The organism is Dyadobacter sp. CY345 (genome assembly GCF_021502725.1).
Classification (GTDB): Bacteria; Bacteroidota; Bacteroidia; order Cytophagales; family Spirosomataceae; genus Dyadobacter.
The window spans coordinates 1,672,474-1,730,144 of record NZ_JAKFFS010000001.1; the positions used below are offsets into that span (position 1 = coordinate 1,672,474).

47 protein-coding genes (2 of these 47 only partly in view) are annotated in these 57,671 nt (G+C 41.4%); 21 read left to right on the top strand and 26 right to left on the bottom strand.

Going from position 1 to position 57,671, the window contains the following annotated elements:
• Positions 1-36: the final stretch of a DUF5009 domain-containing protein gene (locus L0657_RS07020; RefSeq protein ID WP_235149705.1), read on the top strand. 1,161 nt of this gene lie to the left of the window's left edge; 36 of the gene's 1,197 nt are visible here — the last part of the coding sequence; the start codon falls outside the window, past its left edge; its stop codon occupies positions 34-36.
• Between the two features lie 81 nt (positions 37-117).
• Here L0657_RS07020 and L0657_RS07025 read toward each other — a convergent pair whose 3' ends face one another.
• Positions 118-1,101, bottom strand: a complete 984-nt coding sequence (locus tag L0657_RS07025; protein ID WP_235149706.1) for an alpha/beta hydrolase — start codon at positions 1,099-1,101, stop codon at positions 118-120.
• 514 nt (positions 1,102-1,615) lie between these two features.
• Between L0657_RS07025 and pgi the strand changes: the two genes are divergently transcribed.
• Positions 1,616-3,265 (top strand): glucose-6-phosphate isomerase, encoded by a 1,650-nt coding sequence (pgi, locus tag L0657_RS07030; RefSeq protein ID WP_235149707.1) that lies wholly within the window; start codon positions 1,616-1,618, stop codon positions 3,263-3,265.
• Here the strand turns inward: pgi and L0657_RS07035 are convergent.
• From L0657_RS07035 to menB, 17 genes are all read right to left on the bottom strand, one after another.
• Positions 3,244-3,633: a VanZ family protein gene (locus L0657_RS07035; protein ID WP_235149708.1), complete on the bottom strand. Its 390-nt coding sequence runs from the start codon at positions 3,631-3,633 to the stop codon at positions 3,244-3,246. The two genes, pgi and L0657_RS07035, sit on opposite strands and share 22 nt — an antisense overlap.
• Before the next feature lie 183 nt (positions 3,634-3,816).
• Positions 3,817-4,245, bottom strand: a complete 429-nt coding sequence (locus L0657_RS07040; RefSeq protein WP_235149709.1) for a hypothetical protein — start codon at positions 4,243-4,245, stop codon at positions 3,817-3,819.
• 513 nt (positions 4,246-4,758) lie between these two features.
• Positions 4,759-5,592: an SDR family oxidoreductase gene (locus L0657_RS07045; protein WP_235149710.1), complete on the bottom strand. Its 834-nt coding sequence runs from the start codon at positions 5,590-5,592 to the stop codon at positions 4,759-4,761.
• Positions 5,589-5,891 (bottom strand): hypothetical protein, encoded by a 303-nt coding sequence (locus tag L0657_RS07050; RefSeq protein WP_235149711.1) that lies wholly within the window; start codon positions 5,889-5,891, stop codon positions 5,589-5,591. The genes L0657_RS07045 and L0657_RS07050 overlap by 4 nt, the downstream gene beginning before the upstream one ends.
• Positions 5,892-5,981: 90 nt before the next feature.
• Positions 5,982-7,886, bottom strand: coding sequence for a molecular chaperone DnaK (gene dnaK, locus L0657_RS07055; RefSeq protein WP_235149712.1), 1,905 nt, complete (start codon positions 7,884-7,886; stop codon positions 5,982-5,984).
• A gap of 539 nt (positions 7,887-8,425) precedes the next feature.
• Positions 8,426-11,437 carry a CotH kinase family protein gene (locus tag L0657_RS07060; RefSeq protein ID WP_235149713.1) on the bottom strand — a complete coding sequence of 1,004 codons (3,012 nt, stop codon included), beginning with the start codon at positions 11,435-11,437 and terminating at the stop codon, positions 8,426-8,428.
• Between the two features lie 154 nt (positions 11,438-11,591).
• A complete protein-coding gene (locus L0657_RS07065) occupies positions 11,592-14,132 on the bottom strand; it encodes a phosphocholine-specific phospholipase C (RefSeq protein WP_235149714.1) in 2,541 nt (846 codons plus the stop codon).
• Between the two features lie 195 nt (positions 14,133-14,327).
• Positions 14,328-14,954: a DUF937 domain-containing protein gene (locus L0657_RS07070; RefSeq protein ID WP_235149715.1), complete on the bottom strand. Its 627-nt coding sequence runs from the start codon at positions 14,952-14,954 to the stop codon at positions 14,328-14,330.
• Positions 14,955-15,051: 97 nt separating this feature from the next.
• Positions 15,052-15,396, bottom strand: coding sequence for a 50S ribosomal protein L20 (gene rplT, locus L0657_RS07075; RefSeq protein ID WP_235149716.1), 345 nt, complete (start codon positions 15,394-15,396; stop codon positions 15,052-15,054).
• A 108-nt stretch (positions 15,397-15,504) separates the two neighbouring features.
• Positions 15,505-15,699, bottom strand: coding sequence for a 50S ribosomal protein L35 (rpmI, locus tag L0657_RS07080; RefSeq protein ID WP_234649118.1), 195 nt, complete (start codon positions 15,697-15,699; stop codon positions 15,505-15,507).
• A gap of 207 nt (positions 15,700-15,906) precedes the next feature.
• The gene (gene infC / locus L0657_RS07085; protein ID WP_235149717.1) at positions 15,907-16,458 is read right to left on the bottom strand and encodes a translation initiation factor IF-3; all 552 of its coding nucleotides are present in this window, start codon (positions 16,456-16,458) and stop codon (positions 15,907-15,909) included.
• A 106-nt stretch (positions 16,459-16,564) separates the two neighbouring features.
• Positions 16,565-18,511, bottom strand: a complete 1,947-nt coding sequence (gene thrS, locus L0657_RS07090) for a threonine--tRNA ligase (RefSeq protein ID WP_235149718.1) — start codon at positions 18,509-18,511, stop codon at positions 16,565-16,567.
• A 38-nt stretch (positions 18,512-18,549) separates the two neighbouring features.
• Positions 18,550-19,692, bottom strand: a complete 1,143-nt coding sequence (locus tag L0657_RS07095) for a lipopolysaccharide assembly protein LapB (RefSeq protein ID WP_235149719.1) — start codon at positions 19,690-19,692, stop codon at positions 18,550-18,552.
• A 138-nt stretch (positions 19,693-19,830) separates the two neighbouring features.
• Entirely contained in the window at positions 19,831-20,718 is an 888-nt protein-coding gene (locus L0657_RS07100; protein WP_235149720.1) for a class I SAM-dependent methyltransferase, read from the bottom strand.
• A gap of 85 nt (positions 20,719-20,803) precedes the next feature.
• The gene (locus L0657_RS07105; RefSeq protein WP_235149721.1) at positions 20,804-22,390 is read right to left on the bottom strand and encodes a hypothetical protein; all 1,587 of its coding nucleotides are present in this window, start codon (positions 22,388-22,390) and stop codon (positions 20,804-20,806) included.
• Positions 22,383-22,790: an EVE domain-containing protein gene (locus L0657_RS07110; RefSeq protein ID WP_235149722.1), complete on the bottom strand. Its 408-nt coding sequence runs from the start codon at positions 22,788-22,790 to the stop codon at positions 22,383-22,385. The genes L0657_RS07105 and L0657_RS07110 overlap by 8 nt, the downstream gene beginning before the upstream one ends.
• 163 nt (positions 22,791-22,953) lie before the next feature.
• The gene (gene menB / locus L0657_RS07115) at positions 22,954-23,778 is read right to left on the bottom strand and encodes a 1,4-dihydroxy-2-naphthoyl-CoA synthase (RefSeq protein WP_235149723.1); all 825 of its coding nucleotides are present in this window, start codon (positions 23,776-23,778) and stop codon (positions 22,954-22,956) included.
• A 231-nt stretch (positions 23,779-24,009) separates the two neighbouring features.
• On the opposite strand from menB, the gene L0657_RS07120 reads away from it, so the two are divergent.
• Both L0657_RS07120 and L0657_RS07125 read left to right on the top strand, forming a co-directional pair.
• Positions 24,010-25,080, top strand: a complete 1,071-nt coding sequence (locus L0657_RS07120; RefSeq protein ID WP_235149724.1) for an AMP-binding protein — start codon at positions 24,010-24,012, stop codon at positions 25,078-25,080.
• Positions 25,081-25,106: 26 nt separating this feature from the next.
• Entirely contained in the window at positions 25,107-25,880 is a 774-nt protein-coding gene (locus L0657_RS07125; protein WP_235149725.1) for a hypothetical protein, read from the top strand.
• Here the strand turns inward: L0657_RS07125 and L0657_RS07130 are convergent.
• From L0657_RS07130 to topA, 4 genes are all read right to left on the bottom strand, one after another.
• Positions 25,869-26,927, bottom strand: a complete 1,059-nt coding sequence (locus L0657_RS07130) for a helix-turn-helix transcriptional regulator (RefSeq protein WP_235149726.1) — start codon at positions 26,925-26,927, stop codon at positions 25,869-25,871. The two genes, L0657_RS07125 and L0657_RS07130, sit on opposite strands and share 12 nt — an antisense overlap.
• A gap of 499 nt (positions 26,928-27,426) precedes the next feature.
• A complete protein-coding gene (locus tag L0657_RS07135; RefSeq protein WP_235149727.1) occupies positions 27,427-28,308 on the bottom strand; it encodes a bifunctional 5,10-methylenetetrahydrofolate dehydrogenase/5,10-methenyltetrahydrofolate cyclohydrolase in 882 nt (293 codons plus the stop codon).
• A 54-nt stretch (positions 28,309-28,362) separates the two neighbouring features.
• Positions 28,363-29,058: an NAD-dependent deacylase gene (locus L0657_RS07140; RefSeq protein WP_235149728.1), complete on the bottom strand. Its 696-nt coding sequence runs from the start codon at positions 29,056-29,058 to the stop codon at positions 28,363-28,365.
• Positions 29,059-29,122: 64 nt separating this feature from the next.
• Positions 29,123-31,558 (bottom strand): type I DNA topoisomerase, encoded by a 2,436-nt coding sequence (gene topA, locus L0657_RS07145; protein WP_235149729.1) that lies wholly within the window; start codon positions 31,556-31,558, stop codon positions 29,123-29,125.
• Between the two features lie 436 nt (positions 31,559-31,994).
• Between topA and L0657_RS07150 the strand changes: the two genes are divergently transcribed.
• The 3 genes from L0657_RS07150 to L0657_RS07160 all read left to right on the top strand — a co-directional run bounded on the left by L0657_RS07150 (position 31,995) and on the right by L0657_RS07160 (position 38,460).
• Positions 31,995-34,766 (top strand): bifunctional aconitate hydratase 2/2-methylisocitrate dehydratase, encoded by a 2,772-nt coding sequence (locus L0657_RS07150; RefSeq protein ID WP_235149730.1) that lies wholly within the window; start codon positions 31,995-31,997, stop codon positions 34,764-34,766.
• Positions 34,767-34,838: 72 nt separating this feature from the next.
• On the top strand, positions 34,839-37,106 hold the full coding sequence (locus L0657_RS07155; RefSeq protein ID WP_235149731.1) for an aconitate hydratase: 2,268 nt from the start codon (positions 34,839-34,841) through the stop codon (positions 37,104-37,106).
• Positions 37,107-37,341: 235 nt separating this feature from the next.
• On the top strand, positions 37,342-38,460 hold the full coding sequence (locus L0657_RS07160; RefSeq protein WP_235149732.1) for an MBL fold metallo-hydrolase: 1,119 nt from the start codon (positions 37,342-37,344) through the stop codon (positions 38,458-38,460).
• A gap of 121 nt (positions 38,461-38,581) precedes the next feature.
• Here L0657_RS07160 and L0657_RS07165 read toward each other — a convergent pair whose 3' ends face one another.
• Positions 38,582-39,304, bottom strand: coding sequence for an Ig-like domain-containing protein (locus L0657_RS07165; RefSeq protein WP_235149733.1), 723 nt, complete (start codon positions 39,302-39,304; stop codon positions 38,582-38,584).
• 243 nt (positions 39,305-39,547) lie between these two features.
• Between L0657_RS07165 and L0657_RS07170 the strand changes: the two genes are divergently transcribed.
• The 7 genes from L0657_RS07170 to L0657_RS07200 all read left to right on the top strand — a co-directional run bounded on the left by L0657_RS07170 (position 39,548) and on the right by L0657_RS07200 (position 47,711).
• Positions 39,548-40,162, top strand: a complete 615-nt coding sequence (locus tag L0657_RS07170; RefSeq protein ID WP_235149734.1) for a TetR/AcrR family transcriptional regulator — start codon at positions 39,548-39,550, stop codon at positions 40,160-40,162.
• A 61-nt stretch (positions 40,163-40,223) separates the two neighbouring features.
• Positions 40,224-41,540 carry a TolC family protein gene (locus tag L0657_RS07175; protein ID WP_235149735.1) on the top strand — a complete coding sequence of 439 codons (1,317 nt, stop codon included), beginning with the start codon at positions 40,224-40,226 and terminating at the stop codon, positions 41,538-41,540.
• A gap of 38 nt (positions 41,541-41,578) precedes the next feature.
• The gene (locus tag L0657_RS07180; protein ID WP_235149736.1) at positions 41,579-42,628 is read left to right on the top strand and encodes an efflux RND transporter periplasmic adaptor subunit; all 1,050 of its coding nucleotides are present in this window, start codon (positions 41,579-41,581) and stop codon (positions 42,626-42,628) included.
• 24 nt (positions 42,629-42,652) lie between these two features.
• Positions 42,653-45,796: an efflux RND transporter permease subunit gene (locus L0657_RS07185; RefSeq protein WP_235149737.1), complete on the top strand. Its 3,144-nt coding sequence runs from the start codon at positions 42,653-42,655 to the stop codon at positions 45,794-45,796.
• A gap of 18 nt (positions 45,797-45,814) precedes the next feature.
• A complete protein-coding gene (locus L0657_RS07190) occupies positions 45,815-46,051 on the top strand; it encodes an acyl carrier protein (protein ID WP_235149738.1) in 237 nt (78 codons plus the stop codon).
• Positions 46,052-46,119: 68 nt separating this feature from the next.
• Positions 46,120-47,349: an NAD(P)/FAD-dependent oxidoreductase gene (locus tag L0657_RS07195; protein ID WP_235149741.1), complete on the top strand. Its 1,230-nt coding sequence runs from the start codon at positions 46,120-46,122 to the stop codon at positions 47,347-47,349.
• A gap of 32 nt (positions 47,350-47,381) precedes the next feature.
• A complete protein-coding gene (locus L0657_RS07200) occupies positions 47,382-47,711 on the top strand; it encodes a hypothetical protein (protein ID WP_235149743.1) in 330 nt (109 codons plus the stop codon).
• A gap of 3 nt (positions 47,712-47,714) precedes the next feature.
• On the opposite strand, the gene L0657_RS07205 is transcribed toward L0657_RS07200, so the two are convergent.
• Positions 47,715-47,960 carry an ElyC/SanA/YdcF family protein gene (locus L0657_RS07205; protein ID WP_235149750.1) on the bottom strand — a complete coding sequence of 82 codons (246 nt, stop codon included), beginning with the start codon at positions 47,958-47,960 and terminating at the stop codon, positions 47,715-47,717.
• 231 nt (positions 47,961-48,191) lie between these two features.
• Here L0657_RS07205 and L0657_RS07210 point away from each other — a divergent pair, with 231 nt between their 5' ends.
• From L0657_RS07210 to L0657_RS07220, 3 genes are all read left to right on the top strand, one after another.
• Entirely contained in the window at positions 48,192-48,575 is a 384-nt protein-coding gene (locus L0657_RS07210; RefSeq protein WP_235149752.1) for a YchJ family protein, read from the top strand.
• A gap of 24 nt (positions 48,576-48,599) precedes the next feature.
• Positions 48,600-48,899 (top strand): hypothetical protein, encoded by a 300-nt coding sequence (locus L0657_RS07215; protein WP_235149754.1) that lies wholly within the window; start codon positions 48,600-48,602, stop codon positions 48,897-48,899.
• 161 nt (positions 48,900-49,060) lie between these two features.
• Entirely contained in the window at positions 49,061-50,473 is a 1,413-nt protein-coding gene (locus tag L0657_RS07220) for a nucleoside hydrolase-like domain-containing protein (protein WP_235149756.1), read from the top strand.
• An 11-nt stretch (positions 50,474-50,484) separates the two neighbouring features.
• Here the strand turns inward: L0657_RS07220 and L0657_RS07225 are convergent, their stop codons facing one another.
• Together L0657_RS07225 and L0657_RS07230 are read right to left on the bottom strand one after the other, a co-directional pair.
• Positions 50,485-51,135, bottom strand: coding sequence for a phosphatase PAP2-related protein (locus L0657_RS07225; RefSeq protein WP_235149757.1), 651 nt, complete (start codon positions 51,133-51,135; stop codon positions 50,485-50,487).
• Between the two features lie 173 nt (positions 51,136-51,308).
• Positions 51,309-52,154: a hypothetical protein gene (locus tag L0657_RS07230; protein ID WP_235149758.1), complete on the bottom strand. Its 846-nt coding sequence runs from the start codon at positions 52,152-52,154 to the stop codon at positions 51,309-51,311.
• Positions 52,155-52,513: 359 nt separating this feature from the next.
• On the opposite strand from L0657_RS07230, the gene L0657_RS07235 reads away from it, so the two are divergent.
• The 4 genes from L0657_RS07235 to L0657_RS07250 all read left to right on the top strand — a co-directional run.
• Positions 52,514-54,157: a TldD/PmbA family protein gene (locus tag L0657_RS07235; RefSeq protein WP_235149759.1), complete on the top strand. Its 1,644-nt coding sequence runs from the start codon at positions 52,514-52,516 to the stop codon at positions 54,155-54,157.
• Positions 54,158-54,247: 90 nt separating this feature from the next.
• Positions 54,248-55,594 (top strand): TldD/PmbA family protein, encoded by a 1,347-nt coding sequence (locus tag L0657_RS07240; protein WP_235149760.1) that lies wholly within the window; start codon positions 54,248-54,250, stop codon positions 55,592-55,594.
• A gap of 65 nt (positions 55,595-55,659) precedes the next feature.
• Positions 55,660-57,297, top strand: a complete 1,638-nt coding sequence (locus L0657_RS07245) for a TldD/PmbA family protein (RefSeq protein WP_235149761.1) — start codon at positions 55,660-55,662, stop codon at positions 57,295-57,297.
• Between the two features lie 11 nt (positions 57,298-57,308).
• Positions 57,309-57,671: the 5' portion of a TldD/PmbA family protein gene (locus tag L0657_RS07250; protein ID WP_235149762.1), read on the top strand. It continues 975 nt past the right edge of the window; 363 of the gene's 1,338 nt are visible here — the first part of the coding sequence; the start codon lies at positions 57,309-57,311; its stop codon lies off the right edge, out of view.

Consider the following 57,671-nt stretch of genomic DNA (forward strand, 5'->3'; position numbering starts at 1 on the left):
TTGATCAACAGGTTAGGTATTAAACTTAAAATTTAACAAAGACATTTTAAAAGCGGATGACATGGACCAACGTCCATGTCATCACAGCGAATTACCCGTCGTCAAACTCAACCTTTATCAACCTAAATATTTTTTCAATTCTGCGGCGGCCTGTACGAAAAGTGCACGCGTTGCTGGAATTTCTGCCAACGCATTGAGCAATCCAAAATCGTGGATCACTCCGTTATACCGAACGGTGGTCACTTTGACGCCGGCTTCGTCAAGCTTACGGCCGTAAGCCTCACCTTCATCTCTAAGAATATCGTTTTCTGCAACCTGAATAAGCGTTGGCGGTAAACCTTTCAGCTGTTCAACAGTTGCCTGTAATGGTGATGCGTAAATTTCTTTTCTCTGTTCCAAGTCAGTCGTGTACTGATCATACATCCATTTCATGACATTTTTGGTTAGGAAACGCTGCTCGCCATATAGTTCGTAGGACTGGGTATCAAAACCAGCATCAACGATTGGCCACATCATAATCTGTAATTTTATTTCAGGCCCACCGCGCTCTTTGGCCAACAGACTGGTTACAGTGGTCATATTGCCGCCGACACTATTCCCAACAACCGCAAGATTTTTTCCATCAACGCCGATCTCATTTCCATTTTCTGAAACCCATTTTGTAGCTGCATAAATTTCATTAATTGCCTGAGGATATTGTGCTTCTGGCGAGGGCGTGTAGTTGACAAAAACACCTGAAGATCCTGTTAGAACGACCAAATCACGGACCATTCTCTTATGTGTTGGATAATCGCCCAAAATCCAGCCGCCACCGTGAATGAAAATAAATACGGGAAGAATTCCTTCTACATTTTCTGGCCTGACGATATTTAACTTCACAGTATAGCCATCAGCGGTAATCGTTTTTTCGGATTCTACGATGCCTGAAAGATCTACGTTAACAGATGCCTGCGCCCCGATCAGGACGTTACGCGCATCCTCTTTTCCCAAGCTTTCGAGCGCCGGCCCGCCGGCATTGAGCAATTTCAAAAATGCTTTTACTTCGACAGAAATATTTGGATCTACGGCATAATCTAACGCCTGAAAAGTAGTTAAGCTCATTCGCTGGTTTTGTTTAGTTTTGAATTAATACTGTTGTAAAATTATCGCTGGTCTGGTAAGGGGACAATAGCTAAATACTCGTTTGAGATATACATTTCATGGTAGTCGCAAAGATGCAGCTGGCAATGACCAAATTTGGATGTGCCAATTTCTTTCATTTCAGAATAATTACTTGCAGAAATTACGAACTGGGGAGGCCGTTCGTATGTTGAAAAAGTAATGGAAGATTATGATGTCTAAATAAGTTGGCTACGATAAATATAATTATCCGGCAACTTAATTGTTAGGCGAACTAATGTCGCTTTTGGCATTCCGGAATGTGAAAGTATGTGTTATTTATTAATATGCTAAAACATTGACTGGTAAATTATTAAACATAAAGGGCCAAATATTTAGGTAATTTAAATTAACAAAAGCGGCTTAAAAGGCTACTTTTGTGCCAGGCTAAGAGTAAATTATTTTACACAATGCTTTCATAATAAATTGATTCTCTAAACATAAAAACGTTCAACTCATGCTTCAGTCGACACCCTTTGATCAAACAGCAGCATATAAAAAGCTGAAAACCCACCATAAAACAATTTCACAAAAACACCTTAAAGATTTGTTTCTGGAAGATCCGGACCGCCATCGTAAGTTTTCGATCCGTTTTGGTGATATCGTGCTGGATTATTCGAAAAACAGAATCACTACGAGAACGAGATCATATCTGGTTCAACTTGCCGAAGAATGTGGTTTGTCTGATGCAATCGAGCAAATGTTCAATGGTGAAAAAATCAACGCTACGGAAGGACGTTCGGTATTACATACTGCATTAAGAAACCGGTCGAATACTCCGGTTATGGTGGATGGTAAAGACGTAATGCCTGACGTGAACGAAGTCCTGGCAAAAATGAAGGATTTCTCAAACAAAGTTCGTTCAGGATCCTGGAAAGGGTATTCTGGTAAAGAAATCACCGACATCGTCAATATCGGTATCGGTGGAAGTGATTTAGGTCCGGTGATGGTAACGGAAGCACTGAAATCATATGGAAAAAAGGGTTTGAATGTACATTTTGTTTCTAACGTTGACGGAACGCACATTGCTGAGACGATCAAGTCGCTAAATCCTGAGACAACTTTATTCATGATCGCCTCCAAGACTTTTACCACGCAGGAAACGATGACGAATGCTTTAACAGCGCGCGGTTGGTTTTTGGAAAAGGCTGGTGACGAAGAGCACGTTAAAAAGCATTTTGTAGCGATTTCGACCAATCAGTCTGAGGTTGAAAAATTTGGTATAGATCCTGAAAACATGTTTGGCTTCTGGGATTGGGTCGGTGGCCGATATTCTTTATGGTCAGCTATTGGTCTTTCGATCGCTTGTTTTATAGGTTACCAGAATTTTGAGCAGCTTTTGGCTGGTGCGCACGATATGGACAACCATTTCCGTACGACCAAACTGGAAAGAAATATTCCTGTGATCCTTGGACTTTTAGGTGTTTGGTATAACAATTTCTTCGATGCGCAAACACATGCCATTCTGCCTTACGATCAATATATGCACCGTTTTGCAGCCTATTTCCAGCAGGGAGATATGGAAAGTAACGGTAAATATGTTGGAAGAAATGGGGAGGCTGTCAATTATCAGACTGGTCCGGTAATCTGGGGCGAGCCTGGTACGAACGGGCAGCATGCTTTTTACCAATTGATCCACCAGGGAACCAAGGTTATTCCTGCTGACTTTATTGCTCCGGCTGTTAGTCATAACCCGATTGGTGAGCATCACAAAATGCTTCTGTCTAATTTTTTCGCTCAGACAGAGGCTCTTATGAATGGAAAGACTTATGAAGAAGCTAGTGAAGAATTGAAAAAAGCCGGGAAAAGCCAGGAAGAAATTGACTTTTTGACGCCATTTAAAGTTTTCCAGGGTAACAAGCCAACAAATTCATTCCTTGTTAAAAAGATAACCCCGAAAGTTCTGGGAAGTCTTTTGGCTATTTATGAGCACAAGATTTTTGTTCAGGGCATTATCTGGAATATTTTCAGCTTTGACCAATGGGGTGTTGAGTTAGGAAAGCAATTGGCAAATAAAATTTATCCGGAACTTCAAAACGACTGGCCGGTATCAAACCATGATAGTTCAACAAACGGCCTGATCAATCAATACAAACGCTGGAGATAACGGTCAAGGATAAGTGTCTTAAAACCGAATCCCAGCAATACACCAACAGAATCTGCCACGGCATCCCACCAGTCAAATGTGCGGTCGAATGGCAGGATCTGTTGGTAAAATTCAATTCCCAAACCATAGGACATTCCTAAAATAATTATCAATTTACTTTTTGCAGGATAGGATAGAAGCCACAAAACAGACCAGACGACAAACATGCCACCATGGACAAGTTTGTCAAAATTAGGGAACGGTGGGTCAGGAATATCTTTCCCCGGCCAGGTGCACACTGCAAGAATGACCAAAGTCCAAACGATAGCTATCCATGAATTTTTGGCGAAGAAGTTTATGAAACGTTCCAGTATGATAGAAATTTGCATGAGTCGGCTCGATCTAATTTGAGGTAAATTTATGCCGAGTTTCGTAAAAATTTGAAGACTGATTAAATGTTCAGGATTTACTTCAAGAACTTATTTGAATATTATTGTAAAAGTTAAAAAAGCTGTTTAAAGTGTACCTTAAACAGCTTTTTCTATTATACACTTCGTAGAAAGAGGATTTAACTATATCTTTTCAATAGAAAGATTCACTTTGTATTCTTCAAGGTCAGGTGTTTGTGTTGTTACCGGATAGGGAAGGACATCGTGCACAACCAGAGAATAATTTTGGTTTCCAAGCATAAATGTCTGATGACCAGATGCTTTGCTTTCACTTTTAAATGAAACTGGAATATTGGCTTTATTTGTCCCGTCTGATATACTTAATTGAAGATCGACTCCGCCAGCCTGAATACAATTCACGTTAATCGGACATCGGCTTTCATTTAATTCCAACACATTGACAATTAACGCTTGTCCGGGAATGTTTACAGAAGTCGTCTTGCGATAAGATGCACTAATAGTTTGATCTTGAATTTCTACTACTTCGTCTTTTTTTGAATCACACGCGAAGCTGGAAACACAGAGTAATGTTACTATGATCAGGTTTTTCATGGCAGAAGGTTTTGCTTATAACCCTAAGACGCACATGTAGAGAGAATGGTTGTAATGAAGTTAAATAATAACTAATAAAGACAATCTGAACGCTAACATGAGTCGGCTAAATCAATATTGTTTTTAATGTCAGTCCTCGCCGTTGCGATATTGGGATGTCGGCAAGAAAATGCAGATCCAATTACTGACGGAGAAATTTGTTATCCGTGAATAGTTGTAAAGACTGTCACGAACCGAAAGGTTTGGTATTTTACGATTTAACGGCAAAATGATACGTTGTTTTCCTGTCTATTCCAGGAACTTACGATTATGTTGACACCGGATACATCCGTGACAACCTGCCAGGTTTTGAAGGACTGAACGGTTTGGCAATGATTAATTTCGACGGGGAATATTATGTTTACAGAGGCAACAAATCGTCACAAATGGCTGCAACAGAATATTTCGTTTAAAAATCACAAGACCGGAAATTATTCAATAGGTAGTTTAAAATAAAAAACGGTTGATTAATAATCAACCGTTGTCTGCAAATTCCGGATAAAGTGTCATTCCACCATCAATGTAAAGCGTTTCGCCATTAACGTAATCAGACTCGTCTGAGGCAAGCCAGGCAACAGCTTTGGCAACATCAAGTGGCGTACCGATCCTTTTGTATGGTATCAGTTTAAGCAAATCCTTATATTTCTCAGGATCTGACCAAACTTCCTTATTAATTGTCGTTTTTATCGCTCCTGGACTTACAGAATTAACCCTTATTTTATGGGGTGCAAGTTCCTGAGAAATAGATTTCATCAACATCATCACGCCACCTTTTGATGCAGCATAATTCACATGACCAGCCCATGGGATAATATCATGAACAGAACTCATCAGGATAATTTTACCAGTCGAAAGTTCGCTATGATCAATTTCCCCATCCTTCGTTGCAGCTTTTTCCTGAGCAACAAACTGGCGCGCTGCCTCTCTTGTACAAAGAAACTGACCAGTCAAATTGACATCAATCACTTTTTGCCATTCTTTTAATGTCATTTCCAGGAACGATGCGTCCTGCTGCAAGCCGGCATTACTTACAAGAATGTCGAGTTTTCCATAAGTACTGATCGTCTGGTTGAACATTGCTTTCACTTCCTCTTCCTTACTCACATCAGCCTTTACAACGATTCCCGTACCGCCATTATCAATGATCTCTTCCAGAACCTTATCAGCAGCTTCCTGATTGCCACTATAATTGACAACTACGTTTGCTCCGAGCTGGCCAAAATATACGGCGCAAGCTTTCCCAATTCCTGAACTGGAACCAGTTACAATTACAGTTTGTCCTTTAAATCTCTGATTTGAATCACTCATATTGTTTCCTGATCAATTGACTTTAATTTTTTCCAAACACTACGATTAATGCTTTTAACTGCCCAGTTTTTAGCAATCAGCACAGCTTTCGCCACGGCATCTTTTGGAGAAATATTGGTAGTTTTAATTAAATCCTGCGCGATGACCATAGCTTTCTCACGTGTGGTAGGAGATAGATATTTCAACTCAGGTAAAGTCATCATGTTATCCATAAATGTAGAATTGGTTTTGTTTGCCAGTGTATGGGTTGCTTTCAGTATTAAAAACTTATGCCAGGATTTCAGCCAACTTAACGTCATACCGATGGAGATTATTTACGCACTTTTTAAAAAATGAGCTGAAAAAAAATCCCCAACTATAAGAAGGGGATTTTTTTTACTCGTTGTTCCTTACTTAACTTCTTCGAAGTTTACATCAGTAACATCTTCTGCATTGGTACCTTCACTGGCTCCGTTTCCTTGCGGGTTTCCAGGAGCACCTTGCTGACCTTCACCTCCCTGAGCGTACATCTCCTGAGAAGCGGCCTGCCATGCAGCGTTTAATTTTTCCATCGCAGCATCAATGCCCGTCAAATCCTGAGTTGAGTGTGCAGTACGCAATTCAGCAAGTGCACCTTCAATAGCAGTTTTATTTGGCTCAGATAACTTGTCTCCAAATTCTTTCAACTGTTTGTCAGTTGAGAAAATAAGACTGTCTGCTCCGTTTATTTTTTCAATTTTTTCGCGTTCTGCTTTATCAGAAGCTTCGTTCGCTTTTGCTTCCTCACGCATACGGTTGATTTCCGCATCCGTCAATCCGCTTGAAGCTTCAATACGAATTTTCTGTTCTTTTCCAGTTCCTTTATCTTTCGCAGAAACGTGAAGGATACCATTTGCATCCACATCGAAAGTAACCTCAATCTGAGGAGTACCACGTTGTGCCGGCGGAATATCGGAAAGGTGGAAACGACCCAATGTACGGTTTTGATTCGCCAAAGGACGCTCTCCCTGCAAGATATGGATCTCAACAGAAGGCTGGTTATCAGCAGCAGTTGAGAACACTTCCGTTTTCTTCGACGGTATAGTCGTGTTTGCTTCGATCAGTTTCGTAGAAACACCACCCAAAGTTTCGATACCTAGTGACAATGGAATAACGTCCAAAAGAAGTACATCTTTCACTTCACCTGTCAAAACACCACCTTGAATTGCAGCACCAACAGCAACCGCTTCATCCGGGTTAACACCTTTTGAAGGTTTTCTTCCAAAGAATTTTTCAACTTCTTCCTGAACACGAGGAATACGGGTTGATCCACCTACAAGAATTACTTCGCTAATGTCGCTGTTTGAATAACCTGCATTTTTCATCGCTCTCTTGCAAGGTTCCATCATGCGTTGGAACAAGCTGTCTGCCAATTGTTCAAATTTGGCACGAGTCAATGAACGAACAAGGTGTTTCGGAATACCATCTACCGGGAAAATATATGGTAGGTTGATTTCCGTTTGTGTAGAGCTTGAAAGCTCAACTTTTGCTTTTTCAGCAGCTTCCTTCAGACGTTGCAAAGCCATAGGATCTTTTGTAAGATCCACACCTTCGTCCGTTTTGAATTCAGCAGCAAGCCAGTTAATGATCACCTGGTCAAAGTCATCTCCGCCAAGGTGGGTATCACCATCTGTTGATTTTACTTCGAAAACTCCGTCGCCCAATTCAAGTACCGATACGTCAAACGTACCACCACCTAAATCGAAAACAGCAATTTTCATATCGATATGTTGCTTGTCAAGACCGTAGGCCAGGGCAGCAGCAGTTGGTTCGTTAATGATACGTTTAACATCCAAACCAGCAATTTGACCTGCTTCTTTGGTTGCCTGACGTTCAGCGTCATTGAAATAAGCAGGAACAGTGATTACTGCCTCTGTTACTTCTACCCCTAAATAATCCTCAGCAGTTTGTTTCATTTTTTGTAAAATGAATGCTGAAACTTCTTGTGGGGTATATAGACGGTCTCCGATAGGAATACGCGGCGTGTTGTTTGGGCCTTTTTCAACACTGTACGCGATGGTTTTCATTTCACTGGAAACCTCGTCATACTTTTTACCCATGAAACGCTTGATAGAACTAATCGTATGCTTGGGATTGGTGATTGCCTGACGTTTGGCAGGCGCACCTATTTTACGTTCGCCATTATCCATAAACGCAACCACAGAAGGAGTCGTACGAGCACCTTCGCTATTTGCGATTACGACAGGCTCGTTACCTTCCATGACAGCTACACAGGAGTTCGTAGTTCCTAAGTCTATGCCAATTATTTTTCCCATTGTTATATGTTATAAGTTAAAATTATTTGATTCTCAATTTGTGACGAAGATAATTTTCAGATTTTCTGTCGTACCCCTTAATCCTTAAAAAGCCCGTACCAGAGAACAGAATGCCTCGTATGCAGTGACAAAGTGTCAGTTTTGACAGCTTGGTTTTTAATGTTTGAGAACCTTTTCCGGAAGGCGCTTTTTTAATCGCACCTTAATTTATCCAGTATCGTAAAAAATTATTTATTAAATATTATGCTCTGGATAAATAACAAAAAATTTAAATTAATAGGTTGATTCACAGTGCGTATGAATATTTAAGCAGTTCTTATTCATAGTATTTAATAACGAAATTCCAATCTATTTCGCGGTTGCCATATTACGCTTGACGCTTGGCACTTCACTTGTCGTTAATTTTGGATATACTATTCTGTTGCTGATTTTTAAATCAAAAAAGTGACTGCATAAATTGCAGTTACTTCCCTTCAATTTGTTCCCGACATGCCATTTATGTCAGCTAGTTGTATTCTGTAAGTATTTCAACGGTATTCTTATTGCTTCACGAACCGACCGCTGTGAGTGACACCGTTTTTTGTTTTGATCTTTAAAAGGTATACTCCTGTGGTCAAATTACTGACCGGAATGGTAAGCGCGGAAGTTGGAGATAGCTTTTGATGGCTTTGAACAACTCTTCCATTGATATCCATAATCTCGTATTCACCCGAGTTGACGGATTGATCAAGAGAAATATTCAACACATCGGCCACAGGATTTGGCCATAATTTATTGATCTGGAAATTACCCATATCGACCGAAACAATTCGGGAAAAAGTTGTGGTCTGATCAAAATCAACCTGTTTCAGGCGGTAATAATTGAGGTTTGGAAAAGGTTGTTCGTCAACTGCTCTGTATTGTTGAAGAACTTTCGTTGTCGCCGCGCCCTTCACTGTTGCTAGTAACGACCAATTCATGGCATCAGCTGATTTTTGAACTTCGAAGTAATCATTGTTAACTTCTGATGTAGTTTCCCACGACACGATAATCTTATTTTCAGCGCGTTTAGCATCAAATGAGCTCAATGTAACTGGTAATGGTCCGTCTGCGAACACTGCCCTGAATTCTAATGCACCGGATGTGGACGTCACTTTAATCTCGGGTGTTGTCGCGTAACTGACACCGGATTTTTCCCATCTTTGAAAATGATTTCCATCTTTTGAAATCGCCGTCAAGGTTATCTCATTATTTTGAAAATAGGTTCCTGTCCATGGATACGGTAATGCAGCCAGTCCGTCAGTTGTTGGCAAAATATTAAGGTTGTTAACTTTCACATACCCACGGTCAGGATCGCTCACCTGAAGGGTAAGCGCAAAATTGTTATAGGAAGAACCTAAACTTGCCCGGATGTGGTTCTGGAAATTTGACCCTCTGTTATTTAAAAAGGATGCTATTTCGTTAATGCTTTGATTCCAGAAAGCTCTATTCACAGGCGATTTCCATCTTGCCAGATGCTCGTCAATCAAAGGTTCATATATGGTTTTGGTAGCGTTTAATAAAGGAATAGAACGTGACGGTAGAAATGTTGAATTCAAAAGGTCGGCCACGCGATTAATAAAATAGCTTTTATATTCTGCGTTATTCAGAAGTTTATTAAGTATCGCTGATGGCGCACCGCCAGTTCTTGCATTTGGAATCGAGTTGAAACTTGCTCCAACATTTAAGCCAAGGGCAATATCCGTATCATATAACATCCATCTCCATCGCCCATCCGAGCCATAGGGCACGTTAGCAGCAGGATTGTAATTAACTTTATTTCTCCAAAGCCGGGTATTTTTGTGCGGCCAATCCGTATTGGCACTGAAAATCTCTGCTATCTGGTAATCAGTAAAGTTTTCAAGATCGATCATCGTTTTTATTGCGGCGTAGTTAACCGGAGATGTAAGAGAATTGGTGTTAACAAAAGCCATTAACTCGTTATACTTCACGGCATCGCCTTCTTCAACTTCAATTCCTTCGACGTCAATCAGGTCCACGTTATCACGATTTACACCATATTTTTTTTCCAGATAATATTTGTCATAACGCTCTGTAATATTTTGGATTCCCCAGTATTCTGAATTTAGAAAAACAACAGCAGGCCTTGATAATTGCGTATCAAACGACAGATTTCCAACCAATTTCTGAAAATAGGAATCGCGGAAAAGCGTGGAATTATTGTCATTTCCAGAATTTCTTAATAACACCCGCTTAGGAAATCTGGTCGGGGCTTCGGGAAACACCGCAAAGTTAAATTCTGTGTTACTATAAAGACGAAGCGTCTTCTGGGGAACAGAACGCGAGCATCCACCATGGATACGAAATGCGGATTCCTGAGAAAGTATGAGGCTGTTGTTATTAAAAAATTCTATTGTCGCTGGCCTTTCCCACACATCACCACTATTGCTAAAATTTCCAACGGAGCAAAATCCCGCAGGTAACCCTGGATTATCTCTACGGAATTGATCAAAAGTTATTCCTGGCGTATAAATTCCGGTATCGTAGTCAAAAAAAGAGGTTTCAGGGGCCGTTACAGCGACAACTGGAACGGAATATTTTGTGATGCCCGACGGGTTAATGAAAAACGTTCTCGTTACTGTTTCGCTTGGTGTAAATCCGTCTTTAAAAACTTTTGCACGCACAACAGTTCCCTTATAAATTTTCTCAGTGGGTAAATAACCTGGGTCATACGTAATGGACGAGGTTTTTCGGGAAATTTTATTATTTGCTGAGGTTCTGTCGTCAATGCGGATTGTGCCTGCATATAAATTTGTTCGGTAGTTTTCAATAGACCAGCCTTCTCCAACGCCTCCTACGTCGGGATGTGTACCGTCGTCGTTGTATTTGTTTTTATATTTAAATTCTCTGGTAGTATTATCATCCTGAGGATCAGATCCATCAAGTGTATAACGAATTCTTACACCAGGTTCGGGATGGGTGATTGCGAGATCAAAAGCAGCATTTTTAAATCCTGCTGTTTGGGAAAAAACAGGTGACGCGAGTTTGGGCGAAACCGTTGCAGCATTGTTATTTGACGAAGCAGCAGTTGGTAATGAAAAAAATACAAACGTTCCCGAACCATCTGGTTTTCTGCCATATGAAACGTCATCCGTCTGCTGTCCAAAGACAACCTGATCTATTAGTTCTTGTTGAGGCGACGAAATCAGAACTGCTTCGCCGGAAGCGGAAAGCGCAAAATTTGTATGTAATGCACCCCTGGCGATACTGTTGCTTGCCCAGATGATGATAAATCCTCCCGCCGGAATTTTGGGAGAGCCTGGACCAGATGCAATTTGAAACTTAGTTGGATTGGTAGTGTTGTCCGAAAGATAATAACCGGCCAGATCAATTTCATAACTGTTCGGGTTGTAAATTTCAAACCAATCTTCCTTTGCACCCGTATTGTCAGTTGCCCCGTTCTTGTTTGAAGCTAATATCTCATTAATGAAGAGTATCTCCTTTCCTTCTGCCAGTTTGGGAAATATGGTGAGAAATAAAAGAGTAACTGCGAAAGCTAAAAATTTACCCATAGTAGAATTGCTAGTTTTGATAGAAATAATTCTATCAAAACTAGTTAACAATTTCTTAACATTGGTGAATTTCCAGACCTTTTTATTTTAGAAAAATATAAATTTAAATGGTTAAAGTACAGTATTCCAAAATTGATCTTATTTTCAAAAAGTTTTAGATCACCCTTCCCATAAACGGGTCACTTTGACTTTCTTTGCCTGTTTCCACGTGTCCGGCAAATCGCTTCTCAAATGACTTGCTTCCTGAAATTTTTACACTGAAATCATACCAGTTGAAGCTTTTTTCAAGATTAAGAATAACTATTGAAGACGACGTTTTTTGACTGGCAGCATCCAATACTTTCACCTGTTTCGCAGTCTTATATGCGTTATCAATTATTTCAATCGTTGTTTTATTGAAAGCCATGTTTTTGAAATGCAATTCGATATTTCCAGTTGGCTTTTTATTTTTATCCAGTTGGTATTTGCACTTTATTTCGATAAGTGGATCGCTATCGTCGCCAGTAAATTCTCTTAAAAAGCCATTTGGTCCGTAAACGCGTAAATGATAATGCTGATTTTCGAAATTATCGAGCTTGTAAGAATCTTTTAATGTGTCACCACTTTTGACAGCATAATTCCAGACTTTGACATTCTGGTCCAGATACTTGCCTGGCGCATAAACAGCGAATGGTGCACCAACTGATTTGTTTCCGAAAATTTCGTTTCCGGATTTTAGAGTTAATTCTATGGAATTTTTATCCAAACTCAGCTTGGCGTCCGCATAAAGCTGGTAGGGAAGCGGACAGGCTGGCCGTGTTCCTTTTTCCTGCTGAGGCATGAACGGTGAATTGGCAGGATCCTGATTTATCTTCGCAATTTCATCGGGCGATAGCGCTTTATAATTATTTGGTAAGGCCTTAAACTTTGCTTTGTGAATACCTTCAACAAATTCATCACGCTGGACGAATTCTGGCAAAGCGAGTTTTTCGCCATTGTAAGGTTTGAAAGTTGACGTCAAATCACCACAGATCGTTCTTCTCCATTCGCTGATATTTGTTTCCTTGATTTGTTTTCCGGATTTGTGGTTAACAAATTTTTCAAGAAACTGAATGATCGAGGTATGGTCGAATATTTCCGAGCAGACATTTCCACCACGGTTCCACGGCGAAGCGACAACAAGCGGAACTCTGTAACCCAAACCAATCGGGCTTTCGCGGGATTCTTTTTCCGCTTTTTTCTTCATGTCCTGTTCCAAAGTCACATATTCTACTTTGGAGTCAATTCCTTCGGAGGTTAATCCAGCATCTTTTTTATAAGGATTAGGCACAACGTATGGTGGAACATGATCAAAATATCCGTCGTTTTCATCATAACATAAAATGAAAATTGTCTTTTTCCAAACTTCCGGATCCTTCGTCAGAATGTCCATTACTTCCGATACATACCAGGCCCCATACCAGGGTGAAGTTGGGTGATCAGAAAAGTTTTCAGGTGCTACCAACCAGGAAACAGTCGGTAATTTACCTGTTTTCACATCATCCCGGAACTGATGCAAAACGTCACCTTTTGGAAGTTTTGCTTCCCGTTCTGTATCTCCGTCAGTATATTTAAATGTTGTTACTTCGTGGTAATCTGCATCATTGATATTAGTCGTGAATGCTTTCTGGTGGAGATTTTTCTCACGCTGCGATAATTTTGCATAGTTCTCAGGATTCCATTCTGCCTGCTCTTTTTTTACAATTTCAAATAAAGCAATTTTCTCTTTTAAAGATTTTTGAGCAGTCTCACTTTCCTTGCCTGTTGCTGGTAAATTCTTGATTTTAGCTTCCAGGTCAGCAATTTCTTTCGGCAATTTCTCCGATTGAACTTTGAGATGTTTCTGAAAGCCGGTCGAATATCTGACGTGATATTGTGAAAACCATTCAATAGGATTATCCGTGAAATTTGCCAGCCAGGATTCTTCCTCTCCTTCAAATCCCATGGGAAGACTTATCTCATTTTGATATATTCTCCATGAAACGCCATGATCTTCCAGCCGTTCAGGGAAAGTCGTCCAATTTGCTTGTTTATCATAATCCACGTTCTCATTCCGCACATTAGCGTATGATTCCGGGTCAGCTTTTTCGCGGACAGTACCAGTCCATAAGTAAAGACGATTCGGCGTTGTTCCTGTTAAAGAGGAGCAAAAATTTTGATCACAAACGGTAAAGGCATCGGCAAGAGCATAATAAAATGGGATATCTTCACGGTTGTAAAAACCTTGTGTCAACGGCATTTTTCTGTAATCTTTATGTCCTGCCTGTTTAGCGATCAGCCATTTGTCATATTTTCCATCATTGCGCGCGTCCACCTGATTTGTCCAGGAATGTGGGAGAGAACCCATCCAGGTGGCATTAGAATCTTTCATATTCAACCGGAAAGGCGTGTAAGTTTCTCCTTCTGAATTTGTTTGCAGCCAAACGAGATTTTTATTTGGTAACGTTATCGCTCGTGGGTCGTTAAACCCTCTTACGCCACGAAGTGATCCATAACAATGATCGAAAGAACGGTTTTCCTGCATCAGGATCACTACGTGCTCTGCATCCAGATACGTACTTCCTGCTTGCGGATCAATGGCTAATGCTCGTTGAATAGAAGGGGGGAGCACACTGAAAAGGCCAGCGCCGCCGGAAAGCATAGCAGCCTTTTTTAAAAATTCTCTTCTTGAATCCATGGTAAAATTTATGGGTTTGGGAGTCCTTTCAGTATTACCTGAAATTTTTGCAAAAGTACCATCGTTTCCGAATACTGCGCTGTTAAATAATGGTTATCTTTCTGATAACGAATTGCTGAACAGTTCAGTCAAAAAAAAAGCAGCAAACCGGAAGCTTCTTCCAATTTGCTGCTCTAAAAATATATATTTTTTTAACTATTTGCCAAAAAGGCATCCAAGCAGTCCTCCAAGATCAAGCCCTTCCTTTTTCTGTTCCGCCTGAGGAGCGGCATTGTTATTTCCACCACCGAAAAAGCTTCCTCCGATGTTCATAATGTCACTCATATCAAGTTTTCCGTCTGCCATGGCATAACCGATTTGGTTGAAGTCAAAACCAGAACTCGCAGCCGCTGTACCAGAAGTATTATCAGCACTGCCTCCCCCAAGTAAACCGCCCAGCACACTGTTGAAATCAAGGCTGTTGTCCCCTGGATTGCTGACTTTGCTGATAAGGCCGCCAATGACACCAGGAAGCACAGAGGCGACAAGTCCACCAGCTGCGCCGTTACTTAAACCAAATTTTTGAGTGATAGCAGAGATAGCATTTCCTGCGATGGAAGCGACAATAGGATTGTTCATTAAACCGCCGCCGGTTTCTTTACCCGAAAGCAAACCCATAACGCCCTGCACGTTTCCTGCTTGTGCTTGTTGCTGCAACCCGCCGGTGATTGATCCAAGCAAAGTCTGCATTACTTCTGTATTCTGACTATTAGGAATTTCGGGGTTTTGTACGATGGCCTGTTGAGAGTTATCCTGAATTAGGCCCATAAGTTGGTCAAGCATGATCGGTATATTTAGTTGTATATATCTTTGACTAAAATTCAGCTAAAAGTAACGATACCCCTAAACATAAAAAAACCCGCCGAAGCGGGTTGCTGTTTTATTTAACCTGATCAACGATTGCTTTAAATGCATCCGGGTGATTCATTGCCAAATCGGCAAGTACCTTACGATTTAATTCAATGCCTTGCGCATTGATCTTGCCCATAAGAGCAGAATATGATAATTCGTGTAAACGTGCTCCAGCGTTGATACGTTGGATCCACAATGCGCGGAAGTTACGTTTCTTTTGTTTACGGCCTTTGTACGCGTATTGCAATCCACGCTCAACGGCGTTTTTTGCTACGGTCCAAACATTTTTACGACGGCCGAAATAGCCTTTCGCTAATTTTAACACTTTTTTACGTCTTGCGCGTGACGCAACATGATTTACCGAACGTGGCATAATATAAACTGTTTTTGATTGACGGCGCCCGTCGTGGGACTTTAAGGCCGGCTATCGGGTTGAACAAAAAACCGAAATGGTATTTGGTAATTTTATTGACTTTCGGAATTACTTCCCAAGCAAGGCCAATACTTGTTTGTGGTTAGACACATCGATAAGACCTGTTTTAACCAATCCACGCTTACGCTTGTTTGATTTTTTGGTCAGGATGTGACTGTGAAACGCGTGTTTACGTTTGATTTTACCAGTACCAGTAAGCGCAAAACGCTTTTTAGCACCAGAATTTGTTTTCATTTTACCCATGGTACAAAAAAATAATAGTTGAAAAAATATAAAACAGCGCGCAAAATTAGTGATTTTCCTCGTAAAACAAAAATCGTGTCAAAGACAAATGTCAGTGACACGATTTTTATTTTGATAAAGAAAATATATCTATAAAATTAAGCCAAGCTTTTTGTTGCGCTCTACTAGCTAACCGCCAATCGCTAAAAGCCAAAACCTAAGTAAAATTTATTTTTTCGGAGGCAATGGAGCCAGAATGATCGTCATTCTTTTTCCTTCCAGTTTCGGTTCCATTTCAACCTTACCATATTCTGTAAGGGCTTCGGAGAATTTATTTAATAAATTAACTCCTCTTTCTTTGAAAACGATCGTACGACCAACAAAGTGAACGTATGCTTTTACTTTCGAACCTTCTTTTAGGAAATTGATAGCATGTTTAAGCTTAAAGTCAAAGTCGTGATCGTCAGTATTAGGGCCGAAACGGATCTCCTTAATAACAACTTTCATTGCTTTTGCCTTGATCTCTTTCTGTTTCTTTTTCTGCTCGTATTTGAATTTTGAGTAATCAACTACTTTACACACAGGCGGAACAGCCGTCGGTGCGATTTCAACCAGGTCAAGATTCTGTGTTTTTGCGATTGCTCTCGCGGTATTTATATCTACAACGCCAGCTTCGATGTTCTCGCCAACAAGGCGAACTTCCTTAGCTGTGATACGTTCATTGATTTTATAAGGTTCTTCGACAACTCTGAAACGTCCACTTGGGGGTCTTAATGCCATATTACTTGGTTTGGTGATTTTTATTTTTTAGTTGGAAATCAGAAATTTAACAATGCTGACACAAAAATAGTGCGTTATTGTGGGAATAATAACAAAAATTGCAAAATCATCCAATTATTTTTGCTTCTTTTTGAAAATAGCTGGCAAATTCTTCAATCGCCATACTTCCCAAATCGCCTTCTCCTTTTCTGCGGACAGATAACGTGCCTTCTGCGGCTTCTTTTTCTCCAACAATCAGCATGAAAGGAACCTTGGTTACCTCTGCATCACGGATCTTGCGACCAATTTTTTCATCACGGTGATCGATGAAACCACGGATATCATGTTCCTGCAATTGCAAAAATACCTGTTCGGCATATTCCGCATACTTTTCTGAAATTGGTAAAATCGCAATCTGATCAGGCGACAACCATAACGGAAATTGTCCTGCTGAGTTTTCGATCAAAATGGCAATGAAACGTTCCATAGAGCCAAAAGGCGCGCGGTGGATCATCACTGGTCTGTGCTTCTGATTATCAGAACCGGTATATTCAAGTTCAAAACGCTGCGGAAGCTGATAGTCAACCTGGATTGTTCCCAGCTGCCATTTTCTTCCCAAAGCGTCGCGCACCATAAAGTCCAGTTTCGGACCGTAAAATGCTGCCTCGCCAAGTTCTGTAACCGTGCTCAATCCACGTTCAGCCGAAGCTTCGATGATCGCACTTTCTGCACGTTCCCAGTCTTCGTCTCTTCCGATATATTTTTGCTTGTCATTTGGATCACGTAAAGAAATCTGAGCGCTATAATCTTCAAAACCTAATGATTTGAAAACATACAGTACCAGGTCGATCACGCGAATAAATTCCTCTTTTACCTGATCAGGACGACAGAAAATATGGGCATCATCCTGCGTAAATCCTCGAACACGGGTCAAACCATGCAATTCCCCGCTTTGTTCATAACGATAAACCGTTCCGAATTCCGAGAAACGTAAGGGAAGGTCTTTGTAAGAACGAGGGGACGTTTTGTATATCTCGCAGTGATGCGGACAGTTCATCGGCTTCAACAAATATTCTTCTCCCGGATTTGGTGTTTTAATTGGCTGGAAGGAATCTTTGCCATATTTATCCCAGTGACCGGAAGTAACATATAAATCTTTGCTACCGATATGCGGTGTGACGACCGGCAAATAACCTGCTCTTGATTGCGCTTTGCTCAAAAATGCCTGCAAACGTTCACGTAGCATAGCACCTTTTGGAAGCCACAACGGTAAACCCTGACCCACTTTTTCTGAGAAAGCGAACAATTCAAGTTCTTTTCCCAATTTACGGTGATCGCGTTTTTTTGCTTCTTCCATTAATGTTACATACTCCTCCAATTCTTTTTGTTTCGGAAAAGTAATCCCGTAAATACGGGTCAACATTTTATTTTCCTGCTTGTTACGCCAGTATGCACCAGCAATATTTGTCAGCTTAATAGCCTTGATAATACCAGTATTAGGAATATGCGGTCCACGACAAAGATCTGTAAATGCGCCTTGCTCATAAAGCGTAATCGATCCATCTTCCAAACCGTCAATCAGTTCGAGTTTATACTCATCACCTTTTTTTGTAAAGAAATCGATCGCGTCCTGCTTGCTGATCGGGATACGCTTGAATTCACTTTTCTGACGTGCCAGTTCAAGCATCTTTGCTTCAATTTTTGGAAAGTCATCGGACGAAATCGTATTTTCTCCCAAATCAACATCATAATAAAATCCCCTTTCGATCGAAGGACCCGTACCTAATTTAACCCCAGGATATAATGCTTCCAACGCTTCCGCCAGTAAGTGGGCAGAAGAATGCCAGAATGTCGATTTTCCATCTTCATCATTCCACGTGAGCAACACGACAAGTGAATCATTTTCAATCGCGCGCGTAGGATCCCACACTTCGCCATTTACTTTGGCCGCAATTACATTACGCGCCAGACCTTCACTGATAATCAACGCGATACCTTGGGCAGTGATGCCTTTTTCGTATTCGCGCACGCTACCATCGGGCAGGGTTATTTTAATTAGAGACTCGTCTTTCATTCAAAAAAATAATTCTATTACTCTTAATTCTTACAAATCTATTGAATTTTAGCATTGCGAGAGGAATCAATTCTCATATTTATGGTTCCCCGAGGTTTAATCATATCAATTTTAACGCGCGTCGTATCGAGCGTTTTAAAATCTGGCTCACTATTTTCATCCGCATAAAACGATGGATACATCCGCCCGTTTTCTCTTTGTCTTATACGCCACAAACCGTAGACCGACATTTGATCAGCCGGGTTTATCTCGGTCTCGTAGGTGAAATATTCCTTCGCTTTGATATCATTCCCCAGTTTTTCATAACAAAAAGCGATCAGATAATTAATTTGGGGATGTTTAGTGTTAACTTTCTGCAATTGCTGAAAGGCTAGTAAAGCACTGTAATATCCCCTCAGTTTTATCTCCAAAGCCCCGATCTGAAAAAAAGCGTCACCAAATTTAGGGTTCAGTGTTGTCGCTTTTCGGTAATTAACAATGGCAGTATCAAGTACGGACAGGTTTTTATAAATTTCTCCCCGTTGAAAATAAAGCTCCGCATTGTTTGGGAAACGTTTTAATCCGCGGTTGTTAAATGCAAGCGCATTGCCATAATCTTTTAGCTTCAAATGAATCATCGTACTTTGCTGATAAGCCCTGACAAGCCTTGGGTTCATCGCAATTGCATTGTTAAGATTTGCTAAACTAGCCAGAGAATCACCTTGTCTGGCTAGCAACATTCCTTTCACATAATATGCAGAGCCATCATAAGGAGCCATTTTCATCGCCTGGTTTAAATAGGCGCCGGCTTCACGAAAGCGGTTTTTTACCTGAAAGATATCGGCCATCAATACATATAAATCCGGCGTGTTCTGCTGTAATGCTTCTGCGCGTTCAGCATCTTCCAAAGCGTTGTCTATCGCTCCCAATTCACGATTGATCTTTCCGCGTAAAAGAAAATATTCCGCAACATTATCCTTCTCATTAATTGCCTCGTTGATGTCGGCCATCGCCTCGGTGTATTGCTCGCGGTCAAAATAGATCTTGGATCTTTTGAAATAATTTAAATCGACGTCGATATTTCGGTAGATCAGGTCTGAAAGCGAATTCACTGCATCAATTTGCCATTGCGCTTTCGATTTTTTGGTAGTAGGAGGTATGCGGGTCGCGTTCCTGGCATCACTTTGACATGATTGTAACATGCCGCTAAATATGAATAAAGCGAAAATTAACAACAAGTTTAATGAAAAGTGACTTTTTCTCATGCAAAAATATTCTCCTTCAACAGAAGAACGCGAACCGTCAAAAAATAATTTATCTGCAAAACCGGAAACAGTATGTTAATTTTTTTGATCTGAAAAACGGGAGAAAACGCCAAGTGGTAACTTTTTACCAAATGAATCAGGGATAAACAACTCCCCGAACTCATGATTTGTTTGATCTCCAAAATGTGCTTTGATAAGGTTTTCAAGAATAAGTGCTGAAAAACCCAGTGAATATAAATTGATAATAAAAAAGAAATTTTCTTTCTTCAACAATAAAGCACAAAGTCTTAAAATTTCATTCAGATTCTCCTCTAAAAGCCATTTTTCGCCATCGGGTCCGCGGCCATACGCGGGCGGATCCAGAATAATTCCATTATACTGATTCCCACGACGAACTTCGCGGTTTACAAATTTCAGAGCATCTTCTACAACCCAGCGAATATTATCCAATCCGCTTAATTCCATATTTTCCCTCGACCAGTTAATGACCTGTTTCACTGAATCGACATGCGTAACATCCGCGCCGGAGGCCTTGGCAGCCAGGGAAGCAAGGCCAGTATAGGCGAACAAGTTTAAAACATTAGGTTTGTCCTCAGGAATTTGTTTTACCTTTTTGGCAATATAATCCCAGTTTGTGGCCTGCTCAGGAAAAACACCAACGTGCTTGAAAGAGGATAATGCCAGCTTTGCACGAAGATGAAGGGAGCCGGACCTATATTGCATTACCCAACGCTCAGGCATATCGTCTTTTACGATCCACTGTCCTTTTTCCTGAGAGTTTTTATCACGCTTGAATACAGAATTTGATTTGTCCGCCCACTCTTTTTCTGTCATGGATTTGTCCCAGATTGCCTGAGGTTCAGGACGGGAAAGAATATATGGTCCAAAACGTTCCAGTTTTTCAAATCCGCCGCTATCAATTAATTGATATTCTGTATGTTGTTCTGGTGAAAGAAGTATCACTTTTTAATGGTTAAATATTAATGGTTAATTGTTAATGGCTTTGATTTCGACTATTCTAATGTTAAGAAAAGCTAATCGCCAATAATTAAAATGATATTTTGTTTAAATAATAAACATTGCGTCTGCCCCGGGTTTGAACATCTCCCTGCGCATTGACAATCCGCTGCTCGCCCCAGGAGAGATAAAAATTATCAAACCAGTAATCGATATCATCAGTACTGGTTTTTCTTACTTTATCACCTTCAACCGTCGTACCATTTTCGATCACGCGATTGTCGTCGACAACTTTGCCTCCTTTAATTATTTTGCTGCGAATACCACCGTTGTGGCTGTAAACGAGTTGCGTAGTGCCATTTGGCTCGGTTTGCACTTTAATTTTCTCACGTAGTTCCATGCTTTTAACATTATCAAAACTGATACTGTTATCCCAAAGCAGTTTCCCTGTTTGGTCGACATTGGCGATGATTGCGTGCGTGTAAGTGAAACCATCAAAAACCTGCTGATTAAAACCACGACCGCCATACATCGGATTCCATAAGTAGGGATTGTAAAGACCCATGCCGAAAGGATAACCGCCGCCCATCATCATTGAACTATAACCATAACCGCCCATCATGTTAGGATTCTGGTATCTATACTCCGGGTAAAAGACTTCTGCGATCAATAAAAACTGGTTATTTTTTGGCACGATGTCGTGTACAAGAAGTCGATAGTTTAATTTCAGATCATCGCCGCTATCTTTCTTTTTACGAATCTTTTTCTCAATCTTTTCCTGCTGCCGCTCGCTCATGTAATTAAAAAAATTGCTGAAATCGGTGAAGCTGTGATATTGAGTAAAAACAACTTCTTCGTTAACGATTTTACTGATGTAAAGTCCCTGGGAAGCGGCGTTGCTGGTACTTTGCATATTTCTGTATCCATAAGTACCAATAACCATGCGAACGGAGTCATTTAATATCTGCAAACGGCCGCTCAAAAGAGAGTAATCATCTTCCGGATCAATTGAGGCCTGCACATAGAGCTCGCCACTTTCTTCATAAGATCGGGCAACAATTTTTGTCTGACGTCCTTTTTTTACTGCGAAACAGACGTTGACAAGGTGATGCGTTGTATCCACCTCAACAGTTTGAATTGCATTTGAACCCTTGATGGCCGAAGGCAAAACCCGCGTTTGAGAAGTTGTGAGATTTGTGTGCATCAAAACGGGCTCATTTCTCACCATTCCTGCCATAAAAACGGAATAACCAAGGGTTTTGAAATCGGTTATTTCAAAACGGTCGACAGTATTAATGGTAAAAGTTTCAACAAAACCAGGCCCAACGTTTACCTTGACAATCTGGTAAACTGAGCTTCTGTATTTACTGAATAGAAGAAAAACAGCCTGCCCGTCGTAACAGGAAGCCACGTAGTCAAGATTTCCTTCAACTGGCCCATCGATAGACCAGATACGTTCCAAATTGGTATCGAATTTCTGCACATTGTAATTTCCTTTATCCGGCTTTGATATAAGCAAAACGCCTTTCGGGCCAAGAGGCATGGTCTGAAAAGCAGCATTTGCATTTTGCAAAGGTAATTCGATTCTTTTTACAACCTGTCCCGAAGCATTAAGATAAACTAATAATAAGCAAAGCGCTAGCAATGCCTGATAAAGGAAACAATGTTTTTTATGCATGTGCCAATCCTACAATATGGTCAAATTCTTCTGGTTTTACAGGAATTACAGACAAACGGGACTGACGTACGAGTGCCATATCCTTCAAGTTTTCGTCTGCTTTTATTTGTGCTAATGTAACAGTTTTAGGGAAATGTTCAACCGGAACAAACTCAACCACCACCCAGCGATCATCTTCTGTGGTCGGATCCGGATAATGTTCTTTTGAAACTTTTGCCAAACCAACAACTTCTTTTCCCTCATTACTGTGATAAAAAAGAGCCAGATCGCCTTTTTTCATCGCCATCATATTGTTTCGGGCTTCGTAGCTGCGGACGCCGTCCCACATCGATTTTCCCTCCTCAACGAATTGATCCCATGAATATTTGAAAGGTTCGGATTTTATAAGCCAGTAGTTCATTTTTGTAGTTGAAAGTAAAAAGTTAAGAGCGCCCGGCGCCCGGTTGAAGGTGCTTGGGCAAAATTATGGAAAGTTGAGAGTTCTTTAATTTGGACAAGTTTTACGAATTTAATACATCAGCTCGCCAGACTCTCAACTCCCAACCGGGCTTTTGACTTAAAAATCAAGGGAATTTTGGAAATTTACTAAAATCAGGATCCCGTTTTTCCAGGAATGACCTTTGTCCTTCTTTTGCTTCTTCGCTCAGATAGTATAAAAGTGTTGCATTTCCTGCCAGTTCCTGAATTCCGGCTTGTCCGTCAAGTTCAGCATTGAATGAACTTTTCAGCATACGGATGGACAAAGGACTTTTTTGCTGGATTTTTTTACACCATTCAACTGTGGTCGTTTCCAGTTCTTCCAAAGGCACTACCTTGTTTACCAATCCCATTTGTAAGGCCTCCTGCGCGTCATACTGATCGCAAAGAAACCAGATTTCACGTGCTTTTTTCTGGCCGACAACGCGTGCCAGATAGGAAGCACCAAAACCACCGTCGAAACTACCAACTTTTGGTCCTGTTTGTCCGAAACGTGCATTGTCTGCTGCAATCGATAAGTCGCAAATAACGTGCAAAACGTGGCCGCCGCCAATTGCCCAACCTGCAACCATGGCAATAACTGCCTTAGGGATAGAGCGAATCATTCTTTGCAAATCCAGAACATTCAGACGCGGAACATGATCTTCACCAATATAGCCACCATGGCCGCGAACAGACTGGTCGCCGCCGGAGCAAAACGCTTTTCCGCCTTCTCCGGTTAAGATGATCACATCAATACGCGTGTCCTCGCGGCAGATGTGCATTGCGTCGATCATTTCTGTGACAGTCTGCGGCGTGAAAGCGTTATGTTTATGCGGGCGATTGATACTGATTTTGGCAATTCCTTCATGCAGGGTGAAAAGGATTTCTTCGTATTCCTTAATGGTTTCCCATTTTATTGAACTAGACATATGAGCAATCTGTGAATGAGTGAATATCAATGAACGGTTCAAAGGACCGTAACATTCCAATTAATTGGCGAAATTACGGATTGTTTAGCTTTCCGTCAAAAACAAAATCATAACTTTCGATACTGAAAAAGGGCTATGAGGTTGCGATCTGCTTTTATTCATAGTAGAAAATTACTGATGCATCGGACTGGCAGCCGTTTGCTGCCGAATCTATAATCAATTTGACAAATAATGATTTGGAATACCAACTCCATTTTAATAAAAACGCAAGAGGTTCCTGACTATCCATATTTCCGCCAGGCGTATGAGTTCATGATGAACTGGCTGACGGGGAAAGAGCATTTTATCCTCCATACCTCCGGCTCAACCGGAACTCCTAAGGATGTTTTAATTAAGAGAGAACAACTACGTAGCAGTGCGCTAATGACTGGTGCTGCTCTTGATTTACAAGAAGGAACTCGCGCACTGGTTTGTTTGAACGTAAATTATATTGCTGGAACCATGATGCTGGTACGCGGCATGGAGCTTGGCTGGGATTTGAGTATTGTGGAACCTTCCTCTAATCCCTTGCTGGAACTGGATAACATTGATTTTGATTTCGTGGCCATTGTTCCTTTGCAGCTTTCGACCTGTCTGGCGAACGAAAAGACTAAAACCAAGGTTAATCGTCTCGGCAAAATTTTGCTGGGCGGAGCTCCGGTCGATCTGAGTCTTCAAAAAGAAATTGACCTTTTAAATATTCCTGTTTACCACAGTTATGGAATGACGGAAACAGTTTCGCATATCGCTTTAAAAAAACTTAATCAGCCAAAATCCGAAAGTCACTACACCGTTTTGCCCGGAGTAAATTTTGGTGTAGATGATCGGGGTTGTATTTTTTTACAAGGAGCTGTCACCAATAATGAAAGAATCCAAACGAATGATCTGGTTGAAATCACTTCGGAAAATACATTTAACTGGATAGGCAGGGCTGACAATGTGATCAATTCGGGTGGTGTAAAAATTGTCTTAGATAAAGTGGATCAGGTTATTGCAGCGGTTTTTTATGACTCAGGTTATGAAAATAAATTTTTCTCCTGGTATGAAAACGATGAGAAATTGGGGCAAAAATTGATTTTAATTATTCAAAAAACAGGAGAGGAATTGTCTGCTCAACATATTCTGGAAGAAATAAGAAAACGGATTTCGACGTACGAAACACCAAAACATGTTTACTTTGTGAAAGAATTTATAAAAACACCAACTGAAAAGATTGACAAGCGAAAGACGGCTCAGCTGCTTTTTGATCATCTATCTGACTAGTTTTTCAAATATTACGCTTTTTTTACATGGATAAAAATCTTCAAATACCCGGGTTGTACATCATCCGTTTTCAAACGGCGGGCGTTGTTCCTGCACCTTATGCAAATTTTCAAACGATCAAACTGAATCTGATTTCTGAGGACGATTTGAGTTTGGACTTTTCGATCAAATATACGGATCGCGAAGATCTGGATGAGGACGAAATTATTGATGAAGGATTTACTTTAGACGATGATTTTTCCTGGAAAGGAGCGGTTCCTGCCAACTGGATCAAGGAATTCAATGCGATTTACAGCTCTTCAAAAATTATCCGTCAGCGGGAAGAAAAAGAATTTGAAGATTTTGTCGAGATAGAAATCGAAGAAGACGATAAACGCGTAACGGTTTATCCGGTAGACAAAGAACGCTGGGTCTATTTCCTTCAGGAATTTATGCAGGCGATTTTGGAAACTTCGGGTCGTGAACTTCCTTTCGAGCTGACCTATCTGGATTTCGATGCTGAGCCTAAAAGCGAGGTGGCGTTAAAAGCGTCTTTTGCAGACAAAACTTTTACGATGAGCCAAAATGGTGGTCCACTGAAACAACTGGACTGGGGATTTTTGCAGAAAGTGATGGATACAGTGTACCGCGCTGAATTTATCTATGATAATGCAAGTGAAAAGAAACCTACCAAGAATGGGAAATATCTTTATATAGGGGATCAGCTTTGGTATGAACTTGGCATAGCTGTTGTTGAAACAACGGCCAAAAGTAAAGATTTACAAATGATAGAATCGCTTTTTTCGAAACTAGTACGGTAACCCGCCGAACGATTTATTTCGATTAATTTCATTCTGCAACTCGTCAACCAATTGCCCGATTCGATCCATAGACGGTGAAGGATTGGGCAATTGCAGGCTGATAAAAGCCTTCACTTCCCACACTTCCAGCACATCGTGCAGCGAAGCTTCGATATTTGGAATTTCAGCGATATCAGAGCTCAAAAGCAAAATACCCTTCGTTTTGACCTGATTATATGCTTTTCTATAAAGGAAACCCTGGTTTTTCAGAACAAACAAATAGTGCGACCCATCTTTAATTTCGTACCAGTTCCGAATAAATGATCCTACGAGAAGTGCGCCTGAATATTCAAAGTCAGACCCGCTTTCAAAAGCTCTGTAATAACCAGAAGGCAAATTCGGTAGCTGAAACGAGGGCAGGTGTGTTAGAAAAGCAGGATTCTGATAATTTGCAATATATTCCAACCACTGGCTTTTCCCTACCCACTGAATCGTTGGGTAATTGGCAGCTCTTTCCTCCCGGTAAACAGGTGCTGGTTCAGGGTTTATCGCATACTGATTATTGAAAACAGGCATACGATGATCAACCAGGTTTGGCTGAGGAATTGGCGCATGAGATTGCGCCGGCCGTGGATGCTGCACTGGCTGGTATGCATCTCCATTTACAGGTTTTAAAGTAACCTGACGGGAAACTGTGCGAATCGGTGGCTCCGGCTGCTGATAATGATCCATCACTTTCGAGAGTGGCTGAGGCTCCGAGTAAGTTGGCATTCTTGGCGGAGTTGTTGTTGAGCCGGAATGTGAAACCGTCATCGGTCTTGATCCGTTTAGCGGCAAAGACATTTCCGGCGTTTCCCTGATTTTCCTTAGGTCATTTTTTAGCAAATTATCCACAGAAATACCAAAAGCCGCTGCCATGTTCTTAAGATTAGTAAGATTGGGATTGGCGCGTGCTTCTTCGTAGGCACCCAAAAGAGACCTCTTGATAGCAATTTTACGTGCAAATTGCTCTTGTGTAAGGCCATTAAGCCTGCGGAGATACTTTATATTATTGCTGACGATGCTCATGAAATATCCTTTGCGAGAAAGTTACAAAGAAATGACAAAATTTTTAGCAAAATTATATTTGAGCGGGTTGAAATGGATTGTTTTTTGTAGAAAGTTGGTAGGTATTGGCATTTTTATGCCACCCTTTCAGGGTTATTTCTGAATAGGATTGATACCTTTCTATAATAATTTCATCCCTTCGGGATTGCGCTATTTGAAAATTTAAGTCGTAATTAAATTGTTAAAGAAATAGATATTTGCTGAGTAGACTAAGACAGGACAGGATTTTCTCTCTTACTAAAAATGAAAAATAACATTTAAAATACATCCAATATTTTCTGGCAGATTATTCAAATCCCGACGGGATGAGATTATTATAGAAATGATGTTATGTGCCGGGCGCCAAACCCTGGAAGGGTGACATTATTCAGCAAACCAATTTAGTGTTAAAATTTAAGGGCCGGGATTGAATATAGAACTCAATTTCCAGCCCTTAAAAAACGGTAAGCTAATCAACAATTTACTTATAAATCTCCTTCCTCGCCGCTTTTAAAGTATTAGTCAACAATCCACAAATAGTCATCAAACCAACGCCACCTGGAACCGGTGTAATGAAGCTGCTTTTTGGCGCCACATCCGCAAAATTGACGTCGCCTTTAATGGCAAAGCCACTTTTTTTGGAAGCATCTTTAACTCTTGTAATACCCACGTCGATAACGACAGCACCGTCTTTGATATAATCCGCGGTAACGAATTCCGGACGCCCTAAAGCTACGATTAGTATATCAGCCGTCTGGCAAATTTCTTTCAGATTTTTCGTTTTGCTATGTGTAATTGTCACGGTACAGTTTCCCGGATATTCGTTACGTTGCATCAAAATACTCATCGGTAAACCAACAATCTGGCTGCGGCCGATTACAACGCAGTGTTTTCCGCTGGTTTCAATTCCGGCGCGAATCAACATTTCAAGGATTCCAAAAGGTGTTGCGGAAATGTAGGCAGGAAGCCCTTTACACATTCTGCCAACGTTAATCGGGTGAAAACCATCGACGTCTTTCGACGAATCCACAGCTTCCATAATCGTGTTTTCTGAGATATGTTTTGGCAAAGGTAACTGAACAATAAATCCATCCACGTCAGAATTTTTATTCAGGGACTCAACTGCCTCCAAAAGTTCAGCTTCGGTCGTTTCAGGTCCAAAACGCAATAGGGTAGAAGTGAATCCAATCTCTTCACAGCTGCGAATTTTTGAAGCTACGTAAGTCTCGCTGGCACCATCTTCTCCCACTAAAATTGCGGCCAAGTGTGGTTTTTTCCCACCAGCTGAAATCCAGTTTTCAACTTCAATTTTTATTTCTGACTTAATCTGGGCTGAAATAGCCTTGCCGTCAAGTAGTTGCATTTTTAATAAGGTCTAATAATCAATATTTAAATGAAAGCAGGAATCATTCAAGACTCAGGCGTCACTTGCAATTCTCAGTTCATTTTTGAGTTTTTCAAGCCCGGTCGACGCTTTCTCCTGAATAAAGGTCATATTTTTTCGAAAAGTGATGTCAGGTCTGACAGGATCGATGATGTAAATCGGCTTATGGGCGTGTACATAATGAACAAGTCCAGCCGCTGGATAAACGGCCAGGGAAGTACCCACAACGACGAATATGTCAGCCTGCTCAGTAATTTCAACAGCGATATCCATCATAGGAACTGCTTCTCCAAACCATACGATATGCGGACGAAGCTGGCTCCCAAGCTCACACAAATCTCCTTTTTTCAGTTCCCAAGATGTTATATCATAGACCAGTTCAGGATTTTTTGTGCTTTCTGATTTGAACAATTCCCCATGTAAATGAACCACATTCGACGACCCGGCAACTTCATGCAGATTGTCGACGTTCTGCGTGATTATTTGTACATCAAAATATTTTGCAAGCTCAACCAGCGAGTAATGAGCCGGATTCGGTTTCACAGAAAGTGCTTGTTTTCTTCTTTCATTATAAAAATCCAACACAAGGTCAGGATTTTTCTGCCAGGCTTCGGGAGTCGCTACATCTTCGATCCGATGATTTTCCCATAATCCGCCACTATCGCGAAATGTATTTATTCCGCTTTCAGCACTAATTCCGGCACCAGAGAGAACAACGAGCTTTTTCATGTTTTGGTATTCGGCCGTCGGCGGTCAGCTTTTGGCAGGTTAATAGTACAAAATCCTAGTAAAATCAGCTCTTGGTCGTTTTTTTTGCAGCGGTTTTTTTAGCGGCAGGTTTTTTTGCGGCGGGTTTCTTAGCTGCTGGCTTTTTCACTGCCGGAGCTTTTTCAGCTGCTGGCGCTTTGGGTGCTGCTTTTTTGAAACCACCTCTTCCCGTCGGTTTGTCAGGCGTATCGGCTGCTATCTGCAAAATCGCTTCGTAAGTCAAATCCGCCGGTTCTGTTCCTTTTGGGATTTTAAGATTACGTTTTTCAAAAGCAACATAAGGCCCGTAACGTCCGTTCAGAACTTTCACGTCAGGATTTTCTGTAAATTCCTTGATCGTTTTGTTGCTGTCTGAGATACGTTTTGTTTCAATAATTTCAACCAGACGATCTTCGGTAACTGCCATTGGATCATCCGTTTTTGCAAGCGAGTAATATTTGCCGCCGTGTTTTACATAAGGGCCAAATTTCCCAACGCTAACAATCATTTCAGAATCTTCAAATAAACCAACCGTACGTGGTAATTTGAAAAGTTCAAAAGCCTCATCCAACGTGATGTTTTCCATCAACTGGCCTTTTTTCAGACTTGCAAACTTTGGTTTTTCTTCATCTTCCGCATCGCCGATCTGAACATAAGGTCCATACTTACCGATACGTACAGTGATTTTCTTACCCGTCGCAGGATCTTCGCCCAGTTCACGGGAAGTCAGGCTGCGGTCGATCGCTTCTTCTTTTGCCTCATCTACTTTTTTGTGGAATGGGGTATAGAAGTCAGTGATCATTTTTTGCCAGGCAAGTTGCCCGTCGGCTATATGGTCAAAGTCTTTTTCGACACTTGCTGTAAAAGAATAGTCAATGATATCCTGAAAGTGATTTACCAAAAAATCATTTACAACCATCCCCGTACTTGTCGGGAAAAGTTTTGACTTTTCAGTACCGTAAACCTCTTTTAGTACCACACTTTTTATTTCATCTTTTGCGAGCGTCATTTCTCTGTAAGCACGCTCCGTCCCATCGCGGTCTTCTTTGATAACATACTCTCTTCTTATAATTGTAGAAATTGTAGGAGCGTAAGTTGACGGTCGGCCAATGCCCATTTCCTCCAATTTTTTCACAAGGCTCGCTTCCGTATAACGTGGTGGGTTACGGGTGAAACGTTCCGTTGCTTTCATATCAGCAAGGTTCAGAATCTGGTTAATATTCAATGGAGGAAGCATGCCTTTTTGCTCTTCATCTTCCTCGTCGCTTGATTCCAGATATACCTTTAAAAATCCCTCAAACTTGATGACCTCACCCTGAGCGACCAATTCTTCGTTTGTGGACGAAATTCCGATCGTTGCAGTTGTTCTTTCAAGCTGTGCGTCAGCCATTTGAGAAGCAATAGCACGTTTCCATATCAGCTCGTAAAGACGTTGCTCGTTTCGGTCGCTGCTTCCTTGCAATACAGAAAATTCAGTTGGACGAATCGCTTCGTGCGCTTCTTGGGCCGACTCGTTTTTGGTTTTAAAAACCCTTTTATTATAGAAATTATCACCGTATTCACTTGTAATCTGAACACGGGCTTTTTCCATCGCCTCTTCCGACAAGTTTGTCGAATCGGTACGCATATATGATATTTTACCTGCTTCATATAACCGCTGTGCAACGGTCATCGTCTGAAGCACGGAGAAGCTCAGTTTACGTGAAGCTTCCTGTTGTAAAGTAGAAGTTGTAAATGGGGGAGCTGGCGTTTTTTTAGCTGGTTTTACTTCAAGATTTTTAATCGAAAAAGTCGCTTTGACACATTTTTCAAGAAATGTCATTGCGTCCGTTTCCTCTGCAAAGTTCTTCGGCAATTCTGCGTTTAAAACCTTACCATTTCCAAGATCAAAGTGAGCCGTTACCTTGAAACTTCCTTTCGCTCTGAACGCGTCAATTTCTCTTTCACGCTCCACAATAATGCGTACAGCCACAGATTGAACCCTTCCTGCTGAAAGATTGGTTTTCCCGATCCGTATCTTTTTCCATAAAATCGGAGAAAGTTCATAACCTACCAGACGATCCAGAATACGTCGTGCCTGCTGTGCGTTAACAAGATCAACATCAATAACACGCGGCGTGGCAATCGCATTTTGCAAAGCTGTTTTGGTGATTTCACGAAAAACGATCCGCTTCGTATCGTCAGGCAAACCTAAGGCCTCTTTGAGGTGCCACGATATGGCTTCCCCTTCACGGTCGGAGTCAGTCGCGAGCCATACTTCTGCGCCCTTCGCTAATTTCTTTAACTCATTAATGACTTTCACCTTGTCACCTGAGACTTCGTAAGACGGCTGAAAACCATTGTCTACATCGACACCCATATCATGTTCGGGAAGGTCACGTACATGCCCAAAGCTGGATTTAACGATAAAGTCTGTCCCTAAATAATTTTCTATGGTTTTGGCCTTCGCCGGTGACTCTACGATCACCAGATTTTTTGACATAATTTTTGAATTAAGATACTAGGTGGCTCTTTGGAGCTCAAATATAGGGCAGAAAGCAGGAAAAAATCAAAGTACTTGTGAAAAGGTGTCGGAGAAACTTCTTTTTGTCAAAACCAAAAACATGATAATTTCGACATTTGGCACTGAGAATTAGCAGTAGAAAGAACAAAAATTTGCGTTTGCAGGTTGTACTTATAGCGGCTTAGTTCATAATCATTGTAAATAAAAGCAAAAAAATAACGCTGGTCGGCTACGTTATAAGGAATTTTGTACTTTTATGCGTTTTATTGTTAACAAATAATTTGATCGTTGAATCACTATGGCTTTTAATTTAGAACATGATTAAGGGTTAAATTACCCACGTGCAGGAGCGGAGATAAGTTACCCGCAAAGTAGTAGTAGGCAAACCTTTAACATTGACAAGATTTCCATTATTATGAATATTTATAAGGATTACATTAAAGAGATTGAAGAAAGAAAAACCCAGGGGCTTAATCCAAAGCCTATTGACGGTGCTGAATTGCTGAGCGAAATTATTTGGCAGATCAAAGATTCAAATAATGAGCACCGGGCAGACTCTCTAAACTTTTTTATTTACAATACATTACCAGGTACCACAAGTGCTGCGGGTGTTAAAGCCAGATTTTTAAAAGAAATCATTCTTGGTGAATCCGTAGTTGAAGAAATATCGCCGGCTTTCGCTTTCGAGCTTTTATCACACATGAAAGGCGGGCGTTCGATTGAGGTTTTGCTTGATATCGCGCTTGGTGATAATGTCTTCACTGCGAAAGAAGCTGCAAAAGTTCTAAAAACACAGGTTTTCCTTTACGACGCTGATGTTGATCGTCTGAAAGAAGCATATAAAAGCGGAAATGAAATTGCAAAAGAAATTCTTGAAAGTTACGCGCAGGCTGAGTTTTTCACTAAACTACCGGAAGTAGCTGAGGAAATTAAGATCGTTACATTTATTGCCGGTGAAGGTGACATTTCTACGGATTTGCTTTCTCCGGGTAACCAGGCTCACTCACGTTCAGACCGTGAACTTCATGGTTTGTGTATGATTACACCAAAGGCGCAGCAGGAAATCAAAGCATTGCAGGAAGAACATCCTGACAAAAGCGTGATGTTGATTGCTGAGCGCGGAACCATGGGTGTTGGTTCATCAAGGATGTCAGGAGTGAACAATGTTGCACTCTGGACTGGTAAAAAAGCAAGCCCATATATTCCATTTGTTAATATCGCTCCGATTGTTGGAGGTACAAACGGAATTTCCCCGATTTTCCTTACAACGGTTGATGTTACCGGCGGTATAGGAATTGACCTGAAAAACTGGGTGAAAAAAGTGGATGCTAATGGTGAGGTTATCCGCAATGAAAGTGGTGATCCCGTGCTTGAAGAAGTTTACTCTGTGGCGACAGGTACTGTTCTTACAATAAACACAAGAACAAAAAAATTATACAACGGCGATCAGGAACTGATTGACATCTCTAAGGCGCTTACGCCTCAGAAGATGGAATTTATCAAAGCAGGCGGATCATACGCGATTGTTTTTGGTAAAAAAATACAAACCATCGCATGCAGGATTCTGGGTATTGATATTCCTCTTGTATATGCTCCGTCAAAAGAGATTTCTCACGAAGGACAAGGTCTAACCGCAGTTGAAAAAATATTCAACAAAAATGCTGTTGGCACCACGCCGGGCAAAGTTTTACACGCTGGTTCGGATGTTCGCGTTGAGGTAAATATTGTAGGTTCACAGGATACGACTGGTCTGATGACTTCTCAGGAATTGGAGTCTATGGCTGCTACTGTGATTTCACCAATTGTTGATGGTGCTTATCAGTCAGGTTGTCACACGGCTTCGGTTTGGGATAAAAAAGCGCAGGCAAATATTCCAAAACTCATGAAATTCATGAACGATTTTGGTCTTATCACAGCGCGCGACCCGAAAGGCGAATATCACGCCATGACGGATGTGATCCACAAAGTGCTTAACGATATCGTTGTAGACGAGTGGGCGATCATTATCGGAGGTGACTCTCATACCAGGATGTCAAAAGGTGTTGCTTTTGGTGCTGACTCGGGAACTGTTGCGCTTGCACTTGCAACCGGTGAAGCATCAATGCCGATTCCTGAATCTGTGAAAGTAACTTTCAAGGGTGAAATGAAGTCTCACATGGATTTCCGTGATGTGGTTCATGCTACCCAGGCACAGATGCTTCAGAAGTTTGGCGGAGAGAACGTTTTCCAGGGAAGAATTATCGAGGTTCATTTGGGAACACTTCCTGCTGACCAGGCTTTCACGTTCACCGACTGGACAGCTGAGATGAAAGCAAAAGCTTCTATCTGTATTTCTGAGGATGATACCCTGATCGAATCATTGGAAATTGCCAAAGGCAGAATGCAGATTATGATTGACAAGGGAATGGACAATAGCAAACAGGTTCTTCAGGGATTGATCAACAAAGCGGATAAGAGAATCACAGAAATTAAATCGGGCGAAAAGCCAGCTTTAACGCCGGATGCAAATGCAAAATATTACGCCGAAGTTGTTATTGACCTGGATGTGATCGTAGAACCTATGATCGCAGATCCTGATGTTAATAATAAGGATGTATCCAAGCGTTACACGCATGATACCATTCGTACACTTTCTTATTACGGAGAAGATAAAAAAGTTGATCTTGGTTTCGTAGGCTCCTGCATGGTACATAAAGGAGATTTGAAAATTGTCTCCCAGATGCTTAAAAATCTGGAAGAACAACAAGGAAAAGTTGAATTCCATGCACCGCTTGTAGTAGCCGCTCCAACCTATAACATTATAGAAGAGCTGAAAAGTGAAGGTGACTGGGACGTATTGCAGAAATATTCAGGTTTCGAATTTGACGATAATGCGCCAAAAGGCACGGCACGTACTGAATATGAAAATATGATGTATCTGGAACGCCCTGGCTGTAACCTTTGTATGGGTAATCAGGAAAAAGCTGCCAAAGGTGATACTGTTCTGGCAACTTCGACCCGTCTTTTCCAGGGAAGAGTTGTTGAAGATTCGGAACGTAAAAAAGGAGAATCCCTGCTTGCATCCACACCGGTTGTAGTGTTGTCTGCAATTCTTGGACGTATTCCTAACATGGAAGAATATAAAGCTGCGGTGGTCGGCATTGACCTGACCAAGTTCGCACCGCCTGTGAAGCAGTTAGCCAGATAAAAATCTGTTTAAGGAATTGACGGTGGTTCGGTTTTTGATAAGTGTGGATGTTTAGACATTAATTTAATTACTATGGCTTTTGACTTAGATATGATTAAGGGTGTTTACGCCCGTATGCAGGAAAGAGTTGAAGCTGCTCGTCAAATTGAAGGGCGGCCGTTGACTTTGGCAGAAAAAATATTGTATTCCCACTTATGGGAAGGTACGCCCACACAGGTGTATCGAAGAGGTAAATCTTATGTAGACTTTGCTCCTGACCGCGTTGCGATGCAGGATGCTACTGCGCAGATGGCTCTTTTACAATTTATGCAGGCCGGAAGGCCACAAGTTGCCGTGCCGTCTACTGTTCATTGCGATCACCTTATCCAGGCCGAGGTTGGCGCTGTTGCCGATTTGCAGACTGCAAAAGATAAAAATAAAGAGGTTTATGATTTCCTGGCTTCGGTATCCAATAAATATGGTATAGGATTCTGGAAGCCTGGCGCTGGAATTATCCACCAGGTTGTTTTGGAAAACTACGCGTTTCCCGGCGGGATGATGATCGGTACCGACTCCCACACACCAAATGCTGGTGGTTTGGGTATGGTAGCGATCGGAGTTGGTGGCGCGGACGCGAGTGATGTTATGTCAGGATTGGCCTGGGAGCTTAAAATGCCCAAGTTGATTGGTGTAAAACTGACTGGAAAACTGAGTGGCTGGGCTGCTGCAAAAGATGTTATTCTCTGGGTTGCAGGTCAGCTAACTGTAAAAGGTGGTACTGGCTGCATCGTTGAATATTTTGGTGAAGGCGCTGAAAGTTTGTCTTGTACGGGAAAAGGAACCATTTGTAACATGGGTGCTGAAATCGGAGCAACAACTTCTATTTTCGCATACGATGAGAAAATGGCTGCTTATCTTCGTTCAACCGATCGTTCGGATGTAGCAGATGCTGCAAATGCGGTTGCAGGTTATTTGCGATCGGATGATGAAGTATATGCTGATCCTGTGTCATTTTATGATCAATTGATCGAACTTGATCTTTCAACCCTTGAACCACATGTAAACGGTCCGTTTACGCCGGATTTGGCATGGCCACTTTCTAAATTTGCTACGGCGGTTAAAGAAAATGGCTGGCCGGAAGTGCTTTCTGTTGGTTTGATCGGTTCTTGTACTAACTCTTCTTATGAAGATATCAGCCGCGCAGCTTCTGTTGCGCAGCAGGCTGTTGATAAAAGATTAGTTGTTACGTCTGAATATACAATTACACCGGGTTCCGAGCAGGTGCGTTATACAGTGGACCGCGATGGTTTTCTTGATACTTTCGCGCAGATTGGTGGTGTGGTTCTGGCAAATGCTTGCGGACCTTGTATTGGTCAATGGGCGCGTCATGGTGCTGAAAAAGGGGAGAAAAACTCTATCATCACTTCCTTCAACCGTAACTTCTCAAAACGTGCTGATGGTAACCCAAATACGCACTCGTTCGTAGCATCACCTGAAATTGTAACGGCTCTGGCAATCGCTGGTCGTTTGACTTTTAACCCTTTGACAGATACGCTCGTTAATTCGGAAGGTCTTACCGTAATGCTTGACGAACCATCAGGACTTGAACTTCCTGCCAAAGGTTTTGCTGTTGAAGATGCAGGATATCAGGCACCTGCCGAAGACGGAACGACCGTTCAGGTTATTGTGAGCCCAACTTCGGATCGTTTGCAACTGCTTGAACCTTTCAAAGCCTGGGAAGGTACTGATCTTAACGGTTTAAAACTTCTGATCAAGGCAAAAGGAAAATGTACGACTGACCATATTTCTATGGCTGGCCCATGGTTGAAATACCGCGGTCACCTTGACAACATTTCCAATAACATGTTGATCGGTGCAGTTAACTATTATAATGAAAAGACAAACACTGTTAAAAATCAGTTGACTGGTGTTTACGGTGAAGTTCCTGCGGTTCAGCGTGATTATAAAGCGAACGGTATCGGAACAATTGTGGTAGGTGACGAAAACTACGGAGAAGGTTCTTCAAGGGAACACGCCGCTATGGAACCTCGTTTCTTGGGTGCCCGTGCAATTCTTGTAAAATCGTTCGCCCGTATCCACGAAACAAACCTTAAAAAACAAGGTATGTTGGCTTTGACATTCGCTGACACGGCTGACTATGATAAAATTCAGGAAGACGATACTATTGATATCAAAGGATTGCAAACATTTGCACCCGGCGTTCAATTGACCATTGTGCTTCATCATTCAGATGGAACAACTGAGGAATTCCCGGTAAACCATACTTATAACGAACAACAAATCGAATGGTTTAAAGAAGGTTCTGCTTTGAACATTATTCGTAAATCGGTCGCTGCATAAGCCTCTTGATTATTTAAGTTAAAACGAAAAAGACTCCTGCTCGAAACGGGAGTTTTTTCTGTTTTACCATCTTAAGTTAATCTATCTACTCTTCTTATCCGGGAATACTCATTTCTAACCATTCATCAATAATTGCCGGATTTATTTTTCCAAATGAAAGATTATTGACTAGTTTTATAGAGTGATTGGTCAGTCAGGTTTAGATGATTGAGTTTTCCTATTCAAATTTGCTTCAATGAAAAAACGAATTATAAAAATGTTATTCATCATCATTGCGCTGATAGCAGTTGTTGCTGTCTCAATCTATATTTTTATACATCAGCCAAAATTTGGAAAAATGCCGTCGGGCGCCCGTCAGGCAAAAATTGAAAAGTCTTCAAATTTTAAAAATGGGCAATTTCAAAATCTGAGCTTCACACCAGATCTTGCCGAAGGCGTAAGTTATTTCCAGGTTTTGAAAGAATTTATTTTCAACAAGAGTAAAAGGGTAAAACCAGAATCCACGTTACCTTCTGTAAAATCGGATTTGCTTCATTTAAATCCCGAGGAAGACATTCTGGTATGGTTCGGGCATTCTTCTTATTTCATGCAGATCGATGGGAAAACGATGCTGGTCGATCCTGTATTAAGCGGCGCTGCTTCTCCTGTGAGCTTCACAACCAATAGTTTCCCTGGAAGCGATGTCTACGTAGTTGAAGATTTTCCGGAAATTGATTTTCTCTTTATTTCTCACGACCACTGGGACCATCTTGACTTTGAAACCATCATGAAGCTGAAAACGAAAGTCAGGAAGATCATTACCGGGCTGGGTACGGGCGAGCATTTCGAGACCTGGGGTTTTGATATGTCAAAGGTGGAAGAAAGAGATTGGTATGAGGCTGTAAATTTAGGTGATGGTTTTTCGGTTAACCTAACGCCAGGAAGACACTTTTCCGGGCGCGGTTTATCAAGAAACCGGGCGATGTGGGTTTCATTCGTACTGCAAACACCAACAAAGAAATTATTCCTTGGTGGGGATTCCGGTTATGACACGCATTTTAAAACCATAGGTGAAAAATTCGGTCCATTTGATCTGGCGTTATTGGAATGCGGGCAATACAATAAAAACTGGAAATATATTCACATGATGCCTGAGGAAGTTGCACAGGCAGCGGAGGATTTAAAAGCAAGGAAATTAATGCCGGTACACTGGGCGAAATTCCAGCTGGCGCAGCATGATTGGGACGAGCCGATTATCAGGGTTTCGGCAGCCAGCAAATTGAAAAATATTCCGCTGGTCACGCCAATGATCGGGGAGGTAGTTAAGCTGAATGAAGATAGAACATACCCCGCCTGGTGGGAAAAGATAAAATAATTGATCCAACAAAAAAGCTGACGTGTCGACGCCAGCTTTTTTGTTTTCTCGTACGTTTGGTCCTTTGGAGTGTATTCTGTCTTCTTTAAGATTTATCTCACTCCGCTAAAACCAGTAACGTTCACATTTTCTGATCAAAATAATTTGGAACTGCAGACATACGGCCATTAACGATAGTGACTTTTCCGTAAGAGACATAAAACCCGAGCGATTCGTTGGCTGTTAACCAAACAGCTTTATTCTTTTCATCATTAATATAAATCGTCTCATTTTTATCTGTAAGCGTGGTAATGGGGTATCTTTCAGCATAAAAGGTCGTCACGTCTTTCCGGGTTTGTTCGTCATCAACAAAGTCGATAGCCATTGAAAGTATCATATTATTATCGTCAAAAATATACATGATTCGGCTGATCTTGTCGCTGATGCCAGAATAGACATAAATATTGTTTTGGTTGTAGACAAGATTTCCTAGGGCGCTTGACATGATCGTGGCCTTATCGGAAGTAAATTCTAACTGCGGTTCCTGAAAAAACGAAACGTAAGGCGTTACTGTTATTTCAGCGACTAATTCCTGGCCGTCAGCAATTGCGGTGATCGTTGTCTTTCCAACTTTTCTCGCACTAATTTTTCCATTTGCAGATACCGATGCAACATTTGCATCGCTTGACGTCCACTGGTAAGAACTAGCCTGCACCAGATTCTCCCCTTTGCTTATAACCAACTGATAATCATGATCGTATTTAAGCTCAATCCTGTTTTTGTCCAGAACAGGCTGTGGGTCAATTTCTTTCTTGCAAGAATTAAGAAGCAGAAGCCCGAAGATTACGAATAGAAAATGTTTCATATCCAGAAGATTGATAGGTGAGTTATAACATGTAGTTTGCGACTGAAATGTAGTATAAATATTACAGAAAGTCAATTCGAAAACTGAATTTGTAACTTCGTGTGTATAATCTTTCTATTAATTAATTATCTTAAATTATAGTTTTAAATGTTTGTTTAAATTATGTATTTAAATATTTGGAAGTATGAATATTATTAAACACCTTTGAATCGTAATTACAAAGCAGTTAAAAAATATAGTTCAGTGAAGTGTATCAGTAGTAAGCCGAGTGAAGAGCGGATTAAGGAGGCGGCAAGAAAAGTATTCTTGAAAAAGGGTTTCGATGGAACCACTTCAAGGGATATTGCTGAAGAGGCCGATATGAATATAGCGCTTACCAATTACTATTTCAGAAGTAAAGAAAAACTGTTTTTAGAGATTTTTAAAGATCTGTTAAATCTTTATTTTCAAAATACAATCGATATATTAAATAAGGATATTGATTTCAAGTCCAAAATTTTTGAGACAATCGATCATACTTATGAGATGGTCAGCAATGAACCGGATCTTTGTAATTTTATTGTGAATGAGGTTCACAGGGCCCCCGAACGCCTGATCCCGGATTTGAATTTTTTACGTCAGATCAGGCGTACGAAATTCGGTGAGCAACTGAAAGAAGAGATCGAAAAAGGTAATGTTCGACCTATTGGAATTGAGAATATTGTTCCGATGCTTTGTGGATACATCCAGTTTATCTTCCTTGGCAAGAATATGCACATGAAGATTTTTGAAACGAACGAGGAGCAGTTTGATGCTTATGCGAAAGATCATAAAGAGAGAATCAAAGAGATGATTGTTTGCTATTTATACAATCACTAAAATTTTTTACCCCAGTTTTAAACAAACATTTAAAATAAGTATTTATTTAAATCTTCCTTAAATGAAATTTTCATTTCACTATGCACTTCTGTTTGTCGTGCTGATGACAACCCATGTGCAGGCCCAGCAGCATAATCTCGAACAGCTGGTAGAGTTAGCCATGAAAAATAATTATAGTATTCAGGCTTCTGTATTGGATGAAGCGAAAACGAATGCTAAAATTGACGAAGTCAGATCGAATCTCCTGCCTTCTGTTAGCGTGACTGGCGACTACAAACGATATTTCAAAATTCCTGGACAAGTCGTTCCGGCGAGTGCTTTTGGAGGACCGGAAGGAACTTATAGCACATTTGCATTCGGATTGCCTTACAATCTTTCAACTTCCGCGCAAGTAACTCAGGCACTTTACAATCCATCGGTAAAATATGCTTTGAAGGCTGCCGATCTGAACAGAGACCTCACAGCTTTAACCACCGTTAAGACAAAAGAGGACATTGCATACAACGTGACGGATGCATATTATAATCTCGTTACCGTTGTCCAGCAAATGGCTTTTCTGGATAGTAATCTAATTTCAACAGACAGGCTTTATAAGGTTACTGACCTGTTATACCAGAATCAACTGGCCCAGCGCGTTGATAAGGACAGAATCCTTATTAATAAAACAGCGACGGAAACTCAGCTCAAATCATTAAAAAATTCTTACGTGCAACTTGTCAACCTGCTCAAATTTTATACCGGAATTCCACAGTCAGATTCCTTGCGTATAGATATCCAGGTTAAAAATGTCTTGCTTCCTTCACAATCGGAAAAGAGCGGCATGCGAAGAACAGATATCACCCTTTTGGAGCGTCAGAAGGACTTAAATGGTTTGCAGGATAAAAATTTGAAATCCGGTTACTTACCAACCGTGAATGCGTATGGCGTTGCAAACCTTACTTATTTTGGTAAAAGCGGAGAAAACTCGGTTTTCAAACAAGTACCGGGTTATTGGGCAGGCCTGCAATTGAACTGGAATGTCTTTGACGGGATGGCAAGAAAGGCGCAGCGGACACAAAACAGGATTGATAATGATAAGCTTTCGGTTCAGTTAAAACAGCTGGAACAATCCATTGAAATGGAAGAAATAAATGCCCGGAATAAATTTGCCGTTGAACAGCAGAATATTAACTCAAAAAACGAACAGGTTGCTCTGGCAAGCCGTGTCTACAAACAAATTCAACTTCAATTCAAAGAAGGTATCGTTTCGCTTTCTGACGTGATCCAGTCAGAGCAAACCTTGCTTGATTCACAAAGTAATTACCTGACTTCGCTTGTGCAATTACTCCAGGCGGAACTGGAATGGAAAAAAGCAACAGGCTCCTTATTGACCAAATAAATAAAAAAATAAAGCTACTAACCTTCAATATAGAAAATATGAAACGCCTTTTAATAGTTGTCGCAATCATTGCAGTTCTTGGCCTCACGGCGGCAAAGCTTTTAAGCAACAAAGAAGCAACGGAAGCCAAAGTTTATCAGCCTGATCCTAACCTGAAAGTTGGAGTGAGAGCTACGGTTGCTGAAATGAAAAATCTGTCGCAGGACACTAAATTTTTAGGATCGTTTACTCCCAACCGGCAAATCGAAATCCGTCCGCTTGCGGGAGGGGAAATTGTGAAATTGAATATTCAGGAAGGTCAGCATGTAGGTGCCGGCCAGCTTCTCGCCAAGCTGGACGATGATCAGCTTCGCTTTCAGGTGGAAGCTTTGCAGGTTACGCTGGAAGGTTATCAAAATGATTTGAAACGATATGAGGTTTTGGTAAAAGGAGATGCTGTGCCTGCTGTAAATCTTGAAAGAACACAGCTTAGTATCCGTGGCACGCAGGCGCAGATAAAGCAATTGAACAAGCAAATTGCCAATACGAGCATTGTTGCGCCTTTTTCAGGAATCGTGACTTCCAAATTAGTTGAAAAAGGATCGGTTGTTTCCATTGGAACACCCATGGCTGAAATTACAGACATTGCTTCGCTTAAATTGCTGGTGAATGTTCCAGAGAAGGCAGTTAACCAGTTTCGTATGGGACAGGTCATTTCCGTTCAAACGGAGGTTTATCCGGATGCAAAATTCCAGGGTAAAGTTTCTATGATTGGTGCCCAAGGCGATGAAGCGCATAATTATCCGGTAGAAATCACGGTTCAGAATACAGCAAACAATCCATTGAAAGCAGGTATGTACGGTTCGATCGCCAATTCAAATGAGCTCAAAGGGGAGTCGCTTGCCATACCACGCCAGGCAATCATGGGTTCTGCAAAAGAACCGCAGGTTTATGTTGTTGAAAATGGCAAAGCAGTTTTGAAAAATGTAATGATCGGTGTGGCCACTAACGACTTTTATGAAATTACGAAAGGTCTTAAAGCCGGCGATCAGGTAGTGACGAGCGGCCAGATCAATCTGCAAAACGGAACGCTTGTATCAGCGCAGTAAACCTCATTCTCAAAAATATTTATTATGAAATTCATTGAATCCATAATCAAACGCCCTTCGATGATTATCGTGCTTTTCGCGATTCTCACCATTGGCGGTGTATTTTCCTATCGTCTGTTGAGTTATGAATTGTTACCCGAATTCTCGGTGCCGATCGTAACCATTACAACGCTTTATCCAGGCGCAGCGCCATCGGAAGTTGAATCAGAAATCAGCAAGAAAATTGAAGATGCGGTATCAGGTCTTGATAATATTGATGACGTAACTTCGAAATCTTATGAAAGTGCTTCTCTCGTAATCGTTCAGTTCAAACCGGGAACTGATCTTGATAAGGCTTTGGAAGATGCGCAGCGGGATATCAACAACGTGCTCAGTGATTTACCTGATGACGCGGAAACACCTTCTTTATCCAAAATTTCGCCGAGTGATCAGCCGATCATGCAGCTTCTGGCAACTTCTTCACTTCCTAACGAAGTTTTTTATCAACAGGTGGAGGACAAGTATTTGCCTGTTATACAGCAGATTGCCGGAGTCGCCGAAATCACGATGGTGGGTGGAGACCAGCGCGAAATTCGTGTAAACGTAAATGGCGATAAGCTGAAATATTACGGATTATCGCTTTTGCAGGTAACGCAGGTAATCAATCAGGCAAACCTTGATTTCCCAACAGGTAAGGTAAAAAGTGCTTCTGAAAACATGACATTGAGGCTTGCCGGAAAATTCAGCTCATTGGATGATATCCGTAACCTTGTGATTTCGACATCCAAAGAGGGAAGCCAGATTCGTGTAGGCGATGTGGCCGATATCACAGATGGGTTGGGAGAAACGGAAAGCATAAGCCGTTATAATGGACAAAATGGTATCGGTCTTTTTATCAAAAAACAATCTGATGCGAACGCGGTTGAAATCAGCCGCCTTGTTCAGTTGAAATTATCTGAAATTGAGAAGACGAACGCGAAGGATAAAGTACATTTTGCGATAGCTTATGACAGCAGCATTTTTACGCTTGAATCAGTGGAAGCTGTAACACACGACCTTATTCTGGCAGTAGTTCTCGTAGCTGCCGTGATGTTGCTTTTCCTGCATAGTTTCAGAAATGCGTTTATTGTTATGGTTTCTGTGCCGGCGTCTCTGGTTTCAGCATTTTTGTTTATGTATCTGATGGGTTATTCGCTTAACCTGATGACATTGCTTGCTTTATCTTTGGTAATTGGTATCCTCGTGGATGACTCGATTGTGGTATTGGAAAATATCCAGCGACATCTTGAAATGGGTAAAAATCGCTGGCAGGCAACTATTGACGGTGTGACCGAAATCGGTTTTGCTGCACTTGCCATCACATTGGTAATCGTGGTAGTTTTTGTTCCGATCACGATGGTGAATTCTGTTATCGCCGATTTGCTCCGCCAATTTTCTCTGACAGTTGCATTTGCAACCATGATCAGTTTGCTTGTAAGTTTTACGCTTACGCCATGGATGACTTCGAATATGGCCCGTATCGAACACCTTGATCCTAAAAATCCATTTCAACGTTTTCTTCTTTGGTTTGAAAAACAATTGACAAAACTGACAACATGGTATCATGGAAGTCTTGAATGGGTATTAAGTCATAAGCTGATTTTTACCGGCGGACTTGTCGTACTCTTCGTGATTACAGGCTGGGTGATGGGACTTGGGATTATCGGTCAGGAATTCGTTGCACAGGGCGATCAGGGTAAGTTTTTGCTAACGATGAAGCTGGATAAAAGTGCATCGTTGCAACAGAATAACCTGACGGCCAGAAGTGTTGAGGAATATTTGAGGAAAAAACCGGACGTAACAACCATTTTCGCAAACGTTGGTGGAGCAAGTACCGGGATGAACAGCTCTGGACAAGGAGAAACAAACAGGACTGAATTGACGGTCGAATTGAAACCGCTGGAAGAGCGAGGTGGTTCAGTGCCAACGGAAAAGTATATGCTTGACGTTCGTAAGGAGCTGGAAAAAAAGTTCGCAGGTATCGAATTTAATTCGGCCATTGTGGGGATGGTTAATTCAGGTTCCGCACCTATTGAGATATTTTTGGCAGGAGATAATCTGAACGAAATCCTGGCCTCGGCTGATAATCTGGCCAACCGATTGAAAAAAACGCCTGGGGCAAATGATGTGAATGTGTCTGTTGAATCAGGGAATCCGGAAGTACGGGTTGATATTGACCGTGAGAAAATGGCGCGTCTCGGACTGGACATTCAAACGGTGGGAGCGACAATGCAGAACGCTTTTGCAGGAAATGATGACTCGAAATTCCGTGACGGCGGAGAAGATTACGACATCCGCATTATGCTTGACGCCTTTGATCGCAAAGACCCGGACGACGTAAAACATATCACTTTTTTCAGTCCTTCTGCAAGCCGTACGGTTCGTCTGGAAGAATTTGCTGAAGTGACTTTAAGTACCGGTCCATCTGTTCTGGAACGTAAAGATCGTCGCTCTTCCGTCACGGTAACAGCGAATACCCTGGGAATTGGCTCAGGAACTTTGGTCGCCAATATTCAGGCAGATCTTGCTAAAAATCCACTTCCCGCAGGTGTAACGATCAAATGGGGTGGTGACGCCAAAAATCAAAGTGAGGGTTTTGGATCGTTAGGTCTTGCCATGCTGGCTGGTTTGTTTCTGGTTTATTTCATCATGGTTTTGCTTTACGATAGCTTTATTTACCCGTTTGTCGTACTTTTTTCAATTCCTGTTGCCGTCATCGGGGCACTGCTCGCCTTGGCCTTATCATCCTCAAACATCGGGATTTTTGCCTTGCTTGGTATGCTGATGCTGATCGGTCTGGTTGTGAAAAATGCGATTTTGATTGTCGATTTTGCAAATCAGCAAAAGGAATTAGGTGTGCCATTCAGAAAGGCAATCCTGCATGCCGGAGAAGAACGTTTGCGTCCAATTTTGATGACGACGATTGCTATGGTTATCGGGATGATTCCAATTGCAACAGCGTCCGGGGCAGGAGCAGAATGGAAAAATTCGCTGGCCTGGGTACTTATCGGCGGACTAACAAGTTCAATGCTTCTGACCATTTATCTTGTTCCAATGGCCTATTATATGGCCGACCGGTTAGGTGAAAAATGGGCTTCATTTCGGTCGAAGTCTAAGCCGGAAGCTTCTGTCGCCACTGTTGCTCAATAACTTTTAAATGATTAAAAGATGAAAAACCAGCTTTTTGAATTGCTAAGTATGACATCAGGATTGCCTGTGTCATCAATCTCACAAGATGCGCATTTGGCGAAAGATCTTGGGTTAGACAGCCTGGACACGATTGATCTTGTTTTGCAAATGGAAGATCAGTTTCATATTGCCATCCCTGATGAGGATTATGAAAAACTTCAAACGGTTGGCCAGATTGAACAATATTTGTCAGCGAAGCAGCTGGCGTCTGCCTGAAATTTTTAATAGATATCAGATTCCGGCTTTGCTAAAATTTGATACGACGACCGTTAACAAGATTCAAAATGAAAATAATAATTGTCGGCGGCGGATTTGCAGGTGTGAAACTCGCACTGTCGCTGGCACATGACATCAAATTTCAGGTCACACTGGTGGACAAGAACAGCTACAATTTTTTTCCTCAGTTTTTATACCAGGTTGCCTCTGCATTTTTTGAACCTTTTCAAATCAGTAATCCTTTCCTGGAATTATTTTCAGGAAAGGAAAACCTGAGTTTTCAAAAAGGTGTGCTGAAAAGCATCCGTCCGACGGAGAACCAGATAGTACTTGACACGGAAACGTTGGACTACGATTATCTGGTGTTGGCTACGGGAACTGAAACCGATTATTCAGGCATCAGCAATATCGAGCAAAATTCATTTTCTCTGAAGACGATTGACGAAGCAATGGCGCTTCGGGAAAGACTTTTGCAGCAATCTAAGAAGGCGTCTGATACGGAAGAACCGCAAGAAATAAAAAAAATAATGACGTTCGTCGTCGCTGGCGGAGGTACCTCTGGAGTTGAGATTGCTTCATTGCTGGCGGAAATAAAAAGGGATATAAATAAAAAGCCGGCCCGCAAGTTTTCTGACGTCGCTTGTGAAATTTATCTGGTTCAGAAAGATTCGGTTTTATTACCTGCAATGTCCGAGAAATCTGGACAGCACGTTTCTAACTTTCTCCAGGCGTCCGGCGTAAAAATTCTATTAGATACCTATGTTCAGGATTATCTGGATGATAAAGTCATGCTATCTTCCGGTGCTATAATCCATACGGAAAATTTAATCTGGACTGCCGGAATCAAGGGAAAAAAAATACATGGACTTGATGACGAGGTCTACGGCAAAGGAGACAGGATTAGGGTAGATCCTTATAACAAGGTCTTCGGCACATACAATATTTTTGCCATAGGCGACAATTGCCTTGAAACAAGTTCGAGTGAATATCCTGAGGGCCATCCACAAGTAGCTCAGGTAGCCATTCAGCAGGGAGAAAACCTGGCAAGGAATTTCCAGCTAATGGCGGAGCAGAAAGCATTACAAAAATTTATCTATAAAGATCCTGGTATTTCCGTGGTGACTGGAAGAATGAGAGCCGTTACGAGCTGGAATCTATTGAATATCGAGCTGACCGGAAAGCGTGCCTGGGCAACAAATTTTCTGTTTCACTGGTATCCAATGATGGGTCACGGAAACAGGTTGAAAATATTCTTTTACGGAATCAGATCATACTTATTTAAACAGCAGTCTTTTTAAGGGTTAACATGCTGGCAAACTAATTGGATAATATGAAAAAGATAGACCTGTTTTTACAAACCATTATTTATAAAGCGATCGAAGACCTATCTGACGCTTCGGTACATTATTTGATCCACGCCAGGTATTTTTTCTACGATACCCAGATGAATGACTATGAGCCGTTTCACCTGAATAAAAATTCGGTAAAACGCATTGAGCTTTTAAACGATGGATTTAAATGCAAAATGATGCTCGACGGTCAGGAAAAAGATGATATTTTTTCTATCGTAATACCATTTCATTTGATCCGGAGTGTATCCCGATTTTATAGATCGGAGTTTAAAAATGAAGAAATGTTATTTTCAAAAAGTCTGATCTGAGTATTAAAACCTAACGCCGTATTTTAACAAATCCTCAACTGCCAGTTTCTCATGGGCAACCAACGAATTCAGTATTTCAGGATCAACGAATTCGCTGGAAGCTGAGAAAAAAGAAAGGTTTTTAAAAGGTGCATAAACTGCACTAAAAATAATCTTCGCCCGATGCTGATGGTAATCGGAAGTAACGATCAAAATTTCTTCCCGCTTAAATTTTTCAATTACCCATTTGGAAAGTGTCGCATCTTCCACTGAGTGGCTCGATTTTCATAATCTTATGGCCTAATTTTACAAACACAAAGAAGAGTGTTTACTAACCATTTTTTATAACGGAAGTGGAAAATACATACTTTAACAAAACCTCAATCTGTGTTTTTCCTAAATTTTGTTCCAGCGTAGATAATGAACGCGAATTCTCAATACCTTAGCCATTTGAAAGAGGTTGAGAAACGTAAACAACCTTTAAAATGCTGAATTTAGAATATGAAAACCTGCTTCTGCGGATCTGATCAACCTTATTCCCGTTGTTGTGGACCTATTATAAAAGGAACAGCTAATGCGGCATCTGCGGAAAAACTGATGCGATCCCGTTATAGTGCCTACGTTATGGCCGAAGTTGATTACCTTTTTGACACCACCCATGTTTCCAAACGCGCAGCACTTTCTAAAAAAGATATTAGGCAATGGGCAAAAAGTAACAACTGGCAAAAACTGGAAATTATTGCGGCAGATACGTTTACCGTCGAGTTCAATGCATATTTTAAAGACAAGTCCGGCAAACAACAGATTCACCACGAAAAATCTACTTTCGCTTTTGAAAACGGAAGCTGGTATTATCTGGACGGTATTTTTAATGAAGATATTTAATTGTTCCATGAAAATTAGTTTCTGATGTTTAGACAATTTTCGATAGCACGATTTATGATCGGGTTTATAACTTTTATTTTGACCTACATGGTTGCCGCTTTTTCCTATGATAATTTTTTCAAATTTATCACCGCAGGAATGTTTTTGCTTTCTTTATATATCATGAGCGAAGCCAAAAAAGGTCAGGTTGAAGAGCTCGCCAGGAAAGACGCGGAGTGGCAGGCGAAGGTCGATGATGTTGAGGAACAATTGTATCGTAAAGAAGCAGAATGCGAATTTTTAATTCAAGCGATTATAAAAGCAGAGCAAGCAAAGAATAGTTAGTCGGCTATTTCAGTTTCAGCCGGAGCGTTTTCTTTTAACACTCCTCCCTTTCGATTTAATCAATTCCGAAACCGCTTATAGTTTGCTTCAAAATTGTGTAAGGGTTAATAATGAAACTTTCAGTCGCAATAATAAGTGAAGAAATTTTCAAACCCGGATTTATGAAATTATCGAAGATTCTCATTTTACTTTTCGTAAACCTGCTTTGCACAATTTGTCAAGCGCAGGAGAATACTGTCAAAAAACGTGTTCTGGTTTTGACTGATATTGAAAATGAACCGGATGATACGCAGTCGTTAATTCGTTTTTTGACCTATTCAAATCAGTGGGATATCGAAGGGTTGATTGCAACGACTTCAATTCATCAAAAAAATAAGATAGCAGTCAGTAAAATCAAGGAGATTATTACGGCTTACGGGAAGGTAAGAAAGAACCTGCTTCTTCACGAAAAAGGATATCCGGAAATTGAATATCTGCTTAGCGTAACCAAAGCAAGTTTTCCTGAATTTGGTATGAATGCTGTCGGAAAAGGCAAGGATTCCGAGGGATCAGACTGGATTATTTCCGTTGTCGACAAGAAAGACGACAGGCCTGTCTGGATTCCTGTCTGGGGTGGAGCGAATTGTCTTGCACAGGCATTATGGAAAGTGAGTATGACCCGCTCTCCGGAAGATCTGAAAAGGTTTATATCAAAAATTCGGGTCTATTCCATTTCAGATCAGGATGATACCGGCCCATGGCTTCGCAAAAATTTTCCTGATTTGTTCTTCGTAGCAAGTCCGGGATATCACGCAGCAGGCGCATATCACTACGCAACCTGGTCGGGCATTAGCGGAGATAAGTTCCATGGCAGGTTTTCCGGCGCTGATTTTGAAATTGTGGACAATCCCTGGCTGGATGAAAATGTGCGTAATCATGGGCCGTTAGGTGCCGAATATCCCTTCACGAAATTTCTGATGGAGGGTGACACTCCTTCATTTCTGGGGCTGATCAATAATGGATTAAATGATCCTGAAAAACCAAATTTTGGTAGTTGGGGTGGTCGCTACGAATATTATACACCACGTACTCAAAAATGGTTTTTAGAACCTGAAACCCGCCCACTTTGGACGGATGCGGTTGATGAAGTCATTGGTAAGGATGGCAGTTATCAGACTAGCAATAAGGCTACGATCTGGCGTTGGCGATCTGCTTTCCAAAATGATTTTGCGGCAAGGATGGACTGGACGATCAAACCTTTTAAGGAGGCGAATCATCCACCAATTGCAGCTTTGAAACATGATAATGCATTAAAAGCGAACAGTGGAGACAAGGTTGTTTTGAGCGCGGAAGGCTCAACAGATCCGGATGGCGACGAGTTACACTATCAATGGATATACTATCCGGAGCCGGGCAGTTATGCAGATAAAGAACCTTTGAAAATTTTGGATGTAAAGGCTGCCAATACAAGTTTTCTGGCACCGAAAGTCTTAAAGCCGGAAACAATACACATAATTCTTGCGGTTACTGACAATGGCAAACCAGCGTTGACCAGGTACCAGCGCGTGATCTTAACTGTTTTTCCTGAAAAATAACTTTCTAGGAATCAATCTTTTGAATTTTCCTGCGTTTCATACAGCTTTCCGCTTCTAAGCAATTTCCGCGCACAGAAAACATTGAAATAAGCGAAAAATGGTGCTGCCAGAACATCCATGGAATAATGAACATGCTGAACGAGCAATAGTAAACCGACAACGGCTGTCGCGAGCAATACCAGCAGCCTGTCTCTCTTCTTTTCCAGGCATAAATAAATCAGAAACAACGTTGCTGTGTGTCCTGAATAGAATAGGTCTTTCGTTATAAATACCTGCCCGTAAAAGTAATTACTCAAAGGATCCCGTAAAGGAATCAGCCCGGCAGGAGCATTCAGTGGGACAAGCGCGATTGTAATAATTCTGGTAAGGCAGAGTAAGGCATAAGACCACAGGAATACGATGAATAACATCGGATTATTCAAAAACCGGATCGTCGCCAAAGCCACGCAGGACCAGATCAGAATGAAAATGGCTTCCGAACAATCCTTTGCCGGTAATATCGCCAGCAGGATATCATTAATCAGAAAGCCTTCCCGCAGTTCTATCGCCTGGAAAAACGGATGTAGAAAAAACGAAATAATACTAAGCGTAATAACGCCGGAGAACATGGTGGTTTTATATGATTTTTTTTCCCACGTTTTTCTCCAAATACTGGAAATCATACTCTTAATTGGTGTCTGCCTGATAATTGGTGCTTGTCACTGAGATAATAAAGTAGAAACGCTCCTATTTTATTAAATTATTTTCCGGTGCATCTGACGGTAAAATTCCCGGTAAAAGTATATATTCCTGAGGAAATTAAGATTGGTCAGACAGCCACTTCCTGCATATCTAATTAATTTATAATCTGCTTATGGCTCTGGATCGCCCTCAAAAGCGAGTCCCGGAAATTGGTAACAAATTTTTCCCGCAATTCATCGCTCAGCAAATTAAGTGACAGGTATGGATTTAAGTCTTCCAATTCTACGAGAAGTAATGCTCCATTCCGGGTTCTGCATGCATCAACACGTTGAATACCATGAGAAAGGGCGTTCCAGTCAATAAACTTTTTTGCAAAGTCTAGGTCTTGTTTAGTGGGTTCATAAATAATCAGATCCCACCGCTTGTTTTTGACTGGCGCATATAGAGCGTACTGGAAATTATTATCAATAAAATAAAACGACACTTCATAAATGAAATCCACAAAGGGTTGCACAACGCTTCCTTCGAGATTTATTTCAGTAAGCCCGGCTGGATTTACAAGAGACATACCGATCGAGTCAGCACCGTTTTTCAGCTTCACCATATAGTGCTCTGATTTTGGGAGCAGGTGAAGATCGTCTAATTTTTCAATTGTAGGAATGACAGGAAAGCCTTCATGCGTCATTTCAATTAGATAATCTTTTCCATTCATATCCGCTTTGCCTTTCATGGCATTGTAAGAAAGGATATTCTGAGAATTGACTCTAACTTTAAAATCATCAAAATATTCCTTGAAGTGCATAACCGGACCTGCATTTCTGAATACAATCAGATCCACGGCACTTTCAAATTTATATGAATCGCACGGGTGACAGATCAAAATCTCAAAATCGGAGCGTAATCGGGAAGTCAGGTATAAATCTTCTTCGTAATATTTTCGCCCCTTTGCTTCAAAATATAAATCAGTCAGGTATAAAATTGAGTACTTGCCGTTTTTCATTGTCACCATTTTAAATTTAAGATATTCGCGCAATATACTAACCTGGTCCGAGGAGGTAACAAAATAACACCTGAACGTTGGCCATTTTCAGTGCGATATAATTTTTCCAATATTACTTCGATTAAAACCCTCATATATAGATTCTAACGAACGTCCATAGAATGTATGGCAAAAAGTATTTCGCGCATTTGTCTAGCCGGTGTTTAGGTATAAAGTCAAAAAAATATTTGGTAAAATTGTCATTTTTTGCCTTTTTCTTTATCTTGACAATTCAATGGAATCAGGAATATGATTAGAAATAATTGTATTGAAAATATTATTATTCTTCATCGTATAATTATACAGTTTAGCTGCAACGAATGAAAAGAAGAGATTTTATGCAAATGTCGGGTTTGGGAATAGGCGCCTTGATGCTGCCTTCCGTGCCTGTACTTGGGAGTATTGTTTCAAGTGAGCATTTGCTTGAACCGGGAGTTGATGTTGCCATCAAGAAAAAATTAGCAGACATCGCGTTGAATGCAGCTAAAAATAAAGGCGCGTCTTATACTGATGTCCGTATTGGACGTTATTTGCAGCAGTACGTTTTCACCCGTGAAAAACAAGTACAGAATATTGTCAACGCTGAATCCTATGGCGTTGGTATCCGGGTTATTGCCAATGGAACCTGGGGTTTTTCTGCGACGAGTGACGTAACGCCCGAAGGCATAGCGAAATGTGCGGAAACGGCGGTCTCCATTGCAAAAGCAAATTCAAAATTTCAGAAAGAGCCTGTCGAGCTTGCGCCGCAAAAAGGAGTAGGAGAGGTTTCCTGGAAAACGCCGGTTAAGAAAAACGCATTTGAAATCGCGCCAAAAGAGAAAATTGATCTTTTGATGAAGGTCAATTCCAGGGCGATGGAAAACGGTGCTGGCTTTGTTACTTCGAACCTGTTTTTTATAAATGAGCAAAAATATTTTGCATCGTCGGACGGATCCTATATTGATCAGGATATTCACCGGATCTGGCCAACTTTCACCGTCACCGCGATTGACAAAGCTGCCGGAAAGTTTAAAACCCGTGACGCGATCAGTTCGCCGATGGGTATGGGCTATGAGTATCTGGACGGACTCGCATCTGAAAAAATTGCCGGGCCAAACGGGTTGGTCGGTTATAGAAATTCGTACGATATGGTAGAAGACGCCATAACTGCGGCGAAACAGGCGAAAGAAAAATTAACAACTAAATCGGTTTTGCCAGGTAAATATGACCTGGTTCTGGATCCAAACCATTTGGGACTAACAATTCACGAATCAGTTGGCCACCCGACAGAGTTGGATCGCGTGCTTGGCTACGAGGCCAATTATGCAGGAACCAGTTTTGCGACATTAGATAAATGGCAATCGAAAAATTTTAATTATGGAAGCAAACATGTGAACATTGTTGCGGACAGATTGCAGCCGCATACTTTGGGCGCAGTTGGGTATGACGATGAAGGTGTGCCTGCTAAGGAATGGAATATTATCAAGGACGGTATCTTGGTAAATTATCAGGCGATTCGTGATCAGGCAAAAATCATCGGCGAAAAGGAATCACACGGATGCTGTTATGCGGACAACTGGGATTCAGTTCAATTTCAGCGTATGCCGAACATCTCCCTAAAACCAGGCATTGAAAAACGCAGCGTACTGGATATGATCAAAGGTGTTGAAAAGGGTATTTATATCATCGGGAGAGGGTCTTATTCCATTGATCAGCAACGCTACAACTTCCAGTTTGGCGGTCAGGTTTTCTATGAAATCAAGAAGGGAGAAATTGTTGGGATGCTTGACGACGTTGCCTATCAATCCAATACCCAGGAATTCTGGAACTCATGTTCACAGCTTTGTGATAAAGACGATTACCGGACCTTTGGCTCTTTCTTTGATGGAAAAGGGCAGCCGTCTCAGGTCAGCGCAGTATCACACGGAAGTGCGACGACACGTTTTGACGGCGTTAATGTCATCAATACAGCGAGGAAAATCTGATACTGATTCTTTGAGATCAGTAAGGAAGTGATATAGTTAAATAATTCATGCGTGCTTAATTGACTGTTTTTCAATATTAAAAAAATAAATATGGCTGTCTTATCCAAGGAGGAAGCAAAGCAAATAATGGACAAAGTGCTGGCCTTTTCAAAGTCAGATGAAATGAGCGTTGGCCTTACGGGGAGCCGCGTCGGCAACATTCGGTATGCCAGAAATTCGGTTTCGACGAGTGGAGAGGCGACGAACCTTGGCCTTTCCGTTACGTCCGTATATGGCAAGAAATCCGGAACGGCGACCATCAACGAATTTGATGATAAGTCGTTGGAAAAAACGGTAAGGCGTGCGGAGGAAATTGCTCAGCTGGCTCCCGAAAATCCGGAATATGTACCTATGCTTGGACCTCAAAATTATCTGGATATCAATTCTTTTGCTGAAAGTACCGCGGCAATCAATCCTGATTTCAGAGCAGAAGCGGCTTTTAAAAGCATTGATCCCTGCGTTAAAAAAGATCTTACATCGGCCGGCTATTGGGAAGATCGAACCGGTTTTTCGGCCTTGGCGAACAGTAAGGGGCTTTTTGGGTACAACAAAGCTACCTCTGTTGATTTTTCTATTACTGTTAGAACCAATGATGGATTAGGTTCAGGTTATGCAGCACGTGATTACAACGACGTATCAAAACTGGATACTGCGCTGGCGACGGAAGTTGCCATTCAAAAAGCACAGGCTTCTTCGAAAGCAAGAGCTCTGGAACCTGGAAAATATACTGTAATTCTTGAACCAACCGCCGCCGTTGATCTGCTTCAAAATATGATGGGAAGCATGGATGCGCGTAATGCGGATGAAGGAAGGAGCTTTTTAGGGAAAAAAGGAGGCGGAACACGATTGGGTGAAAAACTTTTTGACGAACGCGTGAACATCTATTCAGATCCTCAAAATCTGGAAATTCCGGGTTCTCCGTTTGGTGGAGGAGGTGGCCGTTTTGGCGGTGGCGGAAGCGACGGACGTGCGCAGGAAAAAGTCGTTTGGGTGGAAAATGGTGTTGTGAAAAATATGTACTATTCCCGTTATTGGGCTGAGAAAAAGGGTGTTAAAGCAATTGCTCCACCGTCCGGTTTTATTTTTGCGGGCGGGACGGAATCTCTGGCTGACCTTATTAAAGGGACTGAAAAAGGAATTTTAGTCACACGTCTTTGGTATATCCGCGCGGTGGATCCGCAAACTTTGCTTTATACAGGCCTAACCCGCGACGGCACTTTTTACATTGAAAATGGGCAAATTAAATATCCTGTAAAGAATTTCCGCTTTAACGAGAGTCCGGTGATCATGCTGAATAATCTCGAAGCAGCAGGGAAACCGATGAGAGCCAGCGGGAATCTGATACCTCCGCTGAAGATTCGTGACTTCACGTTTACGAGTTTGTCGGATGCTGTTTAGCCGTCGGATGCAACATTCAGTTTATTTTTTAATCATTATTCGAAACTAAAAAGGAGGGACTCAACTTGAACCGACGCGACTTTATCCAAATGGCCGGACTTGGAACCGGAGCAATGATGTTACCTGGTTTTGCCAGCGGCAGAACCGTTTCGCCGGAGGCTTTAATGGAGCCTTGGCTTGATGTTGCTGTTAAAAAAAGATTGGCAGATGCGGCACTTAACGCAGCGAAATCGAAAGGAGCGACTTACGCGGATGTCCGGATTGGGCGTTACCTGAACCAGTTTGTAATTACGAGAGAGGATAAGGTTCAAAATATTGTCAATACTGAATCTTATGGTGTTGGTATTCGGGTAATTGCCAACGGATGCTGGGGGTTTGCGGCGGTGGCTGATGCGCAAAGTGATGCGCAGATTGCAAAAGCTGCGGAAGATGCGGTCGCGATTGCAAAAGCAAATTCGAAATTAATGAAAGAGCCGGTGGAACTGGCTCCGCAGAAAGGATTTGGTGAGGTAAGCTGGAAAGCACCGATTAAGAAAAATGCGTTTGAAGTGCCTGTAAAGGAAAAAGTTGATCTGTTGCTTGGTGTAAATGATGCGGCAATGAAAAACGGCGCAAATTATGTCAATTCTGTTCTTTTCATGGTAAACGAACAGAAATACTTTGCTTCGACTGACGGCTCATATATCGATCAGGACGTTCATAGAATGTGGCCAAATTTTACAGTCACCGCGATTGATCCTGCTTCGGGTAAATTTCAAACCCGGAATTCGCTGAGCGCACCGATGGGTATGGGTTACGACTATTTACAAACCAATCCGAAAGATAAAATTTCAGGAATCACGACCCGTTATAACATGGGTTATGATATGCTGGAAGATATAACTTCTGCGGCTCAGCAGGCAAAAATGAAGTTGAGTGCGAAGTCAGTTGAGGCAGGTAAATATGACCTTGTTCTGGATCCGTCTCACCTTTGGCTTACGATCCACGAATCGGTTGGTCACCCGCTGGAACTTGATCGTGTACTTGGTTATGAAGCGAATTTTGCAGGAACTTCCTTTGCAACTTTGGACAAATGGCAATCGAAATCATTTAAATACGGAAGTGATCAGGTTAATTTGATTGCTGACAAAACCCAGGTGGGTTCATTAGGTGCAGTTGGCTGGGACGACGAAGGCGTAAATACGAAAAAGTGGGATTTGGTAAAAGACGGAGTTTTGGTTAATTATCAGGCAATCCGTGATCAGGCCAAAATTATCGGTGAAAAAGAGTCACACGGCTGTTGTTATGCCGACAGTTGGAGCTCGGTGCAGTTCCAGCGTATGGCGAACGTTTCGCTGGCTTCCGGTAAAACGCCGCTTTCGGTTGAAGAGATGATTAAAGATGTGAAAAAGGGAATTTATATCATCGGAGATGGCTCGTTTTCGATTGATCAGCAGCGTTATAATTTCCAGTTTGGCGGTCAGCTGTTCTATGAAATTAAGGACGGTAAAATTGCCGGTATGTTGAAAGACGTTGCGTATCAATCCAATACCCAGGAATTCTGGAATTCGTGCGTGAAGGTTTGTGACGACAGAGATTATCGTCTTGGCGGATCTTTTTTTGATGGAAAAGGACAGCCGTCCCAATCGAGCGCGGTGTCACACGGAAGTTCAACGGCAAGATTCAACGGCGTTAACGTAATTAATACAGCCAGAAAGATTTAACAGATATAAAAATGGCAGTAATATTAACCGAGGAAGAAGCGAAAGCTTTGTTACAAAAGGTTTTAAAATATTCCAAAGCGGACGAATGTGAGATCAATATTTCGGGGGAAAAAAGTGGAAATATCCGGTACGCGAGAAATGAAGTGTCAACCAGTGGATCGCAATTAACGCAGAATCTGGTCGTTCAGTCGGCTTTTGGGAAAAAAGTGGGTGTTGCCACAACGAACGAATTCAGTGAAGAAGCTTTTCAGAAAGTTGTTCGTCAATCGGAAGAATTGGCGCAGCTTGCTCCTGAAAATCCTGAATACGTTGGTGTTCTGGCACCGCAGCAATATAAAGAGTCATCAGGTTTTTTTGATTCAACTGCAAAGATA

What these genes read in the sequence shown, in the direction of transcription:
- L0657_RS07025 (WP_235149706.1), bottom strand. Translation starts at nt 1,101, where the DNA reads ATGAGCTTAACTACTTTTCAGGCGTTAGATTATGCCGTAGATCCAAAT.
- pgi (WP_235149707.1), top strand. Translation starts at nt 1,616, where the DNA reads ATGCTTCAGTCGACACCCTTTGATCAAACAGCAGCATATAAAAAGCTG.
- L0657_RS07035 (WP_235149708.1), bottom strand. Translation starts at nt 3,633, where the DNA reads ATGCAAATTTCTATCATACTGGAACGTTTCATAAACTTCTTCGCCAAA.
- L0657_RS07040 (WP_235149709.1), bottom strand. Translation starts at nt 4,245, where the DNA reads ATGAAAAACCTGATCATAGTAACATTACTCTGTGTTTCCAGCTTCGCG.
- L0657_RS07045 (WP_235149710.1), bottom strand. Translation starts at nt 5,592, where the DNA reads ATGAGTGATTCAAATCAGAGATTTAAAGGACAAACTGTAATTGTAACT.
- L0657_RS07050 (WP_235149711.1), bottom strand. Translation starts at nt 5,891, where the DNA reads ATGACGTTAAGTTGGCTGAAATCCTGGCATAAGTTTTTAATACTGAAA.
- dnaK (WP_235149712.1), bottom strand. Translation starts at nt 7,886, where the DNA reads ATGGGAAAAATAATTGGCATAGACTTAGGAACTACGAACTCCTGTGTA.
- L0657_RS07060 (WP_235149713.1), bottom strand. Translation starts at nt 11,437, where the DNA reads ATGGGTAAATTTTTAGCTTTCGCAGTTACTCTTTTATTTCTCACCATA.
- L0657_RS07065 (WP_235149714.1), bottom strand. Translation starts at nt 14,132, where the DNA reads ATGGATTCAAGAAGAGAATTTTTAAAAAAGGCTGCTATGCTTTCCGGC.
- L0657_RS07070 (WP_235149715.1), bottom strand. Translation starts at nt 14,954, where the DNA reads ATGCTTGACCAACTTATGGGCCTAATTCAGGATAACTCTCAACAGGCC.
- rplT (WP_235149716.1), bottom strand. Translation starts at nt 15,396, where the DNA reads ATGCCACGTTCGGTAAATCATGTTGCGTCACGCGCAAGACGTAAAAAA.
- rpmI (WP_234649118.1), bottom strand. Translation starts at nt 15,699, where the DNA reads ATGGGTAAAATGAAAACAAATTCTGGTGCTAAAAAGCGTTTTGCGCTT.
- infC (WP_235149717.1), bottom strand. Translation starts at nt 16,458, where the DNA reads ATGGCATTAAGACCCCCAAGTGGACGTTTCAGAGTTGTCGAAGAACCT.
- thrS (WP_235149718.1), bottom strand. Translation starts at nt 18,511, where the DNA reads ATGAAAGACGAGTCTCTAATTAAAATAACCCTGCCCGATGGTAGCGTG.
- L0657_RS07095 (WP_235149719.1), bottom strand. Translation starts at nt 19,692, where the DNA reads ATGTTACAATCATGTCAAAGTGATGCCAGGAACGCGACCCGCATACCT.
- L0657_RS07105 (WP_235149721.1), bottom strand. Translation starts at nt 22,390, where the DNA reads ATGCATAAAAAACATTGTTTCCTTTATCAGGCATTGCTAGCGCTTTGC.
- L0657_RS07110 (WP_235149722.1), bottom strand. Translation starts at nt 22,790, where the DNA reads ATGAACTACTGGCTTATAAAATCCGAACCTTTCAAATATTCATGGGAT.
- menB (WP_235149723.1), bottom strand. Translation starts at nt 23,778, where the DNA reads ATGTCTAGTTCAATAAAATGGGAAACCATTAAGGAATACGAAGAAATC.
- L0657_RS07120 (WP_235149724.1), top strand. Translation starts at nt 24,010, where the DNA reads ATGATTTGGAATACCAACTCCATTTTAATAAAAACGCAAGAGGTTCCT.
- L0657_RS07125 (WP_235149725.1), top strand. Translation starts at nt 25,107, where the DNA reads ATGGATAAAAATCTTCAAATACCCGGGTTGTACATCATCCGTTTTCAA.
- L0657_RS07130 (WP_235149726.1), bottom strand. Translation starts at nt 26,927, where the DNA reads ATGAGCATCGTCAGCAATAATATAAAGTATCTCCGCAGGCTTAATGGC.
- L0657_RS07135 (WP_235149727.1), bottom strand. Translation starts at nt 28,308, where the DNA reads ATGCAACTACTTGACGGCAAGGCTATTTCAGCCCAGATTAAGTCAGAA.
- L0657_RS07140 (WP_235149728.1), bottom strand. Translation starts at nt 29,058, where the DNA reads ATGAAAAAGCTCGTTGTTCTCTCTGGTGCCGGAATTAGTGCTGAAAGC.
- topA (WP_235149729.1), bottom strand. Translation starts at nt 31,558, where the DNA reads ATGTCAAAAAATCTGGTGATCGTAGAGTCACCGGCGAAGGCCAAAACC.
- L0657_RS07150 (WP_235149730.1), top strand. Translation starts at nt 31,995, where the DNA reads ATGAATATTTATAAGGATTACATTAAAGAGATTGAAGAAAGAAAAACC.
- L0657_RS07155 (WP_235149731.1), top strand. Translation starts at nt 34,839, where the DNA reads ATGGCTTTTGACTTAGATATGATTAAGGGTGTTTACGCCCGTATGCAG.
- L0657_RS07160 (WP_235149732.1), top strand. Translation starts at nt 37,342, where the DNA reads ATGAAAAAACGAATTATAAAAATGTTATTCATCATCATTGCGCTGATA.
- L0657_RS07165 (WP_235149733.1), bottom strand. Translation starts at nt 39,304, where the DNA reads ATGAAACATTTTCTATTCGTAATCTTCGGGCTTCTGCTTCTTAATTCT.
- L0657_RS07175 (WP_235149735.1), top strand. Translation starts at nt 40,224, where the DNA reads ATGAAATTTTCATTTCACTATGCACTTCTGTTTGTCGTGCTGATGACA.
- L0657_RS07180 (WP_235149736.1), top strand. Translation starts at nt 41,579, where the DNA reads ATGAAACGCCTTTTAATAGTTGTCGCAATCATTGCAGTTCTTGGCCTC.
- L0657_RS07185 (WP_235149737.1), top strand. Translation starts at nt 42,653, where the DNA reads ATGAAATTCATTGAATCCATAATCAAACGCCCTTCGATGATTATCGTG.
- L0657_RS07190 (WP_235149738.1), top strand. Translation starts at nt 45,815, where the DNA reads ATGAAAAACCAGCTTTTTGAATTGCTAAGTATGACATCAGGATTGCCT.
- L0657_RS07195 (WP_235149741.1), top strand. Translation starts at nt 46,120, where the DNA reads ATGAAAATAATAATTGTCGGCGGCGGATTTGCAGGTGTGAAACTCGCA.
- L0657_RS07200 (WP_235149743.1), top strand. Translation starts at nt 47,382, where the DNA reads ATGAAAAAGATAGACCTGTTTTTACAAACCATTATTTATAAAGCGATC.
- L0657_RS07210 (WP_235149752.1), top strand. Translation starts at nt 48,192, where the DNA reads ATGAAAACCTGCTTCTGCGGATCTGATCAACCTTATTCCCGTTGTTGT.
- L0657_RS07215 (WP_235149754.1), top strand. Translation starts at nt 48,600, where the DNA reads ATGTTTAGACAATTTTCGATAGCACGATTTATGATCGGGTTTATAACT.
- L0657_RS07220 (WP_235149756.1), top strand. Translation starts at nt 49,061, where the DNA reads ATGAAATTATCGAAGATTCTCATTTTACTTTTCGTAAACCTGCTTTGC.
- L0657_RS07225 (WP_235149757.1), bottom strand. Translation starts at nt 51,135, where the DNA reads ATGATTTCCAGTATTTGGAGAAAAACGTGGGAAAAAAAATCATATAAA.
- L0657_RS07230 (WP_235149758.1), bottom strand. Translation starts at nt 52,154, where the DNA reads ATGAAAAACGGCAAGTACTCAATTTTATACCTGACTGATTTATATTTT.
- L0657_RS07235 (WP_235149759.1), top strand. Translation starts at nt 52,514, where the DNA reads ATGAAAAGAAGAGATTTTATGCAAATGTCGGGTTTGGGAATAGGCGCC.
- L0657_RS07240 (WP_235149760.1), top strand. Translation starts at nt 54,248, where the DNA reads ATGGCTGTCTTATCCAAGGAGGAAGCAAAGCAAATAATGGACAAAGTG.